The following is a 43,203-nucleotide window of genomic DNA, read 5'->3' on the forward strand; positions in this document are numbered from 1 at the left end:
GGGCCGCACAGTCGACTGTGCGGCCCCGTCCGGCGTTCGGCGTTCAGGTCCTGGGTGTTCGGTTCCCGGCGGTTCAGCTCTCCGCGGCGACGCGCATGTCGCCCAGGTGGTGGACGCGGACCATGTTCGTCGTGCCCGGGACACCGGGCGGGGAGCCGGCCGTGATGATCATGATGTCCGACTCGCTGTAGCGCTGGAGCTTCAGCAGCTCCCCGTCCACGAGGTCGACCATCGCGTCCGTCGTCTCCACGTGCGGTACGACGAAGGACTCGACGCCCCAGCTCAGGGAGAGTTGGTTGCGCGTCGCCTCGTCCGACGTGAAGGCCAGGATCGGCTGACAGGTGCGGTAGCGCGAGAGCCGGCGGGCCGTGTCGCCGGACTGGGTGAAGGCGATGAGCGCCTTGCCGCCCAGGAAGTCCGCGATCTCGCAGGCCGCGCGCGCGACCGAACCACCCTGCGTACGGGGCTTCTTGCCCGGTACGAGCGGCTGGAGGCCCTTGGACAGCAGCTCGGTCTCGGCCGCGACGACGATCTTCGACATCGTCTTGACGGTCTCGATCGGATACGCGCCGACGGACGACTCCGCCGACAGCATGACCGCGTCGGCCCCGTCCAGGATCGCGTTCGCCACGTCGGACGCCTCGGCGCGCGTCGGGCGGGAGTTGGTGATCATCGACTCCATCATCTGGGTCGCCACGATCACCGGCTTGGCGTTGCGGCGGCACAGCTCGATGAGGCGCTTCTGCACCATCGGGACCTTTTCGAGCGGGTACTCGACGGCCAGGTCGCCACGGGCCACCATGATGCTGTCGAACGCCGCGACGACGGCCTCCATGTTGGCGACGGCCTGCGGCTTCTCGACCTTCGCGATGACGGGGACCCGGCGGCCCTCCTCATCCATGATCTTGTGGACGTCGTTGATGTCGTCGGCGTCGCGCACGAAGGACAGCGCGATCATGTCGCAGCCCATCCGCAGGGCGAAGCGCAGGTCCTCGACGTCCTTCTCGGAGAGCGCCGGGACATTGACCGCCGTACCCGGCAGGTTGATGCCCTTGTGGTCGGAGATGACCCCGCCCTCGATGACCAGCGTCTTGACCCGCGGGCCCTCGACCTCGGTCACGCGGAGTTCGACGTTGCCGTCGTTGATCAGGACCTGGTCGCCCTTGGCGACGTCCCCGGGCAGGCCCTTGTAGGTGGTGCCGCAGATGCCCTTGTCCCCGGCGACATCCTCGGTGGTGATGATGAACTCGTCACCCCGCACCAGCTCGACGGGCCCCTCGGCGAAGGTCTCCAGCCGGATCTTCGGGCCCTGGAGGTCGACGAGCACGCCCACGGCCCGGCCGGTGGCCTCGGCCGCCTTCCGGACGCGGTGGTACCGCTCCTCGTGCTCGGGGTGGGATCCGTGGCTCATATTCAGTCGGGCCACGTTCATACCGGCCTCGATGAGCGATTTCAACTGCTCGTACGAGTCGACGGCGGGGCCAAGTGTGCAGACAATTTTGGAACGGCGCATAAGGCGGATCCTATCGGTTTGTTTCGGCTCGGAATATTCCGTCTGGCGGAAAGTACAAATGGGCGGGGTGGCGCTCAGGCGTCGACCGGGCCGACCAAGGCGAAAGTCTGGCGGGCGATCTCCATTTCCTCATCGGTCGGCACCACGGCGACGGCGACGCGCGCGTGTTCCGGCGATACGAGGCGGGGCTCGCCGGACCGTACGGCGTTGAGTTCCGCGTCCACGACCAGCCCCAACTCCCCGAGCCCGGCGATCGCGGCAGCCCGTACCGGTGCGGCGTTCTCGCCGACGCCCGCGGTGAACACCACCGCGTCCACCCGGCCGAGCACCGCGTAATAGGCGCCGATGTACTTCTTCAGACGGTGGATGTAAATGTCGAAGGCCAGCGTCGCCGCGGCGTCACCCGCGTCGACCCGGCGGCGGATCTCCCGCATGTCGTTGTCCCCGCAGAGCCCGGTCAGCCCACTCTTCTTGTTCAGAAGTTCATCGATCTCGTCGGTGCCCATTCCGGCGACCCGCTCCAGGTGGAAGACCACCGCCGGATCGATGTCTCCCGAACGCGTACCCATGACCAGCCCCTCCAAGGGGGTCAGCCCCATCGAGGTGTCCACGCAGCGCCCGCCCGCGACGGCCGACGCGGACGCCCCGTTGCCCAGGTGCAGCACGATCAGATTCAGCTCCTCCGGCGCGCGGCCCAGCAGCTCGGCGGCGCGCCGGGAGACATACGCGTGCGACGTGCCGTGGAAGCCGTAGCGGCGGATCCGGTGCGCGTCGGCCGTCCCGACGTCGATCGCGTACCGGGCGGCGGACTCCGGCATCGTCGTGTGGAACGCGGTGTCGAAGACGGCGACCTGCGGCAGATCGGGACGGAGCGCCCGCGCGGTCCTGATGCCGGTGATGTTCGCCGGGTTGTGCAGCGGCGCCAGCGGCACCAGCCGCTCGATCTCCGCGAGCACGGCGTCGTCGATCACCGTCGGGGCGCTGAACTCCGGCCCGCCGTGCACCACCCGGTGACCGATCGCCGCCAGCTCGGGGGAGTCCAGACCGACCCCGTCCCGCGCCAGTTCCCCGGCGACGGCCTGCAGCGCCTCGCCGTGGTCGGTGACGCGCTCCGTACGCTCGCGCGCCTCCCCGCCCGAGGGCGTGTGCACCAGGCGGGACGCGCTCTCGCCGATGCGCTCGACGAGGCCGGCGGCGAGACGGCTGCCGTCGCGCATGTCCAGCAGCTGGTACTTCACCGACGAGGAGCCGGAGTTGAGTACGAGGACTCGGGTGGCCTGCGAGGTCACGGGCGGGATGCCTTTCGTGGAGGGAGCGGTGTGCGGGAGCGGTGCGGAGTCACGCGTCGTCGCCCTGCGCCTGGACGGCGGTGATCGCGACGGTGTTCACGATGTCCTGGACGAGGGCGCCGCGCGACAGGTCGTTCACCGGCTTGCGCAGCCCCTGCATCACCGGACCCACCGCCACCGCGCCCGCCGAACGCTGCACGGCCTTGTACGTGTTGTTGCCGGTGTTCAGGTCGGGGAAGATCAGCACCGTCGCGCGCCCCGCCACCTCCGACTCCGGCAGCTTCGTCGCGGCGACGCTCGGCTCCACCGCCGCGTCGTACTGGATCGGCCCCTCGATCCTCAGCTCGGGCCGCGCCGCGCGCACCAGCTTCGTCGCCTCGCGCACCTTGTCGACGTCCGCGCCGGAACCCGAGGTCCCCGTCGAGTACGACAGCATCGCGATCCGCGGCTCCACCCCGAACCGGGCGGCGGTCGCGGCGGCCTGCACCGCGATGTCAGCGAGCTGCCCGGCGTCCGGGTCCGGGATCACCGCGCAGTCGCCGTACACCAGCACCTTGTCGGCCAGGCACATGAAGAAGACCGAGGAGACGCTGGACGACGTCGACTTGGTTTTGATGATCTCGAAGGCCGGGCGGATCGTGGCCGCCGTGGAGTGGACCGAGCCCGACACCATGCCGTCGGCCAGGCCCGCGTCGACCATGAGCGTGCCGAAGTAGTTCACGTCGGCCACCACGTCGTACGCCAGCTCCACCGTCACGCCCCGGTGCGCGCGCAACTCCGCGTACCGCTCGGCGAACCGCTGCCGCAGCTCGTCCTTCGCCGGGTCGATGAGCTGGGTGCCCGCCAGGTCGATACCGAGATCGGCGGCCTTCTTGACGATGGTGTCGACGTCCCCGAGGAGCGTCAGGTCGCACACGTCGCGGCGCAGCAGCACGTCGGCCGCGCGCAGCACCCGCTCCTCCGCGCCCTCCGGCAGGACGACCCGGCGGCGTACGGCACGGGCCTGCTCCAGCAGGTCGTGCTCGAACATCATCGGTGTCACCCGGCCGCTGCGTGCCACCGACATCCGCGCCAGCAGATCGCCGGTGTCGACGTACCGCTCGAAGAGGCCCAGCGCCGTCTCCGCCTTGCGCGGCGTATCGGCGTTCAACTTCCCCTCCAGGGCGAAGAGTTCGCCCGCCGTCGGGAAGGAGCCCGCGACCACCGAGATGACCGGGGTGCCGGGCGCGAGCTTGGAGGCGAGGGTGAGGACCGAGTCGGCCGGCCGCTCGTCCAGCGTCAGCAGGATGCCCGCGATGGGGGGCGTGCCCGCCGAGTGCGCGGCGAGCGCGCCCACCACCAGATCCGCCCGGTCGCCCGGCGTCACCAGCAGACAGCCCGGAGTCAGCGCGTTCAGCAGATTCGGCAGCATCGCGCCGCCGAAGACGAAGTCGAGCGCGTCGCGCGCCAGACCCGCCTCGTCCCCGAGCAGCACCGTGCCGCCCAGGGCGCGGGTGATCTGCGCGACGGTCGGGGCGGCCAGCGCCGCCTCGTCGGGGAGGGTGTAGCAGGGGACCGGCAGCTGCGCCGCGAGCTGCGCGTCGATCGCGTCGCGGTCGTCTGGGGCGACCCGGTTCACGACCATCGCGAGGACGTCGCAGCCGAGCCCGGCGTACGCCCGGTGGGCGTTGCGCGTCTCGGCCTGCACGGAATCGGCGGGCTGGCCCTTGCCGCCGACCACGGGTATGACCGAGGCGCCGAACTCGTTGGCCAGGCGCGCGTTGAGCGACAGCTCGTCGGGCAGCTGGGTGTCGGCGAAGTCGGTGCCGAGGACGAGCACGACCTCGTAGTCCCGGGCCACCTCGTGGAACCGCCGGACGAGCTGCTGGACCAGCTCGTCCGTACCGCCGTCCGCCTGGATCCCGGCGGCCTCCGCGTAGCCGAGGCCGTAGCCGGACGCCGGGTCCTGCGTGAGCCGGTAGCGGGCACGCAGCAGGTCGAAGAGGCGGTCGGGGCCGTTCGCGTGGACCAGGGGGCGGAAGACGCCCACCCGGTCCACCTGACGGGTCAGGAGCTCCATGACCCCCAGCTCGACGACCTGCCGGCCGTCGCCGCGTTCGATCCCGGTCACGTACACGCTGCGTGTCACGCGTGCTCTCCTGTTCGACGAAGATGGGGTCAGGCTGGGGCGGTGGTGCGGCTCGGCAGTGGTGGGGCGGGAAGGGGAATTCCTGTTTCTGCCGTTAGGCCCGTTAGGGTGGCAAAGCCCTCTTGACAATACCTGTGGGGGTGGGTACGGCGCCTCCGAGACGGGTAGGCGGTACGGCCCGTGGCAGGCCCGCACCAGACCACACCCCGAGCGAGCAGGAGACACAGCGCGATGCGTATCGGAGTTCTCACCGCAGGCGGAGACTGTCCCGGCCTGAACGCCGTGATCCGTTCGGTCGTGCACCGCGCGATGACCGGACACGGCGACGAGGTCATCGGCTTCGAGGACGGCTTCAAGGGGCTGCTCGACGGCCACTACCGCCCGCTCGACCTGGACTCCGTCAGCGGCATCCTGGCGCGCGGCGGCACGATCCTCGGCTCGGCGCGGCTGGAGCGCGGCCGGCTGCGGGAAGCGGCCGAGAGCGCGGACGAGTTGGGCCGTAAGTACGGCATCGACGCGCTCATCCCGATCGGCGGCGAGGGCACCCTCACGGCGGCCCGGATGCTCGCCGACGCGGGCATGCCCGTGGTGGGCGTTCCGAAGACCATCGACAACGACATCTCGTCCACGGACCGCACCTTCGGCTTCGACACGGCCGTCATGGTCGCCACCGAGGCCATCGACCGGCTCAAGACCACGGCCGAGTCGCACCAGCGCGTCATGGTCGTCGAGGTCATGGGCCGGCACGCCGGCTGGATCGCGCTGGAGTCGGGCATGGCGGGCGGCGCGCACGGCATCTGTCTGCCGGAGCGGCCCTTCGAGGTGGACAGCATCGTGAAGATGGTCGAGGAGCGCTTCGCGCGCGGCAAGAAGTTCGCGGTCATCTGCGTCGCCGAGGGCGCGCACCCGGCCGAGGGCTCGATGCACTACGTGAAGGGCGAGATCGACCAGTTCGGCCACGAACGCTTCGAGGGCATCGGCAACCGCCTCGCGGGTGAGCTGGAGCGGCGCATGGGCAAGGAGGCCAGGCCGGTCATCCTCGGCCATGTGCAGCGCGGCGGGACGCCGACGGCGTACGACCGGGTGCTGGCGACGCGCTTCGGCTGGCACGCGGTGGAGGCGGTGCACAACGGCGACTTCGGCAAGATGACGGCGCTGCACGGCACGAAGGTGGCGATGGTGCCGCTGGCGGAGGCGGTCACCCGCCTCAAGACGGTGCCGGAGAACCGGATGTTCGAGGCGGAGTCGGTCTTCTAGGTCCTGTGCGGCGGACAGGGCCTAGGGCCTGGGGGCCGGGCGCCGGGCGGGCCCCTTGTCGCGGTCCGCCCGGCGGTTCGGGGGCCGGCTCCCGGCCCGTCAGGCGGCCGGGGCCGGGGTTGCGAGCGTCGCTTCGAGGCTGGTGCGGAGCGCCGTCAGGTCCGCGCCCGTCTCGCGGAGCAGGTGGGATGCCGGGCCCTCGGGGTCGTCCAGCAGGACGGCCAGCACGTGCACCGTGCCGACCGTCTCGGCCTTCCGCTCGGCCGCCAGCAGCCGGGTCGCCGCCACCAGTTTGTCCGTGGCCGGGGTCCGCTTCAGGTCGCCCGGGACGGCGGAGTCCGCCGCCGGACCGGCCGCCGCCGCTGCCGCGCGGACCAGATCCACCTGTCGTACGCCCGCCGAACGCAGCTCGTCCGCCGCGGAGTTCACCGCGAGCAGCTCGTCGGGCAGTGCCAGCGCGGCGACGGTGAGCGCCCGGTCCAGGGCCTGCACGGCGAGCAGCAGATCGACCGGCTCCGTCGCCGGGCGGCCGTACCGTACGGCCTGACGCCGGGCCTCGTTGGACAGCACCAGCAGGACCGGTGAGCGGTCGCCGCTCCCGCGCGCCATCCACGACAGCATGCGCCGCGACCACCACACGCCACGCTCGCCCAGCAGCCCGGCCGTCCGCAGCACCTTGACGGAGCCGGTCACCGCGGCGGCCTCGGTGGGCCACGGCTCGGCGCCCCCGCGTACCGCCTCCGCCTGCGCGTCCAGCGCGGTGGCCGCCGCCGTCACGTCCACCCGGTGTATCGCCAGCGCCTCCAGTGCCCGGCTGTCGGGGGTCTCCAGCAGCAGCGCCCGCGCCAGATGCCGCGCGTGCGCGTCGGGTGAACCCTCCTCGCGGGCCAGCCGCAGGGCGCCGAGCAGCGTCGCGCGCAGCGCGCCGGTCGGCCGGGGCGGCTCCGTCCCCTCCTCGCGCAGCGCCTTCGAGGCCCTGCCCGCCACCCACAGCGCCTCGCGCCACGCGGCATCCGCCTCGATGACGTCGTCGGGATGGTGCGCGTCGTCCGGGGCTTCGCCGCCGTCGGCCGCCGCGGTGGGGCCGCTGTCGTCGCGCGCCCAGTGCTCCTGCCCCCGGGCCCGGATCTCCCCACCGAGCGAGCCGGTCTCCCGGATGCCGCCGGGAACCAGCGTCTCGCCGGGCTGCTCCCCGTCGTCGAGAAGGGTGGAGAGGAGGTGCTCGGTGCCGATGGCGGGGCCTGTACGGCGGAACGCCTGACGCACCGTCCGGGCCAGCAACTCGACCGCGTCCGGGCCGAATTCGGTCGTCGTGACGGTGGTCAGGTCGGCGGCCTGGCGCTGCTCCATGGTGCGTCTCCCCTATTCGACTACAGCGGACTACGTAGGGGAGGACGCCATTCCACCACCCGCCGGTTCACTCCTGTCCGGAATCGGCGCAGGTGGGGGATGTGCGCGGGCCCGGGCGGGACGCGTCGGCCTGTCCCGCCCGGCCTGTCCCGCCCGGTCTACCCCTTGACCGCCCCGCCCAGCGCGAAGCCCCCGCCCAGCCGGCGCGAGATCAGGATGTAGAGCAGCAGCACCGGCGTGGAGTAGAGGATCGAGAACGCCGCGAGCTGGCCGTAGACCACCGAGCCGTAGTTGCCGAAGAACGTGAAGATCGATACGGACGCGGGCAGTTGGTCGGGGGTGAGCAGCAGCATGAAGGGGACGAAGAAGTTCCCCCAGAGCTGGATGAACGTGTAGATCATCACGACCGTCATGCCGGGCCCCATCAGCGGCAGCACGATCCTGGTCAGTGTCTGGATCATCGAGGCCCCGTCCGTCCACGCCGCCTCCTCCAGGACGGTCGGCACCCCGTCCATGAAGTTCTTCATCAGCCAGATGGAGAAGGGCAGTTGGGACGTCGCGAGGAAGAGCGCCGTGCCGTACATCGTGTCGACCAGGTTGACCTGGACGAACAGTCCGTACACCGGGACCATGATCGCGGTGATCGGCAGACACGTCGTGAACAGGATGGTCAGCAGATACGGGCGGCTGAACCGCGAGCGGTAGCGGGACAGCGGGTACGCAGCCAGCGCCGCGCACGCCACCGTCAGGATCGTCGCGCTGCCGCACAGCAGCAGGCTGTTGAGCATCGGCGTGAACGTGATCTCGTCCGTCAGGACCGCGCTGAAGTTCTCCGTGGTCGGCGACGACGGCAGCCGTACCCGCAGATCCGCCTCGGCGTCGATCGAGGACAGCACCAGCCACAGCAGCGGGAGCAGGAAGGCCGCGGCCACCACGGCCAGCGCGGCGTCCGAGGCGAGCCGGACGCGAGTGGCGCGCTTCATCACACCTCCACCTTGAGCAGACGCACATAGACGATCGAGAACAGCGCGCCCACGAGAAGCAGCAGCAGCGCGACCGCCGTGCCGTAGCCGATCAGGCTCTTGAGGAACGCCTGGTCGTACATGAACACCGGCAGCGTCTGGCTGCGGTTGCCCGGACCGCCGCGCGTCATCGCCCAGATCAGTCCGAAGACGGAGAGGGTGGAGAGAGTGTTGAGCATCAGATTGGTGCCGATGGACCGCCGGATCATCGGCAGCGTGATGTACCACAGCCGCCGTACCCCGTTCGCGCCGTCGACCTCCGCCGCCTCCGTGATCTCCTTCGGGATCTCGGACAGCGCGGCGGAGTAGATCAGCATCGAGAACGCCGTCCCCCGCCACACGTTGGCGAACGACACCGCCAGGATCGGCAGGGTGAACAGCCAGTTCTGGGACGGCAGATGGAGCCAGTCCAGGATGGCGTTCAGCGTCCCCTCGCGGCGGAAGAACGCGTACAGCAGGAACGCCGCGACGATCTCCGGCAGCACCCACGCCGCGATCACGACGGCGCCCGTGACGGTGCGCACCGGCCGGGACGCGGCCCGCATCAGGCCGGCCAGCGCCAGCCCGATGGTGTTCTGGCCGACGATCGACGACACGAAGGTGAAGACGAGCGTCAGCCAGACCGCGTTACGGAAGTTGTCGTCCGAGAAGGCCCGCCGGAAGTTGTCCAGACCGACGAAGTCCGACGTGGACGAGCCCGTCAACTGCGTGTTGGTGAAGGCGATCCAGACGCAGTAGCCGATCGGCCCGGCGAGGAACAGGAGCAGGAGCACGGTCGCCGGGGCGAGGGGCAGCCAGCGCAACGGGCGCGCCTTGCGGCCGTTACGGCCGTCGTCGCCCCTGCCCTTGCCCCTGCCCTTACGGCCCCCGGCCGGCACCGCGCTCACGGCGCCCCCGCCGCCGCGACTGTCGTGCTCACTTCTCGACCACCGCGCCCTCGGCGATGGTCTTCAACTCTTCGTCGTACGCCTTCGCCGCGTCCGCCGCGGACGAGTCACCCGTCGTCACCGACTCCATCGCCTCGCCGACGGCGGACGAGACCTGTGGGTAAACGGGCAGCGCGGGACGGTAGTTGGTCACCTCGACGAGCTTGGTGAAGAAGTCGATACCGGGCATCGACTTCAGATACCTCGGATCGGCCGCGACATCCTTACGGACGGCGATCTGCGCGCCGACGACATCCCACTCGACGGCGTTCTCCTTCGTCTGCTGCGTCTTGATGAACTCGAAGGCCAGGTCCGGGTTCTGGGACTTCTGCGGGATCGACCACGCCCACCCGCCGGACATCGACACACTGCCGGGCGCCTGCCCGTTCTGCGTCGGCATCGGCGTCTGGGCCAGCTCGGTGGACCACTCGGGCCACTCCTTGGGGCCTTTGTTGATCCAGTTCTGCCCCATCCAGGACCCGTCGAGGGAGATCGCCAGCTTGCCCTCGGGGAAGAACTCGGTCGCGACGCGCGTACCGATGTTGGGGTCGAGCGCGTCGGAGACGTCGGGCCCCAACTTCTCGGAGTACACGGTCCGTACGAAGTCGAGCGCGTCCGTGAAGCCCTTGTTGCCCGCCACCCATTTCTTCGACGCCGGGTCGTAGAGCGGGTCCGCGCCCGTGCCGTACAGCAGCATCTCGAAGCCCTGCATCACCGCGGCCTCGCCGGGGCCCTTGCCGGTGTAGACGTTGAGCGGGATCACGTCCGGGACCTCGCGCTTGATCGTGCGCGCCGCGTCCAGGACCTCCGCCCAGTTCTTGGGCTGCCAGTCGGCCGGCAGCCCCGCCTCGGCGAAGATCTTCTTGTTGAACCAGAGACCGCGGGTGTCGGTGCCGTCCGGGACGCCGTACGTCTTGCCGTCCTCCGCCTTCGCGGCCGACTTCGCCGTGTCGACGAACTGGTCCCAGGTGTCCCACTTGTTCAGATACTCGTCCAGCGGGCGCAGATAGCCGGCCTTGATGTCCGAGTTGATACGGAAGGTGTCCTCGTAGACCACGTCGGGCGCGGTCTTCGGGGAGCGCATCATCTGCTGCGCCTTGGTGGCGTAGTCGTTGTCCGGGGCCTGGATCGGAATCAGTTCGACCTTCTTGCCCGGATTGTCCTTCTCGAACTGCTTCTTCACGGACTCCAGATAGTTGTCCTTGAAGCGGATCTTGTTGTCCGTCGATCTGTTGTAGGCCACCTTGATGGTGTCCGGATCACTGCCCGACCCGCCGCCGCACGCGGTGAGCGCACCGGCGGTCAGGACCGTGACGAGGATGAGTGGGGCGGTGGGGCGCACGGGCACGACCTCCTCTTTCAGCCGCGAAGGGCTGCCCGGCGACCGTAGGACCGTGTCAATCTCAAGGTCAATCCCTGTGCACAGCTCAGTGCACGGCTCGCCTCAGTGCACGGCTCGCCGCACCGCTTGCCGCACCGCCCCGTGCGCCGAGCGGTGCAAGGCTCACTCGCTCCGGGGCACCAGCGGGCAGACCTCGGCGGCCGTGAAACGTACGAAGCCCTCCGGGTCCGGCTCGTCGGGCGTCGGCTGGAGGACCACGGTGTCCGCCCCGGCCTCCACGAGCGCTTGCACGGCCTCGGCGACGGCGGCGGCCGGGCCCGCGACGCCGTGCGGCAGGCCGGTGGCGTCCAGCTCGGCCCGCAGCCGCTCGGCGCCGCCCGGACCGGTCGCCGTGTGCAGGTAGACGACCACCGGGTGATGGCCGCTGCGGCCCGCCGACTCCCGCCCCTCCGCGATGAGTCGGCGCGAGCGGCGCACCTCGTCGGGCGACGTGCCGCCGGTCAGGATCGTGCCGTCGGCGGCCTCGCCCGTCAGCCGCATCGTGCGCGGTCCGGTGGCCCCGGCGTACACGGCGGGTGGCGCCGGGGTGGTGGCCGGCGGCCAGTCGAGAGCGACGGCGTCCAGCTTCACGTAACGCCCGTCCGTGGTCACCCGCTCGCCCGCCAGCAGCGCGCGCAGCGCCACCAGGTGCTCGCGCAGCAGCGTCACGGGCGACTCGACGCGCGTACCGGTCTGCGCCATCCAGTCCTGGACACCGTGCCCGATCCCGAGGACCGGCCGCCCCGGGAACAGCCGGTGCAGGGTGGCGGCCTCCATCGCCGTCAGCGCGACATTGCGCAGGGGTACGGGGAGCAGACCCACGCCGACGCGCAGCCGCTCCGTCCAGGCCAGGGCGGCGGAGGCGCTGGCGATACCGCTCTCCAGGAAGCAGTCCTCCCAGAGCCACAGCTCGTCCAGGCCCGCGTCGTCCGCGGCGCGGGCGATGTCGCGGAGTCGTTCGGGGGGCAGTTGGGGGCGGAACACGGCGCCGAGAACAGTCATGCGGGCATTCTTCACGGCGGGGCACGGCCGTGACCACCGGGTTGACCGGCCGCGCCAAGTGACGTCGCGCCGCCGGGACGGCGTGCTACGGGGCGGTGACGATCATGCCGGGGCGCCGCGCTACCGCGTGGAGACGATCCACCGGTACTGCAGTTCCGGGCGTCCGACCTGGCCGTACTGGGGGCTGCGGCCCGCCTGCCCGGCGCCGACCAGATGCTCCAGATAGCGGCGCGCGGTGATCCGGGAGATGCCCAGCCTGGCCGCCGCCTCGGTGGCGGTCAGCCCCTCCCGCGCGTCGCGCAGCGCACGCGTCACCGACTCCAGCGTCGGCCCGCTCAGCCCCTTCGGCAACGACGCGGGCTGCGGCGCCCGCAGCGCGCCGAGCGCCCGGTCCACCTCGTCCTGCCCGCTGGCCTCACCGGCGGCGGCGCGGAACTCGGCGTAACGGCTCAGCCTGTCGCGGAGCGTGGCGAACGCGAAGGGCTTCAGTACGTACTGCACCACTCCCAGCGACACCCCTTCGCGTACGACGGTGAGATCGCGCGCCGACGTGACGGCGATGACGTCCGCGTGGTGGCCGGCGGCCCGCAGACTGCGCAGCAACTGGAGCCCGTGCCCGTCCGGCAGATACAGGTCGAGGAGGATCAGGTCGATGTCCGTACGCTCCAGGACCCGGCCGGCCTCGACCCGGGAGTGGGCCACCCCGGCCACCTCGAAGCCCGGCACACGGCCCACGTACAGCTGATGGGCATCGGCGGCGACGGGGTCGTCCTCGACGACGAGCACGCGAATGGGGCGGGAGTCGCCGTCCCTGGTCCCGGTCATGATCCGCCGTGCTCCCCACTGTCGGTCGTGGCACCGGCCATCGGCTCCGCCGCCCGGTCCGTAGCTGCCACCGTGTCGCTGTCCCTGTCCTTACCCGCGAGGTCCTTACCCGCGAGGTCCTTACCCGCGGCACCCGTGGGCGCCCCGTCGCGCGCGCCCAGCGGCAGCCGTACGGTGAACTCCGCCCCGCCGGCCCGCCCCGGTGTCAGCTCCACCGTGCCGTGCGCCCGGTGCACCGCCTGGCGTACGAGAGCCAGACCGAGCCCCCGTTCCGCGCCCCGGGTCGACCAGCCGCGCCGGAACACCTCCTCGATGTCACCGGGCGCGACGCCCGGCCCCGTGTCCCGTACGCGCAGCAACAGCTCGCCGTCCTCGACCAGCGCGGTGACCGTGACCCGCGCGCCGTCCGTGCCCTGGGCGGCGTCCATCGCGTTGTCGATCAGATTGCCCAGCATGGTCACCAGATCGCGCGCGGCGAGCGACGGCGGCAGCACCCCGTCGTCTATACGGCTGTCCTCCGCCAGCACCAGCTCCACGCCCCGCTCGTTCGCCTGCGCCGCCTTCCCCAGCAGCAGCGCCGCCAGTACCGGCTCGGCCACCGCGCCGACGACCCGGTCCGTGAGCACCTGCGCCAGCTCCAGCTCCGCCGTGGCGAACTCCACCGCCTCGTCGACCCGCCCCATCTCGATCAGCGAGACGACCGTGTGCAGCCGGTTCGCCGCCTCGTGCGCCTGTGAGCGCAGGGCCTGGGTGAAGCCGCGCTCCGAGTCCAACTCGCCCGACAGTGCTTGGAGTTCGGTGTGGTCCCGGAGCGTCGCGACCGTACCGCGCCGCTCACCGCCGATCACCGGGCGGGTGCTGACGACCACGATCCGGTCGGCCGTCATATGGACCTCGTCCACGCGCGGCTCCGACGCGAGAAGCGCGCCGACGAGCGGGGCGGGCAGCCCGAGCTCGTCGATGTTCCGGCCCACGGCGCTGTCGTCCAGACCGAGGAGTTCCTGCCCGCCGTCGTTGATCAGCGCGATCCTGCGCCGCCCGTCCAGCATCAGCAGTCCCTCGCGTACCGCGTGCAGCGCGGCCTCGTGGTAGTCGTGCATGCGGCTCAGCTCGCCCGCGTTCATTCCGTGGGTGTGCCGGCGCAGTCGTGCGTTGATGACGTACGTCCCCACACCGCCCAGCGCGAGCGCGCCCCCGGCCGCCAGCGCCAGGACCCGCACCTGCTTCTCCAACTGGCTGGAGATCCGGTCGACGGTGATGCCGACGCTGATCAGCCCGATGATCCGCCCGTCGTCCTTCACCGGGGTCACCACCCGCGTGGACGGGCCGAGCGTGCCCGTGTAGGTCTCCGTGAACGTCTTGCCGAGCAGCGCGGGCCGCGTCGTGCCGATGAAGGGCAGCCCGATCAGCTGGGGGTCCGGGTGCGTCCAGCGCGTCCCGTCCGGCTTCATGATCGTCACGAAGTCCACGCCGGTGTCGACGCGTACGTGCTCCGCGTAGGGCTGGAGCGTCGCGGACGGGTCGTCGGACCTGATGGCCTCCCGTACGGAGGGGGAGTCGGCCATCGCCCGCGCCGTGGCCGTCACCTGGCGCTCCGCGGTCTCCTCGGCCTGCGCCCGGTCGGTGAAGTACGCGAACAGCGCACATCCGGCCACGACAGCCGCGACCAGCACGACCTGCATCGCGAAGAGCTGGCCGGCGAGGCTGCGGGGACGGGGTAGCTGCATGGCACAAGTCTGCCTGGCCGAAATCGTATGAACGAAATGCACGTAAGGGTGACCGGCGTCACAGGCTGAGCCATAGTCGCCGGGACCCCCTCGGGACGGGAGGGTCGCGTAGGGACAAACGAGTCAAGGAGGACCCGTGGCCGCTACTCGGGACCGTACCCATTATCTGTATCTGGCCGTGATCGCCGCAGTGATTCTCGGAATCACGGTCGGATTCGCTGCCCCGGGGGTGGCCGTCGAGCTGAAGCCCATCGGAACGGGCTTCGTCAATCTCATCAAGATGATGATCTCCCCCATCATCTTCTGCACCATCGTGCTGGGCGTCGGATCCGTCCGCAAGGCCGCCAAGGTCGGCGCGGTCGGCGGTCTGGCCCTGGGCTACTTCATGGTCATGTCGACCGTGGCGCTGGCCATCGGCCTCGTCGTCGGCAACATCCTGGAGCCCGGCGCGGGCCTGCACATCACCGAGGCCACGGCGGACGCCGGCGCGGCCCAGGTGGCGGGCGACGCCGAGACCACCGCCGAGTTCCTGGTCGGTATCATCCCGACCACGCTGGTCTCCGCCTTCACCGAGGGCGAGGTGCTCCAGACACTGCTCGTCGCGCTGCTGGCGGGCTTCGCGCTCCAGGCCATGGGCTCCACCGGCGAGCCGATCCTGCGCGGCATCGGGCACATCCAGCGCCTGGTCTTCCGCATCCTCGCGATGATCATGTGGGCGGCCCCGGTCGGTGCCTTCGGCGCGATCGCGGCGGTGGTCGGCGAGACCGGCATGGACGCGCTGAAGTCGCTGGCCGTCATCATGATCGGCTTCTACATCACCTGCGCGCTGTTCGTCTTCGTCATCCTCGGCGCGCTGCTCAAGGTGATCACCGGCATCAACATCTTCTCGCTGCTGAAGTACCTGGCGCGCGAGTTCCTGCTGATCCTGTCCACCTCGTCGTCGGAGTCGGCGCTGCCGCGGCTGATCGCGAAGATGGAGCACCTGGGTGTCAGCAAGCCCGTCGTCGGCATCACCGTGCCGACCGGCTACTCCTTCAACCTCGACGGCACCGCGATCTACCTCACGATGGCGTCGCTGTTCATCGCCGAGGCGATGGGCGACCCGCTTGCCATCGGTGAGCAGATCGGGCTTCTCGTCTTCATGATCATCGCGTCGAAGGGTGCGGCGGGCGTCACCGGCGCCGGCCTGGCGACCCTGGCGGGCGGCCTTCAGTCGCACCGGCCCGAACTGGTCGACGGCGTCGGCCTGATCGTCGGCATCGACCGCTTCATGAGCGAGGCGCGCGCCCTGACGAACTTCGCGGGCAACGCGGTCGCGACGGTCCTCGTCGGTACGTGGACGAAGGAGATCGACCGGGCCAGGGTGGACGAGGTGCTGGCGGGCCGGCTCCCGTTCGACGAGAAGATGCTGGTGGACGACCACCACGGGGCGGCCGAGGACCCGGCTGCCGAAGGCCCCAGCCTCACGAAGGGCTCGGACGGCTCGTCGGGCGGCTCGTCGGAGGTGCCGGAGGCGCGCGACGCGGACGGGACGCCGGCGAAGGTCTGACGCGAGTCGTCGGACGGCCTGCCCGTTCGACCGTCTGACCGCTTGAACTGCTGGAACCGCATGAACTGCTTGACCCTGGCCGGGGGTTGATCCCCCTCCTCCCCGGCCCTGCGAATGACCGGCCCGTACGGAGACGTCCGTACGGGCCGGTCAGTTTTCTGCCACGGGGCGCGGGCCGGGCTTCCGGCCGGCTCAGCCGTACGGGATCCGGACCACCGACTGGTTGCCGATGCCGAGCGTGCTGGCACCGTTGCCGATGGCGTTCCAGACCTCGATCCGCACCTTGCCGTTGACCAGGTCGCCGTGCGAACCGGTCGACGCCTTCAGGCCCTTGGCCTGTGTGTAGTGCTCGAAGCCGGGCGCCGGGTCCGTCGCGAAGTAGTTGTACGTCTCCGTACGGTCCCAGCTGCCGTCGCCCGTACGGTCGTAACTCACCCTCACCTGCTGGCCGTTGGCCACCGCCGTACCCGCGTCGACGAAGAGGTCGAACTGGGTCGCCCCGCCGTTGTAGGCGCGGGTGATCCCGCCGGAGGTGAAGACCTGCGGGTTGTACGGCGTCCCGTCGCGGTTGCCGCCGCCCGCCGACGTGAGCGTGGCGTTCGCGCCCGAGCCGGTGGCGTCACCGAGGCCGCCGCCGGTGCGGGCGTACAACTGCGAGGAGCCGGAGGGTGGATCGGTCGGTGGATCGGTGGGCGGGTCGGTCGGCGGGTCCGTCGGGCCGGAGCCGCCACGGGTCCAGACACCGACGTAGTCGACGAGCATCGGCCGCCCCGGCACGGTGGCCGGCGTCGGTGTCGGACCGCCGAGCGCGTCGGGGAACGCGCCGCCGATCGCGACGTTGAGCAGGATGAAGTACCCCGCGTGCTCGGTCATGTTGGCCCAGGTCGTCGCGTCCAACTGGGCCTGCGTGACGGTGTGGTAGAGCTGGTCGTCCACGTACCAGCGCAGCGCGTTGGGCGAGCTGGAGCGGTCCCACTCGAAGCGGTACGTGTGGAAGGCCGACTGGCAACTCGATCCGGGGCAGGCGCGGTTGGCGGCGATACCGGTGGTCTCGTTGCAGGGGCCGCCCGGGTTCACACCGCAGTGCAGCACCGCCCAGACGGAGTTGATCCCGTTGACGTTCTCCATGATGTCGAACTCGCCGATGGCGGGCCAGTTCCAGTAGTTGCCCCGGTAGGGCGCGCCGAGCGCCCAGAAGGCGGGCCAGTAGCCGGCCGCGGCGGCGCCGGTCACGTTCGGCATCTGAATCCGGCCCTCGATGCGCAGGGTGCCGCCGGCCGGTGCCTTGAAGTCGGCGCGCTTCGTCTCGACGCGCGCGGACGTCCAGTTGCCCGCGCCGTCCCTGAGCGGGGTGATCTTCAGATTCCCGCTGCCGTCGAGGCTCAGGTTCTCGGCGTTGGCGGTGTAGTTCTGGATCTCGCCGGTGCCCCAGTTGCCCGGCCCGCCGGGGTAGCCGTGCCCGGTGTCCACCTGCCAGTTGGCGGCGGACGGCGGCGCGCCGTTCCCACCGTTGAAGTCGTCGCTCCACTGGAGGTTCCAGCCGGGCGCGGGCGGTACGTCGCCCCGGGCGGTGCCGGCGCTCGTCAGCCCGACGAATCCGGCGACGGCGACGGACATCGCGAGGAAGGCGGCGATCAGGGGGGTGCGGGGGCTGCGCGGTCTGTTTCTGGTGCGGCTCGTTCTCAAGGAACACCTCCGGTGTGGATGGTGCCGAGATGTGTCTGCGAGAGGGTGAGAGCGCTCTCAGCCCTGTTGTTTAGATGAACCCGGAGACCCCGTCAATGACCTGAACGCGTTGAATTCCTGAAGCCTTCGCGGGTCGCCGCCCTACCGCTCGCCGGGGCCCCCGCGGGTATAGAGCGCGGCGACGGCGCGTGTGACGGCGGCGAGCGTCCGCATGTACTCGTACGCGTAGAGCGGCGGGGTCCCGGCGTCCGGCCGGCCGTGCCGGTCGAGCAGCCGGTACGCGGTCCGGTGCAGCTCCCGGACGGGCGCGCTGTCCGTGTCGCCGAGATCCTCCAACAGCAACAGGCTCAACTGGCCCAGGAGTTGACGCGTCGTCGCGTCCACCCAGGGCCGCTCGGGGAGGGCGAGCCTGCGGGCGAGGGCGTGCTCGACGGTGCGGGAGATCGTCACAAGGTCGACGGGCAGCGCCACGTCACCGGTCTCGTTCATCGGGCCTCCCGCCTGTGGGGAGTTGTACGGCTCCGAGGGCCGTCCCCACTCACTTTCCCCGCCGCGAGTGTGAACCGCGAGGAGCGCGGGAGTACAGGGGCGCACGGGTGCGCGGAACGAGAGGTCCGGTCAGCCGACGAGGTCCCGGGTCAGCTCTTCGAGCCGGGCCGCGTCCTTCGGATCGAAGAAGGCGTGGTCAAGGCTGATCGGCCGGTGCAGGGCGTACGCGCTGAGCGGTGCGCCGGGCGGGTTGTCGACGCGGGCGGCCAGCGGGCGGATGCCCTCCTCGACGGGCTTGCCGTACCTCTTCAGCGACTCGACGTGCGCCGCGGTCTCGGCGTCGAACTCGCCGCAGAAGCCGGTCGACACACCGCCGGGGTTGATCAGTACGTAGCGGGTGCGGACCCCGTCCGCCGCGTGCCGCGCGGCGTACGCGACACCGAGAAGATCGTTGGCGCGGCCGGCCTGGAACTGGGCCTCCATGCCGGTGTACGTGCGGCGGAGCATGAGGTCGTCCCAGTGGATGTGTCCGGCGGGGACACCGGGGCCGGACACGTTGACGATGACGCGGGGGCCGGCGCCGTCGCTGTCGGTCAGGCCGTGGCTGAGCAGATAGCGGCTCACGTACTCCAGCGCGAAGACCCCTTCGATGCCCTCGGCGGTCTCCCACCGGGTGGCCCGGAAGTAGCGCGCGCACAGGACGAGGGCGTCCACGTCGGGGAAGTCGTCGGTGATCCGCTCGATGACGCGTCTGTTCTCGCTGATCAGGCTGAGGTCGGCCGGGACGAAGGTGGCGCCGGGGACGGTCCGCGCCTTGCGCTCGTCGCGGCCGACGATGACGACGGTGTCGCCCCGCCGCAGGTAGTCCTGGGCGAGGGCCCTGCCCATGCCGTCGGTGCCACCGGTGATCACGAGGGTCTTCATCGGGTGTCCTCCAGTGCTGCGTGGGCTTGAAAGTGAACCGATGGGTTCAATCTACTGATCTGACACGTTCGCAGGCAACCGGCAGAACCACATCACTGAACCAGCGGGTAAAATCCGGCTCCATGGCAGCCACCTCACGCGGACGGATCGACAAGCGGCAGGCGATCCTGGAAGGCGCGTTCACCGTGTTCGCCCGCCGGGGCTACGCGCAGGCGTGCGTTCAGGACATCGCGGACGCGGCGGGCGTCGCCAAGCCCACGGTCTACAACCACCTCACCGACAAGGCGACGCTGTTCCGCCACGCGATGGAGGCGGCGGCGCGGACCGCGCTGGACCGGCGGCTCGCCGCGCTCGCCCCGCTGCTCGAACCGGGCGACGACCTGCGCACCACGCTGGAGGGCGTCGGGCTCGACCTGCTGCGGCTGCACTGCGACGAGCGCTCGTGCGCGCTGCGGCGGCTGCTCTACGCGGAGATCACGACGTTCCCGGACGCCCTCGACCTGGTCGCCGCCGCCGGCCCGCACCATCTCGTCGACGCCCTCGCCGACCGGCTGGCCCGGCTCATGCTCGCGGGCCGACTGCGCGGCACGGACGCGGCGCGGGCCGCGGAGCAGTTCATGGCGCTGCTCGTCGGCCCGCTGGAAGCGCGCTCCCACATGGGTACGCGCCCGATCCCGGACGCGGAACTGCGCGAGGTGGCCGACGCCGCCGTCGACACCTTCCTCCATGCCTTCGGCCAGGCGCCCGGGGTCCGGCCGACGCGCTGAATATCGCCGCGCGACGCCACCTCACCGCGAACTACGCTCCGGCCATGAGTGTGCTGACCCACGACCGTTACTGCGCCGAACTCGTCGTACAGACCGACCTGTTGAGGTCGGACGTCCGGGCCGCGGACCTGACCGCCCCCGTGCCCACCTGCCCCGGCTGGAGCCTCGGCCAACTGCTGCGGCACGTCGGCGGAACGCACCACTGGGCCGAGATCGTCGTCCGCACCCGGGCCACGAGCCCCGTACCGGAGGACCTGGTCAACGACGTCTCCGCGCACGCCGACGCCGATCCCCGCGAGATGGACGCGTGGGTCGCCGAGGGTGCGACCGGACTGGCGGACGCCCTGCGGGCCGCCGGGCCCGCGGAACGGGTGTGGACGCCGGGCCCGGGAGGGACCACGGCGTTCTGGGCGCGCCGCATGCTCCACGAGGCGGTGGTCCACCGGGCGGACGCGAACTGGGCCGTCGGGGCGGAGTTCGTCGTGGCGGAGGACCTCGCCGCCGACGGCATCGACGAGTGGATGGGCTTCGGCACCGTACCGGAGGTCATCGAGCCCCGGCCCGGAGTCCCACCACTGCTCGGCCCCGGCCGCACCCTGCACTTCCGCGGCCCCGGCGCGGCGCCGGGCTGGCTGGTCGACCTGACGGGCGACGCGGTCGCCTGCCGCCGCGCGGACGGCCCGGCTCCCGAGGCCGCCGCCGTCACCGTACGCGCGCCCCTGGCCGACCTCCTCCTGCTCCTCTACGGACGGCGCACCGCCGGGGACGAGGTCGTCGAGGTCGACGGCGACGTACGACTGCTGGACCTCTGGGTGGAGCGGTCGGGGTTCTGGCTCCGGGAGTGAGCCAGGTGTATCAGGCACTTGACACAGTTCGCTCGGTTCGGCAGATTGTGTCAGAGCGCCGATACACTTGACGACGCCTCGGGGAGGGGTGCCCGGATGTCCAATTCGCTTGTGCCGGTGAGGAGTTGGCGGGCCTGGGCCGACGCTCCCCTCCGCTGGGCCGGTCCTCTCGTCGGTATCGGGATCAATCAGGTCGTCACTTTCAGCTCCGACTCCGACGTCGATCTCCTCTACGCCATCCCCGTCTTCGGGCTCTGCTCCGTCGCCGGTGTGCTCCTCGCGGATCTTGTCGTCCATCCCCGGCGGCGCGGCGTGTGGGAGGCGGTCGTGGTGCGGCGGCGGGTGCGGGATCAGATACCCCGGGCGCTCGCCGGGTCCCTCGGCGTGCAGGCCGTGCTCCTGGTGGTCCTGCTGGGTGTCGCCGTCGGCACCGCGTCCACCGACGGGGCGGGGCGCGCGGGCAGGGCGCTGGTCGAGCGGTGTCAGGGGGACACCTACGTCGTCGGTCCCTGGCCGGGGCCGTACTACGCGTGGCCGGTTCTCGGGGGGCTCGTCGTCGGCAGCGTCGTCTGTGCGCTGACCCTGCGGCGCGTCACCGCGCGGGCCGGGGACGACGACCGGCGCAGGGTCCGGGCGCGGGTGACCGTCGGTGCGTGGGGCGTGTTGGTGGCCGCGCCGCTCTTCGCCGTATCTTCGACCATGGCCGTGGCCGTGTTCAGCCTCCCCTGCGGCGGGCGGGCCGGGGACCTGGGCGCGGTGGGCCTGGCGGGCGTCGCGTTCGTCTCGGCCATGACGGCCGGCTGGTGCCTGGTCGCCCTGCTCGTGCCGCGCGTCCATATCGAGGAGCGACCATGACCACCGGCGGGCTCACCATCCGGGTGGATTCCCACGTGCCCGTCCCGCCGTTCGAGCAGATCAGGGCACAGCTCGCGGATCTGATCTCGGTGGGGCGTCTGCGTGAGGGCGACCGGCTGCCCCCCGTACGGCAACTCGCCTCCGACCTCGGACTCGCCAACAACACCGTCGTCCGGGCCTACCGCGAGCTGGAGACGGCGGGCCTCGTGCACAGCAGACGGGGATCCGGTACGCGCGTGGCCGCGAGCGCGGCGGGCGCGGCGGACGACGACGCGAGGGCCACCCTCGCCGAGCACGCCCGTGACTTCGCGCGCGCCGCGCGGCTGCTCGACGCGACCGACGAGGACGCGCTGGCCGCGATCCGGCACGCGCTCGCGACGGCGGAGGCGCCCCGGCCGTTGCCTTGACGCCGACGTCAAGGATTACCGTCGTGGACATGCGCATCGGCGAGCTGGCGGAGCGGGCGGGAACGAGCACCCGAACTCTGCGTTACTACGAGTCCCGCGGGCTGCTGCCCGCCCGGCGTGCGGGGAACGGCTACCGCACCTACGACGACGACGATCTGCGGCTGATCCAGCAGATCCGGACCCTGCAGGACTTCGGGTTCGATCTGGAGGAGACGCGGCCGTTCGTCGAGTGTCTGCGGGCCGGGCATCCGGCCGGGGACTCATGCCCCGCCTCGCTCGACGTGTACCGGGGCAAGCTCGCCGAGCTGGACGAGCTGATCGGGCGGCTCGGTTCGATACGCGCCCAGGTCCGCGAGCAGCTCGCGCAGGCCGAGGCGGCTCAGGCCGTCGAGCGGCCCGAGCCGCCGTTGCGCGAGCCGTTGCCCGAGCCGTTGTGCGAGCTGACCATGCACCCGCTCCGAGAGGGAGAAGACAGATGATCCAGGCAGAGGGCGTCGCCGCCGTCACGGACGCGAGCTTCGACGAGGAAGTACTGAAGGCCGACCTTCCCGTGCTGGTGGAATTCACCGCCGACTGGTGCCCGCCCTGCCGCCAGCTCGCGCCGGTGCTCAGCGCCGTGGCCGCGGAGGAGGCGGCGCGGCTCAAGGTCGTACAGCTGGATGTGGACACGAACCCGGAGACGATGAACCGGTACGGCGTCCTCGCGATGCCGACCCTGCTGGTGTTCCGCGCCGGCGAGCCGGTCAAGTCGATGGTCGGGGCCCGGCCCAAGCGCCGACTGCTCCAGGAGCTCGAAGACGTCATCTGAGACCTCGTCCGACGCCCGCCACCACGGCCCCGCGCACAAAAATACCCCGGCACCGAATTGACGGCCGGGGTATTGCTCTGCGTATATTGGGTGTTTCGACTTTCCTGCTTTTCGAAAGCCGAAATCAACTCACAAGGCAAAGCGTATCGGACAGGGGCTGAATTGTCAACCGAGGAATTGCAGAGCGAACAGCAATTCGTCTCGCTCCTCCATGAGCGTCTCGACGCGCTCAGGGAGCAGGCCGAAGCCGCCGTGCGCACGTCGATCGGGCAGGTCAGCACCGGTCGGCAGGCCATGGTGGAGCGCGACATCCGGGTCGCCGAGCACTCCGGCACCGTGACCACGCTGAATGCCGTGGAGACCGGGCTCTGTTTCGGCCGTATCGATCTCACCGACGGCGTCACCCACCACATCGGCCGAATCGGAATGCGGCAGGACGACGTGGAACGCACCCCGCTGCTCATCGACTGGCGTGCTCCCGTGGCCCGTCCTTTCTATCTCGCCACCGGCTATTCCACGATGGGTCTGCGCCGCCGCCGGCACATCACCACCGAGGGCCGGCGCGTCACCGCGCTCCACGACGAGATCATGGATCTCACCGACACCACCCGCACCGGGTACGAGGACCCGGACGGCGACGCCGTGCTGCTCGCCGCGCTCGACTCCGCCCGCACCGGGCGGATGACCGACATCGTGCGGACCATCCAGGCCGAGCAGGACCGCATCATCCGCGCGCCGCACCGCGGGGTGCTCGTCGTGGAAGGCGGGCCGGGGACCGGCAAGACCGCCGTCGCGCTGCACCGCGCCGCGTATCTGCTGTACGCGCACCGCGAGCAGCTGGCCCGGCGGGCCGTGCTGATCGTCGGGCCCAACCCGGCCTTCCTCGGATACATCGGAGAGGTGCTGCCCTCACTCGGCGAGACCGGCGTGCTGCTGGCGACGGTCGGTGAACTCTTCCCCGGCGTACACGCGACCGCCACCGACACCCCCGCCGCTGCCGCCGTCAAGGGGCGCACCGAGATGGCGGGCGTGCTGGCCGCCGCGCTGCGCGACCGCCAGCAGGTCCCCGACCCGCACATCGAGATCGAGCACGACGACGGAACGCTCTACCTGGACCGGGCGATGGCGGAGGACGCGCGCGCCCGCGCCCGTAACGTCGACCTCCCGCACAATCTCGCCCGGCCGCACTTCGCGTTCTCCGTCATCGACTCCCTCACCGAGCAGCTCACCGAGCGGCTCGGCGCCGACCCGTACGGCGGCCCGAACCTCCTCGACGCCACCGACATCGCCCAGCTCGGCAAGGCGATCGCCACCAGCCCGGCGGTGCAGTCCGCGATCGACGAGCTGTGGCCCACCCTCACCCCCCAGGACCTCGTCGCCGACTATCTGGCGGAGCCCACCCATCTCCCCGACGGCGACGGTGAGTTGATCCGCCGTCAGGTCAGCGGCGCCGACGACTGGACCGCCGCCGACGTCCCCCTCCTCGACGAGGCCGCGGAGCTGCTGGGCGAGGACGACGCCGCCGCGCGCGCCGCCGCGGAGGCCGAGCGGCGCGAGCAGATCGAATACGCGCAGGGGGTACTGGAGCTGAGTTACGGCTCCCGCACCTACGAGTTCGAGGACAAGGACGAGGAGGCGTCGGAGGTCCTGCTCGCGCACGACCTCATCGACGCCGAACGCCTCGCCGAGCGGCAGGAGGAGGCCGACACCCGCAGCGCCGCCGAGCGCGCCGCCGCCGACCGCACCTGGGCGTTCGGCCACATCGTGGTGGACGAGGCGCAGGAATTGTCCGCGATGGCCTGGCGGTTGCTGATGCGCCGCTGCCCGGCCCGCTCCATGACACTGGTCGGTGACCCGGCGCAGACCGGGGACGTGGCCGGCTGCGACTCCTGGCAGCAGATCCTGCGGCCGTACGTCGGCAAGCGCTGGGAGCATGTACGGCTCGGCGTCAACTACCGTACGCCCGCCGAGATCATGGCCGTCGCCGCCGAGGTCAGGCGGCTGGAGGACCCCGCGTTCGAGCCGCCGAGTTCGGTCCGCTCGACGGGAGTCGGCCCGTGGGTACGGGAGGTGAAGCCGGCCGACCTCGTCGGGACGGCCGCCGCGAGCGCCGTCGAACACGCGGCCTCGCACGCGGCGGAACACGGCGGCGACGGACGCCTCGCGGTGATCGCGCCCGCCGCGCTGCTGCCCGCGCTCGCCGCCGAACTCCCCGACGCCTCCTGGGGAGTGGCCCCCGACCTCACCCGGCCGGTCGTCCTGCTCGACCCCCGGCAGGCGAAGGGCCTGGAGTTCGACACGGTGATCGTCGTCGATCCGGAGGCCGTCCTGGACGGTTCACCGCGTGGCACCAACGACCTGTACGTGGCGCTGACCCGCGCGACGCAGCGACTCGGCATCGTACGGAATGTCACCGTCCCGCCCCGGCTCGCGTACGAGAGCGCCACCGAGGGGCGCCCGGGGTCGTGAACCCCGCCCCCCGAGGGGCACGGTCGTCATGTCCACAACGGGGGAGACATGCGCCGTACGAGAAGCCGCGGGAAGCGCGGACGCGGGGTCCCCGCCACGGTGGCGGGGACGCTCGCCGTGGCGGCGACGGTCGTCGCGCTTCTGCTGTCCGCGCAGCACGGGACGGGGTGTGACACGTCGCAGGGCACCCGGCTGAGCGCACGTTGCTGAGGAGGGTGCCGGGGCTGCCGGGGCTTGACCTTCACACCGGTGTGAAGCTTTAGCGTTTCGCTTGTCCGGCAGTGGGAGCGAAACAGGGGAGCAGCGGTGTCCGGAGCGGTGATCATCGGAGTGGGGCCCGGGATAGGCCGGGCGGTGGCCCGGCGGTTCGCCCGCGAGGGGCTGCCCGTCGCGCTGATCGCGCGGCGCGAGGAGACGCTGCGCGCGGCGGCCGAGGCGGTCGCGGACACCGGCGTGCGCGTGGTCACACAGGCGGCCGACAGTACGGACGAGACCGCACTGCGCGCGGCGCTCGACAAGGCGGCCGGTGAACTCGGCCCGCCGGACGTCGTCGTCTACAACGCGGCGCTCGTCCGCGCGGACGCACCGGGGGAACTGTCCCTCCGCGAACAGTTCGACGCCTGGGCGGTCAACGTGGGCGGCGCGCTCACCGCCGCCGCCCACGTCGCGCCCGGGATGGCGCGGCGGGGCGGCGGCACGTTCCTGATCACCGGGGGCATGCCCGAGCCGAAGCCGCAGTACGTGAGCCTGTCGCTCGGCAAGGCGGGCGTACGGACCCTGGTCACCCTGCTCGACCAGACCTACGGCGCCGCAGGTGTCCACGTCGCGAGCGTCACCGTCCACGGCCCCGTCGCGCCCGGGACGGACTTCGACCCGGACGACATCGCCGCGCACTACTGGCGCCTGCACACCCAGCCACGGGCCGGCTGGGAACACGAGACCCACCACACGGGCGCGCCCGCCACGACGTAGCTCCGCTCACACCGGCTTCAGCCACAGCGTCGCCAGCGGCGGCAGCGTCAGTTGGATGCTTGCCGGGCGGCCGTGCGCCGGGGTCGCCTCCGGCTTGAGGGTGTCCAGGTTGAACACGTCCCCGCCGCCGTAGCGCCCCGCGTCGGTGTTGATGACCTCCGTCCAGCCCGAGATGCCCTCCGGCACCCCGATGCGGTACTGATGCCGCACCACCGGCGAGAAGTTGGAGACGGCCAGCAGCGGCGCGCCCTCCGCGTCGAAGCGCAGGAACGCGAACACGTTGTCCTCCCCGGCGTCCCCCTCCACCCAGGCGAAACCCCCGGGGTCGGTGTCGCGCTGCCAGAGCGCCGGGGTCCGGCCGTAGACCACGTTCAGGTCGCGCACCAGGTCCCGTACGCCGCGGTGGTCGGCCTCCGCCTCGTACGACGGGTCCAGCAGCCACCAGTCCGGGCCGTGACCCTCCGACCACTCGGCGCCCTGGGCGAACTCCTGCCCCATGAAGAGGAGTTGCTTGCCCGGGTGCGCCCACATGTAGCCGAGATACGCCCGGTGGTTGGCCCGCTGCTGCCACCAGTCGCCCGGCATCTTGGAGACCAACGACCGCTTGCCGTGGACGACTTCGTCGTGCGAGATCGGCAGGACGTAGTTCTCGCTGTACGCGTACACCATCGAGAACGTCATCTCGCCGTGGTGGTACTTACGGTGCACCGGCTCCTTGGAGACGTAGTCCAGGGAGTCGTGCATCCAGCCCATGTTCCACTTCAGACCGAAGCCGAGACCGCCGAAGCCGCCCGGCCCGATCTGGTGCGTGGCACGGGTGACGCCGTCCCAGGCCGTGGACTCCTCGGCGATCGTGACGACACCGGGGCAGCGGCGGTAGACGGTCGCGTTCATCTCCTGGAGGAAGGCGACGGCGTCCAGATTCTCCCGGCCGCCGTGCTCGTTCGGCGTCCACTCACCGGCCTCGCGCGAGTAGTCCAGGTAGAGCATCGACGCGACGGCGTCGACCCGCAGACCGTCGATATGGAACTCCTCGCACCAGTAAGTGGCGTTGGCGACAAGGAAGTTGCGCACCTCGGTGCGGCCGAAGTCGAACTCCAGCGTGCCCCAGTCGGGATGCTCGGCGCGCTGCGGGTCGGCGTGCTCGTACAGCGGCCTGCCGTCGAACTGGGCCAGCGCCCACTCGTCCTTCGGGAAGTGCGCCGGCACCCAGTCCACGATCACGCCGATGCCCGCGCGGTGCAGCGTGTCCACCAGGAAGCGGAAGTCGTCGGGCGTGCCCATACGGGAGGTCGGGGCGTAGAAGCCGGTGACCTGATAGCCCCAGGAACCGCCGAAGGGATGCTCGGCGACCGGCATCAGCTCGACATGCGTGAAGCCGAGATCCTTGACGTACGCCGGGAGCTGCAAGGCGAGTTGACGGTACGTCAGGCCCGGCCGCCAGGAGGCGAGATGCACCTCGTAGATGGAGAGCGGCGCCTCGTGCACCGGCAGATCGCCGCGGTGCGCCATCCACTCCTCGTCGTGCCACACGTGGTGCGCCTCGGTGACGATCGACGCCGTCGACGGCGGCACCTCGGTGCGGCGGGCCATCGGGTCGGCGCGCAGCGTGTGCGACCCGTCGGGCCGGGTGATGTCGAACTTGTAGAGCGCGCCCTCGCCGACGCCGGGCACGAACAGCTCCCACACGCCGGTCGAGCCGAGCGAGCGCATCGGGTAGACGGTGCCGTCCCAGTAGTTGAAGTCGCCCGTCACCCGCACGCCCTGCGCGTTCGGCGCCCAGACGGTGAAGCGGGTGCCCGTGACGCCCTGGTGGACCATCGGGCGGGCGCCGAGCGCCTGCCACAGTTCCTCGTGCCTGCCCTCGCCGATGAGATGCAGATCGAGATCGCCGAGCGTGGGCAGGAAGCGGTACGGGTCCTGCACCTCCAGCTCGTCGACCTCGTCGGCGGTGCCCCCGCTCTCCTCGGCCGTGGCCCCGTAACGCACCAGCAGGGAGTAGTCGGGGACCTTGCGCCACGGCAGTACGCCCGAGAAGAAACCGTCCCCGTCGTCGTGCAGTTGGGCCCGCAGCCCCTTGGCGACGACCGTCACGGCCTTCGCGTACGGCCGCAGCGCGCGGTAGACGACGCCGCCCTTGCCGGGGTGGGCACCGAGCACGCCGTGCGGGTCGTGGTGCGAGCCGTGGAGCAGCCGGTGCCGGTCCGAGTCGGCGAGCGGCGGCGCGGGCCGCAGGACATGGCCGCCGGTCGCGCGGGGCGTCGGGGCGGTGGGCTCCGGCGCGACCGGCTCCGCCTCGGGCGTACGCGGCGCGGGTGCCTGCGGCGCGGCGGCGGCCGACTCCAGCGGCTTCGGAGACTTCGCGGACTTCTCCGCCTTGCAGGCCTTGCCCGCCTTCCCGGTCTTGACGGCCTTCTCGCTCCTCGCGGCCTTCTCGGACTTCCCCGACTCCTTTCCCTCCTCCTTCCCCTCCTTCGCGACGGGCGCCGCGCCCTTCGCCGGGGGCTCGTCCCGCTTGCGGCGTGCGTCGGCGGGGAGCTGGGGCTGCGGCTCTGACGGATTCTCGGACGGCGGGCGGGCGGTCACGGGGGCTGCCTCCTCGGCGGGATGACGGGGGTTTCGGGGGCCGGTGGGCCGGCGGGCCCGGTGGGTCGGTCCACCGGGCTTCGTTAGCGGGCGGTCGGTGTCAGGGAAGGCCGCCGGCCAGGCGCTGGATCGCCGCCATCGGGACGGGCAGCCAGTCGGGGCGGTTCCTGGCCTCGTACAGCACCTCGTACACCGCCTTGTCCGTCTCGTATGCCCGCAGCAGCGCCGGGTCCTCGCGCGGGTCGGTGCCCGTTCCCTCGGCGTAACCGTCGCAGTACGCCGACCGGCAGCGCTCCGCCCAGTCGGGGCTCCAGGGCTCGTGGGAGCGGGCGGCGTAGTCGAACGAGCGGAGCATGCCCGCCACGTCACGCACCGCGGGCTGCGGGCGGCGGCGTTCGGTGAGGGGTCTGGCCGGTTCGCCCTCGAAGTCGATCAGGGACCACTCGCCGTCCGGTGTCCGCAGCGTCTGGCCGAGATGCAGATCGCCGTGCACGCGCTGCGCCCGCGTGACGAGGCCGACGGGGCCGGCGGAGCCGTCCCCGGACCCCGCACCGCCGCTCCCGGACCCGGCGAGCGCGTCGAAGGCCGTGCGCAGACCGGCGACGTACGGCAGGAGCGCGGGCACCGCCTGCGCGGTGGCGTCCAGCCGGCCCGACATGGCCTCGGCCAGCTGAGCCGTCTGCCGCGGCCCCAGGGACACGGTCGGCAGCGCGGCGGCCAGCGCGAGGTGCACCTCGGCGGTGGCCAGCCCCAGCGCACGCGCCTCGTCGGTGAAGGCGCCGCCGTCGGCCAGGGTGCGCAGGGCGAGCTGCCAGCCGTCCTCGGAGTCCTGGAGGTACGGCTGGAGCACCCCGAGCGTCAGCGGCTCCCGCGCGGCGCCGTCGCCCACGGCCTCGAACCAGGCGACGGGTGACGGCACCCGCCGGCAGCCCTGGCCGGCGAGGGCGAGCGGCAGTTCCAGATCGGGGTTGGCGCCGGGGAAGACCCGGCGAAGGATCTTGAGGATGTACTCCTCGCCGTACACGACGGAGGAGTTCGACTGCTCGGCGCCGAGCAGGCGCGGTGTGAGCCCCGCCGGGATCTCGACGGCCCGGTCGAAGCGCAGCGGCCCCAGCGCGCCGGGGGAGCGCAGGTGCTCCAGCAGCAGGTCGGCGAGGCGCGGGTCGTGCAGCGCCTCGTAGACGACCCGGCCGGCCAGCGGCCCCTCGCCGACGATGCCGATGCGCGCGGCGGTGAGCTGGGGCGGCAGGGTGGACCGTACGCCGAGCAGCAGCTGGTAGCAGTCGTCGGTGGGCGGGACGGGGACGGGCGGCGCGTCCAGGTCGGGGGTGGCGCGCTGTTCGACGCGCACCAGCAGATGGAGCAGGCCGGGCCCGGGGCCCGGGGCGGCGGGCGGCATCAGCTCGGTCGCGGCGACCGCGGCGAAGCCCGTGATGGGGCGGCCCTTGCCGGCGAACCAGCGCTGTCGCGGCAGCCACTCGTGGAGCAGTGGTGCGAGTGAGCCGACCAGCTTCTCGGCTCCGGCGGGCGAGAGTGCCGCACCGGGGCGTGGTGAGCTCCGGGTGGATGCAGCCTTCGACATGGCATCGCGTCCTTTCCCCGGGCACACCACAGGATGCGCAGAGTGTCCCGGATTGCGGCAACGGAGTCCGGCTGTGCGGGACGTGTCGGGTGAGGATGGCCCGTACGGACCGTAAGTCCGCCCGGCGTGGGAAGCCCGTTCGTACGGACCACTCGATGTCGTGGATGGTGCCCCGTGCGGGGCGGCGGTAACCGACCGCCCCGCAGTTGTTCGTCGTCAGGCCAGTTGTTCGGCGTCTCAGGCGGGCGTGGGGTCCTGCCGGAGCCGGAACCAGTAGAAGCCGTGGCCCGCCAGTGTCAGCAGGTAGGGCCAGTCGCCGATCGCCGGGAAGCGCACCCCGCCGATCAGCTCCACCGGGTGGCGCCCGCTGAAGGCGCGCAGATCCAGCTCCGTGGGCTGTGCGAAGCGTGAGAAGTTGTGCACGCAGAGCACCAGGTCGTCGCCGTTGCCGTCCTGCGACGGCGCCTCGCGCAGGAACGCGAGCACGGCCGGGTTCGTCGACGGCAGTTCCGTGTACGAGCCGAGCCCGAAGGCCGGGTTCTGCTTACGGATCTCGATCATGCGCCGTGTCCAGTGCAGCAGCGACGACGGCGACGCCATCGCGGCCTCGACGTTGGTGACCTGGTAGCCGTAGACCGGGTCCATGATCGTCGGGAGGTAGAGCCGGCCGGGGTCGCAGGACGAGAAGCCCGCGTTCCGGTCCGGGGTCCACTGCATCGGGGTCCGTACGGCGTCGCGGTCGCCGAGCCAGATGTTGTCGCCCATCCCGATCTCGTCCCCGTAGTAGAGGATCGGGGAGCCGGGCAGCGACAGCAGCAGAGCGGTGAACAGCTCGATCTGGTTGCGGTCGTTGTCCAGCAGCGAGGCAAGGCGGCGCCGGATGCCGATGTTGGCGCGCATCCGCGGATCCTTGGCGTACTCCGCGTACATGTAGTCGCGCTCTTCGTCCGTGACCATTTCGAGCGTCAGCTCGTCGTGGTTGCGCAGGAAGATGCCCCACTGGCAGCCGGTCGGGATCGCCGGGGTCTTGGACAGGATCTCCGAGACCGGATACCGGGACTCGCGCCGTACGGCCATGAAGATCCGCGGCATCACCGGGAAGTGGAACGCCATGTGGCACTCGTCGCCGCCCTTGGCGTAGTCGCCGAAGTAGTCGACGACGTCCTCCGGCCACTGGTTGGCCTCGGCGAGCAGCACGGTGTCCGGGTAGTGCGTGTCGACGATCTCGCGGACCTCGCGCAGGAGGGCGTGGGTGGCCGGCAGGTTCTCGCAGTCGGTGCCCTCCTCCTGGTAGAGGTACGGCACCGCGTCGAGGCGGAAGCCGTCGATGCCCAGGTCCAGCCAGAAGCGCAGCGCCGAGATGATCTCGTCGCGGACGGCCGGGTTCTCGTAGTTGAGGTCCGGCTGGTGTGAGAAGAAACGGTGCCAGTAGTACTGCTTGCGGACCGGGTCGAAGGTCCAGTTGGACGACTCGGTGTCGACGAAGATGATCCGCGCTTCCGGGAACTGCTTGTCGTCGTCGGCCCAGACGTAGTAGTCGCCGTACGGCCCGTCGGGGTCCTTGCGCGACTCCTGGAACCAGTTGTGCTGGTCGCTGGTGTGATTCATGACGAAGTCGATGATCACGCGCATGCCGCGTTGGTGGGCGGCGTCGACGAACTCCACGAAGTCGGCGAGGTCGCCGAACTCGGGCAGTACCGCTGTGTAGTCGGAGACGTCGTAACCGCCGTCTCTCAGTGGGGACTTGAAGAACGGTGGCAGCCAGAGACAGTCGACACCGAGCCACTGGAGATAGTCCAGTTTGGCGGTGATGCCTTTGAGGTCTCCGATGCCGTCGCCGTTGCTGTCCTGGAACGAGCGCACCAGGACTTCGTAGAAGACGGCTCGTTTGAACCAGTCGGGGTCACGGTCCTTCGCGGGAGTGTCCTCGAACATGTCGTGGACGGGCTCATTGATGATCATGATGTGGGTGACCCTCCGATCGGCGGGGACGGTCGCAGAACGACGATGTGCGCGGGTGTCACACCCGGCTCCAGGCGCACGTAGTTGGCCCTGCCCCAGTGGTAGATCTCGCCGGTGAGCTCGTCGCGCACCGGGGCGGACTCGTGCCAGTCGAGGCCGAGCCGCGGCATGTCCAACGAGACCGTTGCCTCCTGGGTGTGGTGCGGATCGAGGTTCACGACGACCAGCACGACGTCCGAGCCCGAGCCCGACCGCTTGCTGTAGGCGATGACGGCGTCGTTGTCGACGTGGTGGAAGTGGATGTCGCGCAGCTGCTGCAGCGCCGGGTGCCGGCGCCTGATCCGGTTGAGCGCGGTGATGAGCGGGGCGATGGTGCGTCCCTCTCGCTCCGCCGATTCCCAGTTCCGGGGGCGCAGCTCGTACTTCTCCGAATGCAGATACTCCTCGCTCCCGGGCTTGACCGGGGCGTTCTCCATGAGTTCATACCCTGCGTAGACGCCCCAGGACGGCACCATCGTCGCGGCGAGCACCGCGCGTACCTCGAATGCCGGACGGCCGCCGTCCTGAAGATATGCGTGCAGGATGTCGGGCGTGTTGACGAAGAAGTTCGGGCGCATGTACGACGCGGAGTCGCCCGACAGCTCGGTGAGGTAGTCGGTCAGCTCCTGCTTGGTCGTACGCCAGGTGAAGTACGTGTACGACTGCTGGAATCCGATCGCGCCCAGGGTGTGCATCATGGCCGGCCGGGTGAACGCCTCGGCCAGGAAGATCACATCAGGGTCGGTGGTGTTGATGTCCGCGATCACCCGTTCCCAGAAGACCACCGGCTTGGTGTGCGGATTGTCGACGCGGAAGATCCGGACGCCGTGGTCCATCCAGTACCGCAGCACCCGCAGGGTCTCGGTGACCAGGCCGTCCATGTCACGGTCGAAGGCGATGGGGTAGATGTCCTGGTACTTCTTGGGCGGGTTCTCGGCGTACGCGATCGTGCCGTCCGCGCGATGGTGGAACCACTCGGGGTGCTCCTTCACCCAGGGGTGGTCGGGCGAGCACTGGAGGGCGAAGTCCAGCGCGATCTCCATGCGCAGCGACGCGGCCTTCGCCACGAAGGCGTCGAAGTCCTCGATCGTGCCGAGGTCGGGGTGGATCGCGTCGTGGCCGCCGTCCGCCGAGCCGATCGCCCAGGGGACGCCGACGTCGTCCGGGCCGGGGGAGAGCGTGTTGTTCGGGCCCTTGCGGTGCGCGGTGCCGATGGGGTGGATCGGCGGCAGATAGACGACGTCGAAGCCCATCGCGGCGACGGCCGGCAGCCGCTCGGCGGCTGTCTTGAACGTGCCGCTGACCGGTGGCTTCCCTGGAGTGACGACCGCGCCCTCGGAGCGCGGGAACAGCTCGTACCAGGAGCCGTACAGCGCCCTCTCGCGCTCCACCAGCAGCTTGACGGGTTTCGACGCCGAGACCAGCTCGCGCAGCGGGTGCCGGGACAGGGCCTCGTCGGCCTCCGGGGTGAAGGCGGCGGCGAGGCGGGCGGCGGCCGGGCGGCGCTCGTCGCGGAGGGCATCCACGGCGGCCAGGACCGCCTCGCGGCCCTCGCGCTTGGGGACGCCGGCCGCGGCCCGCTCGTAGAGCGCGGCGCCCTCGGCCAGGACCAGCTCCGTGTCGATGCCGGCCGGGATCTTGATCTGGGCGGCGTGGCGCCAGGTGGCGAGCGGATCGCTCCACGCCTCCACCTTGTAGGTCCATCGGCCTTCGGACGTCGGAGTGACGTCGGCGCCCCAGCGGTCGGTGCCGGGGGCCAGCTCACGCATGGGGGTCCAGGGGCCGGGGCGGCCGTCCGGGCCCCGCAGGACGACATTGGCGCCGACCGCGTCGTGGCCCTCACGGAAGACGGTCGCGGTGACCTGGAACGTCTCTCCGCTCACCGCCTTGGCGGGGCGTTTGCCGCAGTTGACGAGAGGGCGTACGTCCAGGACGGGAATGCGACCGATCATGAAATCACCTGAGGGCTGAGCGGGCGTGGCAGGCAGGGCAGGTCGAACGGATCGGAGGATTTTGCCTGACTTTGATCCTATTTGTAGCTGCTCTTGCGGTGACTGGCGGGCTGCGGGCATGGCCGCTCCTGTCCGCGTTCACTCTAATAGCGGTGGAATCGGGCGAAACGAGCGTGCTTGCCGTACGTACCGGATGAGCCTTCCCACGATTTTCGGGTGCACAATCCGCAGCTTCGTTAAGACCTGGGCAACTCTGCGGGCGTGGCCGGAATCGGCCGTATCGCGCGGCATGGCGGAGCGGGAGTGCGGGGCGGGACGACGGGGCGGGAAGACGGACGCCCCGTCCCCGCGGGCCGCACGGGCGGCTTCCGCGGGAACGGGGCGGGAACGGGGGGCTTGCCCGCCGTGGAGCGGAAGGTGTCAGCTCGCGTCGGTCGACCAGACCTGCCACGGCTGGCGCGTCACCCACTCGTCCACCGGCGCCGGCTTCACCGCGAGCGCGTCCGCCGCCCGGCCGCCGTCGCCCGCCATCAGCAGCGGGTCGTCGCCCGTCGCCATGTAGTGGTAGATGCCGGCGACCCCGGCCGCCGCCTCCGGGCCCGCGACCTGGGACAGCGCCTGCTCGAACACCGTCGGAGGCAGCGACAGGTAGCGCACCTCACGGCCGAGGCCCGTGCCGAACGCCGAGGCGAGCTCGTCGCCGGTCAGCGACTCGCTGCCGCCGATGTCGAAGGTCTCGCCCTCCACGCCGTCCACGGTGAGCGCGGCGAAGACCGCCTCCGCGAGGTCCCGGTGCGAGATCCACGCGGCGGAGCTGTCGCCGGGCAGCGGATAGGCCAGGACGCCCTCGCTGACCAGCGCGGGGCCGTTCCACGGGCTGAACAGGTTGTCCAGGTAGACCGGCGGCCTCAGCACCACCAACGGCACACCGCTCGCCCGCAGTTCCTCCTCGGCGATCCTGCGCGTCTCGAAGGCGGCGACGTTCGTGGACTGTTCGGGGATCCGGGTGTTGGCGTTGTAGACGAGACGCCGGATGCCGGCGTCGCGTGCCGCTTCGGCGACATTACGGGCGTACCGCCGGACCTGCTCCGTCCCGTACACCAGCGGCATCACCACCGCCGCGTGCGTCGCGCCCTCCATCAGCCGCCGTACGGCGGGAGGATCGGCCAGGTCACCGCCCACGAACGAGGCGCCGGGGAGCGGCGGGCGGTCCGCCTCGGCGGCGCGGGTGAGCGTACGGACCCGCTGTCCGCGCTCGGCCAGCAGACGGGCCACGGCACCGCCCTGGAACCCGGTCGCCCCCACGACGGCGACGCGCATCGGAATCTGATCGGACATGTGTCTGAAGGCCCTTCGATAAGGTGTGTCTGCTGTCTATGACGGCTCTTTCACAAGGCTGGCGGCGGCGGCTTCGGCCGATCAATTAACAAACCGGGGCGGGGGTTGAAGGATCGTCCATGGAACCGATGGAGCCCATCAAGACCGAAGGTGACGATCTCCTGAGCGAGCTGCTGAAGCCGCTCCGGCTCACGGGGGTCTTCGACAGTCGTTGGCACGTCAGCGCGCCGTGGGCCATCGAGGGCGACGCCGAGCAGAGCTGTGCGATCCTCCACTACATCGTCGAGGGTTCCTGCTGGATCACCGGCGAGGGCCAGACACCGGTGGAACTTCGCGAAGGCGATCTCGCCGTCTTCCCCACCGGCACCGCGCACCGCATCTCCGACCGGCCCGACCGCAGCGGCGGACTGCGGCTGGCGGCCGTCCTGCCCGAGCGACTGCCCGGCACCTCCGGGGAGTTGAAGATCGAGGGCGGCGGACCGGAGAGCCGGCTGCTCTGCGCCGGACTGCACTACGACGCGAGCGCGGCCACCGGCCTGTACACGGCGCTGCCGTGGGCGCTGGTCCTCGACCGCACCCAGGTGGACAACGAACCGCTGCTCCGCGACACGCTGCGGCTGCTCGCCTCGACGCAGCGCCCCGTCGGCCCCGGCGACCGCCTCATCACGCTGCGCGCGTTCGAGATGGCGCTGGTTCTGGCGCTGCGGCCGCTGCTGCGTGAGATCGCGGACAACCCGGCGTCGCTGCCGGTGCTCAGCCATCCGGGGATCAGCAGGGCGATGGTGATCATCGCGACGCGGTTCGCCGAGCCGTGGACGATCGAGTCACTGGCGCGCGAGGTCGGCATGTCCAGGTCGGCCTTCACGGCGGCCTTCCGCGAACTGGTGGGGGAGGCCCCGGCACGGCATCTGACGGGCCGTCGGATGCAGGAGGCGGCGCGGCTGTTGGGGGAGACGTCGCTGCCGCAGTCGGCGGTGCCGGAGCGGGTGGGTTACCGCAGCGCGGTCGGTTTCCATCTTGCGTTTCGCAAGTGGTTCGAGCAGACGCCGGGGGAGTACCGCAGCGGTGCGGTGCCCGCCGCGTAGGGCCGTCCGATGTCGCGGTCTGGCCGGTTATTAAGGACCGCTGGACGGTCGTTCATTGCTCACGGCGCTTGCGCCAGGAAAGGCTCTCAGGGAGTGGGAGCAGCGTTCCGCGCGTGCTCGGTGTGCCGGGTGTGGTGGGCGCACCGGATGTGCCGGACGTGCCGTGCGTGCCGCATGAATCGTTTTGATCTGTTTGATCCGTATGAGGAGAAGTGTTGACCAGATCGGGCCAGGAATACCTGGAGTCGTTGCGCGACGGCCGTTCGGTCTGGCTGGACGGCGAGCGGGTCGAGGACATCACGCGGCACCCGGCGTTCCGCAACACCGCGGGATCCATCGCCCGGCTCTACGACCTGGCACACGACTCCGCGCACACCCCGGTGCTCACCCAGGACGGCGCCCACCGCGCGTTCGCGGTGCCGCGCGGTTACGAGGACCTGGTCGCGCGCCGGCGGGCGTACAAGGTGTGGGCCGAGGCGAGCTTCGGCTTCCTGGGGCGTACGCCGGACTACATGGCGGGCGGCGCGGCCGGATTCGCGGCGGCGCCGGGTGTGTTCACCACCGACGGCTTCGACGGCGCGGCGAACGCGGTCGCGTACCACCGGCGGCTCGCCGACGGCGACCTGTACCCGACCTTCACGATCACCAACCCGCAGGGCGCGCGGACCCCGTTCGACGCGGCCGGGGGGACGGCGGACGACGACCCCGTGGTGCGGGTCGCCGCCGAGAAGGACGGCGGGATCGTCGTACGCGGCGCGAAGATGATCGGCACGGCGGCGGTCTTCGGCAACGAGGTCATCGTCGGCACGATCGAGCCGCTCGCGCCGCGGGACGTCGACCGCGCGGTCTGCTTCTCGATCCCCGTCGACACCCCCGGCCTCAGCTTCATCTCCCGTGTCTCGTACGAGGGCCGGGCGCGGAGCGTCTTCGACAACCCGCTGTCGTCGCGGTTCGACGAGAACGACGCGCTGCTCGTCTGCGACGACGTCTTCGTCCCGTGGGAGTCCGTGCTCACCTACCGGAACGTCGACGCGAGCTTCGGGATGTGGTGGCGCACACCGGCGTACGTGAACTTCGTCCACCAGGCCGCGACGCGCTTCTGGACCAAGCTCGAATTCCTCGCCGGGATAGCCGTCCTGCTGACGAAGTCCAACGGGACGTACGAACTGCCGCCCGTCACGCAGGCGATCGGCCGGCTGCTCGGCAAGGTCGCCCAGGCGAAGGCGTTCGTGCTGGCCGCCGAGGCGAGTTACGAGGAGGTCGACGGCGGGCGCGGCGGAGTGATGCCCGGCAAGGACATCTCGTTCGCGCAGCGCATCATGGCCGGCGAGCTGTATCCGCAGGCCGTACAGGAGATCAAACTCCTCGCGGGCGGCGGGGTGATCCAACTGCCCGCGTCGGGCGAGGACTTGCTCCACCCGGAGCTGGGCCCGCTGGTACGGCGCTACATGGGCGCGCCGGGCCACTCGGCCGAGGAGCGGATCAAACTGCTGAAACTGGCCTGGGACGCGCTGGGTTCGGAGTTCGCCTCCCGCCACGAACAGTACGAACGCTTCTACCACGGCGCGCCGCACGTCTATCTGATGCAGCAGGCATGGGAGGGCGACACGGCGTCCTGCGAGCGACTGGCCCAGGCCTGTCTCGACGGCTACGCGCTCGGCGGTGAACCCGAGGGAACGGGTCCCCGGTGAGCGGCGAACGCGGGAACGAGCGAGACGAGCGGGATGAGCGGAACGGGGCGGCGGCCGGCCGTGGCCGGGTCCCCGGCCGCGCCGGGCCCCTCGGCCCGGCGGGACCCAACGGCTCGTCGTCGACCGGCGGCGCGGCGCCGCCACCCGGCTCCGCCGACCGGGCGATGTCGCCCGGCCCCGTCGAGGCCGACGGCGGTGGCACACCCGGTCCTGTCGGCTCCGCCGGTCGTGCCGGTCGTGCCGGTCCCGTTGGCCCTGTCGGGGCGGATGGCCCCGGCGTACGCGGTCCTGTCGGGGCGGACGGCCCCGGCGTATCCGGTCCTGCCGGTCCTGCCGGTCCCGTCGGGGCGGACGGCCCCGGCACACCCGGCCCCGTCGAGGCCACCGGCCCCGGCCCGGCCGGCCCACCATCTCCCGGCGCCCCGGGGTTTCGCGCCCCCTGCCCCGAGGCGCCGGGATCGTACGAGCGGCGGGGACCGAGTCCCAAGGCCGCGCTCGCGCTGCTCGCTTCCACGCAGTTGCTGCTCATTATGGACACCGCGATCATCAACGTCGCACTGCCGTCCGTCGGGCAGGACCTCGGGTCCGGGTCCGCCGGACTGTCCTGGGTCGCCAACGCCTTTCTGATCACCTTCGGTGGGCTGCTGCTCCTCGGCGGGCGCGCCGCCGATCTCCTCGGGCACCGGCGGGTGTTCCTCGGCGGGCTCGGGGTGCTCGGTGTCGCCTCCGCGGCCGGCGGGGCCGCCGGGTCCGTGGGGGTGCTCGTCGGGGCCCGCGCCGTCCAGGGGGTCGGCGCCGCGCTCGCCGCCGCCGCCGCGTTCGCCCTGCTCCTGAACCTCTTCCCGGACGGCCCCGACCGCCACAAGGCCCTCGGCGCCTTCGCCGCGATGGGCGGTCTCGGCGGCGTTCTGGGCACCGTACTCGGAGGCGTACTCACCGATCTCCTCGGCTGGCGCTCCACCTTCTGGCTGAACGTCCTCGGCGCGCTCGTCCTCGCCGTCCTCGCTCCGCGGCTCCTCGACGGCAACACCCGCAGCGCCGAGCGCGGCTTCGACATCGGCGGCGCGCTCACCGCGACCGCGGGCCTCGGGCTCGTCGCGTACGGCCTCGTCGGCGCCGGTGAGGCGGGCTGGACCAGCGCGCGGACACTGGGCGCGTTCGCCGGCGGACTCGTACTCCTCGCGGCGTTCGCCGTTCTGGAGAAACGAATCGCCCACCCGCTCGTGCCGCCCGCCGTCCTGCGCCGGCCCACCCTGCGGCTCGCCAACTGCCTCAGCGCGCTGGCCCAGATGGCGCTCTTCCCGATGTTCTTCCTCGTCAGCCTCTACCTCCAGCGCGTCCTCGACCAGACCCCCCTCTACGGCGGGCTCGGCCTGCTGCCCCTCTCCCTCGCCGTCGTCGTCACCGCCCCGCAGACCGGCCGCCTCATCCGCCGCCTCGGACTGCGCGCCACGATGACGCTCGGCTTCACGCTGCTCTTCGTCGGCATGCTCTGGCTGGCACTCGCGCTCGCCGCCGAGGGCACCTTCTTCTCCACCGTCCTCGCGCCGAGCCTCGTGCTGGGCGTCGCCCTGCCGCTCGTCATGGTCACCACCAACGTCGCCGCGACGGCCGACGCGGCGCCGGGCGAGACCGGGCTGGCCTCCGGACTCATCAACACCAGCCAGCAGTTCGGCTCCGTACTCGGCCTCGCCGTACTCGTCGCGGTCGCCACCGCCCGCACCGACGCGCTCGGCGCGACCGGCGCCGCCGCCGAGACCGCGGGCTTCAAGGCCGCCCTCCTCGTCGGCGCCGTCCTCGCCGCCTGCGCCGCGCTGCTCACCTTCCGGCTGCGCCTCCCCGCGCCAGCGTCCGCGCCCCCGCACCAGGACCGGGTCGGCGGCGCCCTGGAGTAGACCCAGGAGGAGGAGCGAGTGCGCAGGCGGGGCAGGGCCCGGTCGACGGTTCCTAGGGGGGATCACCCGACGGCGGGAAGCCCGTCCCGTGTTCCCACCACCCACCCGACCCACGCCCGAGGGGGGCACTTCCATGACGTTGTACGACCTTGTCGCGCCCGCGATCGAGGCGCGCAGCGAACCGCGCTACCGCATAGCCGGCATACGCGCGGCCGATCCGCTGGGCGCCGACGCGATACTCGCGGCCGTACCCGCGATGAACAGGGACGCCGACGTCCCCGCGCTCACCGTCGCCCTGCGCACGCTCGTCCCCGATCCCGACCGCACCGCCTCGCTGAGCGTGGTCGACGCGCTCGCCGCCGTACGCGACCTCGGTCTGCTCCTCGGCTCGCTGAAGCGGCACGGTGTCGAACCGCTCGCCGCCGTCCCCGAGGCCCTGCCCGTACTGGAGGAACTGGGCCACCGCACCGACATGGTGCCGCGCGACACCGTGCACCACTACACGACGTGGAATCCGCTCGGCGACCGCCAGCGCATGTACACCGGCGACAAGATGGAGGGGCACCTCCAGAACGCGGTACGGATGGTCTTCCCCGCGCTCGTCGCCGCGCTCGACTCCTGCACGGAGCTGGCGGGACTCGAACCGTACGACCCCCGCTTCGCCGCCACGCTCGACCGCACGGGGCAGCACGTCCAGGCCATGGTCGACTCCATCGACTTCACCGTCGCGCAGGTCACCCCCGAGTTCTTCGCGCGCGGGCTCCGCCCGTACTTCGAGGAGGTCGACGTCGCCGGCCGCGACTATCTGGGCCCGGCGGCGGCGCAGGTGCCGCTCTGGCTGGTCGATCTGACGCTGTGGCAGTGCGACCGGAGCAGTCCGGAGTACGACGCGTTCCTCGACGAGTCGGTGCTCTACAGCCTGCCGTCGTGGCGGGCCTTCCACGCGGCGCACCGGGGCACGACGTCCGCCGTGAGCAAGCTGTCCGCCGCGATCAGCTGGGAGTCGACGCCGCGGCTGCCGCCGGTGCTGGCCGCTTCGGCGATGGCGCTGGAGCGGGTGCTTCGGATACTCAAGACGTTCCGGGCCCGGCATATCGGCATCGCGCGCAAGGCGTACAGCGACGAACTGCGGCTGTACGACGCGGGAAGCGGGGGCGCGCCGATCGCGCTGCTGCGGTCGGTGCTGGATCTGACGCGGGACAACGAGACGCTGGTGCGGCACGCGAATGTGCGCATGCACGCGCCTGCGTCCGCGCCGGCGCCCATGTCCGCGCCCGTGTCCGCCACGTCACCGCTTCGCGAGAAGAGACTCACCCCATGACTCACATCATGATCGCGGGCGGCGGTATCGCCGGCCTCACCGCGGCCCTCTCCCTGCACGCAGCCGGCTTCGACCGGATCACCGTCGTGGAGGCCGCCCGGGAGATCCAGCCTCTCGGCGCCGGGCTGAACATCATGCCCAACGCCGTACGTGAACTCGACTCGCTCGGACTGCTCAGCCGTCTCGACGAGTGCGCCGTACGCACCGGTGAACTGCGCTACTACCACCGCGGCGGCGGGCTGATCTCCCGAGAGCCGCGCGGCCTGGCGGCCGGCTATCTGTGGCCGCAACTGTCCATCCACCGAGGTGACCTGCAACGGGTGCTCGCCGACGCGGTACGCGACCGGCTCGGCAGCGACGCGGTGGTCGCCGGGGTCCGGGTCGGCGGGCTGGAGACCTCCGCCGACGGCCGCGCGCGCGTGCTGCTCGCGCACCGCGACGGGCGGGGCCGGGGCGGTGGTGCCTCCATGGAGCCCGACGTACTGATCGGCGCGGACGGTATCCGCTCGGCGGTCCGGGCCGCGCTGAACCCGGACGAGGGCGAGCCGCCGTGGAACGGCATGCTCGTCTTCCGCGGTGTCTCGCGCGTTCCCGCGCACCGTGCGGGCACGTTCATGTTCATCGCGGGCGACGACCGGCAGAAGGCGGTGGTCTACCCGATGACGCACCCGATCGGAATCGGCGGGAGCGCCGGGCGGGACCGGCACGTCCTCGTCAACTGGGCGCTCGCGATGCCCGCGACGGACATCGTCGGGGCGGGGCGCGGCGACTGGAACCGCCCGGTGCCGGTCGCGAAGTTCGCGCACCACTACGAAGGCTGGGAGTTCGACGGCGTCAGCGTCCCCGAGGTCCTGGCGGCCGCGGACCGCGCCTTCGAGTACCCGATGGTGGACCGCGAACCGCTGGCGCGCTGGACCCACGGCCGTACGACCCTGATCGGCGACGCGGCCCACGCGATGTACCCGATCGGTTCGAACGGCGCGACGCAGTCGATCGTCGACGCGCGTGCGCTGGCGCACGCGCTGGCCACGCACCCCGACCGCGCGGAGGCGCTGACGGCATACGAGACGGAACGCCGCCCGGCCATGACGGAGCTGCAACTCGCCAACCGGCAACAGGGCCCCGAGGCCGTCATCACCCTGGCCCACGCCCGCGCCCCCGGAGGCTTCACCGACATCGCGGACGTGATCCCGCCGTCCGAACTGGCGGAGATAGCGTCGCGCTACGCGGCGACGGGCGCGTTCGACCCGAAAACGGTGAACGCGGGCTCCCCGTACGAGGTACCCGAGCCGGCTCGCGGCTGACGGGTCTGCCGGGGGAGGGGGCCGGGGGCATCGGCCCCTGGCCCCTGGCCTCGGCCGTCGGTCCCCTGACCCGACGCCGCAGGGCCGCTTCGGCCCCCGCCCTGGTCTCGCGGCCCCGGCCCCGGCCCCGGCCTTCGGCCGTCTTTGCCGCAGGCCGCCGCGGTCACGCCGCCAGTGCTGTGACCGGGAGCGTTGGCCGGGTTGCGCGGCTCGTGGGCCGCGCTCGTCCTCAATCGCCGGACGGGCTCATTTGAGCC

34 protein-coding genes are annotated in these 43,203 nt (G+C 71.3%); 16 read left to right on the plus strand and 18 right to left on the minus strand.

The window, feature by feature from the left end:
- Window positions 1-73 precede the first annotated feature (73 nt).
- The 3 genes from pyk to pta all read right to left on the minus strand — a co-directional run bounded on the left by pyk (window position 74) and on the right by pta (window position 4,930).
- Entirely contained in the window at window positions 74-1,513 is a 1,440-nt protein-coding gene (pyk, locus tag ACFT9I_RS33230; RefSeq protein ID WP_382570564.1) for a pyruvate kinase, read from the minus strand.
- A gap of 74 nt (window positions 1,514-1,587) precedes the next feature.
- Window positions 1,588-2,802, minus strand: coding sequence for an acetate kinase (locus ACFT9I_RS33235; protein ID WP_382570566.1), 1,215 nt, complete (start codon window positions 2,800-2,802; stop codon window positions 1,588-1,590).
- A gap of 49 nt (window positions 2,803-2,851) precedes the next feature.
- On the minus strand, window positions 2,852-4,930 hold the full coding sequence (pta, locus tag ACFT9I_RS33240; RefSeq protein WP_382570569.1) for a phosphate acetyltransferase: 2,079 nt from the start codon (window positions 4,928-4,930) through the stop codon (window positions 2,852-2,854).
- Window positions 4,931-5,161: 231 nt separating this feature from the next.
- On the opposite strand from pta, the gene ACFT9I_RS33245 reads away from it, so the two are divergent.
- Window positions 5,162-6,187: an ATP-dependent 6-phosphofructokinase gene (locus ACFT9I_RS33245; RefSeq protein ID WP_382570572.1), complete on the plus strand. Its 1,026-nt coding sequence runs from the start codon at window positions 5,162-5,164 to the stop codon at window positions 6,185-6,187.
- Between the two features lie 99 nt (window positions 6,188-6,286).
- Here the strand turns inward: ACFT9I_RS33245 and ACFT9I_RS33250 are convergent, their stop codons facing one another.
- The 7 genes from ACFT9I_RS33250 to ACFT9I_RS33280 form a co-directional block, all read right to left on the minus strand.
- Entirely contained in the window at window positions 6,287-7,537 is a 1,251-nt protein-coding gene (locus ACFT9I_RS33250; RefSeq protein WP_382570575.1) for a Clp protease N-terminal domain-containing protein, read from the minus strand.
- Window positions 7,538-7,695: 158 nt separating this feature from the next.
- Complete coding sequence (locus ACFT9I_RS33255) at window positions 7,696-8,520, minus strand: carbohydrate ABC transporter permease (RefSeq protein ID WP_382570577.1); 825 nt, start codon at window positions 8,518-8,520, stop codon at window positions 7,696-7,698.
- Entirely contained in the window at window positions 8,520-9,437 is a 918-nt protein-coding gene (locus ACFT9I_RS33260) for a carbohydrate ABC transporter permease (protein WP_382570644.1), read from the minus strand. Before ACFT9I_RS33260 ends, ACFT9I_RS33255 begins: the two co-directional genes overlap by 1 nt.
- A 37-nt stretch (window positions 9,438-9,474) precedes the next feature.
- Complete coding sequence (locus ACFT9I_RS33265) at window positions 9,475-10,827, minus strand: extracellular solute-binding protein (protein ID WP_382570580.1); 1,353 nt, start codon at window positions 10,825-10,827, stop codon at window positions 9,475-9,477.
- 162 nt (window positions 10,828-10,989) lie between these two features.
- Window positions 10,990-11,868 carry an LLM class flavin-dependent oxidoreductase gene (locus tag ACFT9I_RS33270; RefSeq protein ID WP_382570583.1) on the minus strand — a complete coding sequence of 293 codons (879 nt, stop codon included), beginning with the start codon at window positions 11,866-11,868 and terminating at the stop codon, window positions 10,990-10,992.
- 120 nt (window positions 11,869-11,988) lie between these two features.
- Window positions 11,989-12,693, minus strand: a complete 705-nt coding sequence (locus tag ACFT9I_RS33275) for a response regulator (RefSeq protein WP_382570586.1) — start codon at window positions 12,691-12,693, stop codon at window positions 11,989-11,991.
- Window positions 12,690-14,420, minus strand: a complete 1,731-nt coding sequence (locus tag ACFT9I_RS33280) for an ATP-binding protein (protein WP_382570588.1) — start codon at window positions 14,418-14,420, stop codon at window positions 12,690-12,692. Before ACFT9I_RS33280 ends, ACFT9I_RS33275 begins: the two co-directional genes overlap by 4 nt.
- Before the next feature lie 136 nt (window positions 14,421-14,556).
- Between ACFT9I_RS33280 and ACFT9I_RS33285 the strand changes: the two genes are divergently transcribed.
- On the plus strand, window positions 14,557-15,969 hold the full coding sequence (locus ACFT9I_RS33285) for a cation:dicarboxylate symporter family transporter (RefSeq protein ID WP_382570591.1): 1,413 nt from the start codon (window positions 14,557-14,559) through the stop codon (window positions 15,967-15,969).
- Window positions 15,970-16,161: 192 nt separating this feature from the next.
- Here the strand turns inward: ACFT9I_RS33285 and ACFT9I_RS33290 are convergent, their stop codons facing one another.
- The 3 genes from ACFT9I_RS33290 to ACFT9I_RS33300 form a co-directional block, all read right to left on the minus strand.
- Window positions 16,162-17,586 (minus strand): glycoside hydrolase family 16 protein, encoded by a 1,425-nt coding sequence (locus tag ACFT9I_RS33290; protein ID WP_382570646.1) that lies wholly within the window; start codon window positions 17,584-17,586, stop codon window positions 16,162-16,164.
- Window positions 17,587-17,796: 210 nt separating this feature from the next.
- Complete coding sequence (locus ACFT9I_RS33295; protein WP_382570594.1) at window positions 17,797-18,144, minus strand: hypothetical protein; 348 nt, start codon at window positions 18,142-18,144, stop codon at window positions 17,797-17,799.
- Between the two features lie 129 nt (window positions 18,145-18,273).
- The gene (locus ACFT9I_RS33300; RefSeq protein WP_382570596.1) at window positions 18,274-19,068 is read right to left on the minus strand and encodes an SDR family NAD(P)-dependent oxidoreductase; all 795 of its coding nucleotides are present in this window, start codon (window positions 19,066-19,068) and stop codon (window positions 18,274-18,276) included.
- 122 nt (window positions 19,069-19,190) lie between these two features.
- Between ACFT9I_RS33300 and ACFT9I_RS33305 the strand changes: the two genes are divergently transcribed.
- The 9 genes from ACFT9I_RS33305 to ACFT9I_RS33345 all read left to right on the plus strand — a co-directional run bounded on the left by ACFT9I_RS33305 (window position 19,191) and on the right by ACFT9I_RS33345 (window position 26,191).
- Window positions 19,191-19,835 (plus strand): TetR/AcrR family transcriptional regulator, encoded by a 645-nt coding sequence (locus ACFT9I_RS33305; protein WP_382570598.1) that lies wholly within the window; start codon window positions 19,191-19,193, stop codon window positions 19,833-19,835.
- 44 nt (window positions 19,836-19,879) lie between these two features.
- Window positions 19,880-20,680, plus strand: a complete 801-nt coding sequence (locus ACFT9I_RS33310; RefSeq protein ID WP_382570600.1) for a maleylpyruvate isomerase family mycothiol-dependent enzyme — start codon at window positions 19,880-19,882, stop codon at window positions 20,678-20,680.
- 96 nt (window positions 20,681-20,776) lie between these two features.
- Complete coding sequence (locus tag ACFT9I_RS33315) at window positions 20,777-21,535, plus strand: hypothetical protein (RefSeq protein WP_382570603.1); 759 nt, start codon at window positions 20,777-20,779, stop codon at window positions 21,533-21,535.
- Window positions 21,532-21,942: a GntR family transcriptional regulator gene (locus tag ACFT9I_RS33320; protein ID WP_382570606.1), complete on the plus strand. Its 411-nt coding sequence runs from the start codon at window positions 21,532-21,534 to the stop codon at window positions 21,940-21,942. Before ACFT9I_RS33315 ends, ACFT9I_RS33320 begins: the two co-directional genes overlap by 4 nt.
- 29 nt (window positions 21,943-21,971) lie before the next feature.
- On the plus strand, window positions 21,972-22,421 hold the full coding sequence (locus tag ACFT9I_RS33325) for a MerR family transcriptional regulator (protein ID WP_382570608.1): 450 nt from the start codon (window positions 21,972-21,974) through the stop codon (window positions 22,419-22,421).
- A complete protein-coding gene (gene trxA / locus ACFT9I_RS33330; RefSeq protein WP_382570611.1) occupies window positions 22,418-22,750 on the plus strand; it encodes a thioredoxin in 333 nt (110 codons plus the stop codon). Before ACFT9I_RS33325 ends, trxA begins: the two co-directional genes overlap by 4 nt.
- 162 nt (window positions 22,751-22,912) lie before the next feature.
- Entirely contained in the window at window positions 22,913-25,219 is a 2,307-nt protein-coding gene (locus ACFT9I_RS33335; protein ID WP_382570613.1) for a HelD family protein, read from the plus strand.
- A 48-nt stretch (window positions 25,220-25,267) separates the two neighbouring features.
- Window positions 25,268-25,429 (plus strand): hypothetical protein, encoded by a 162-nt coding sequence (locus ACFT9I_RS33340; RefSeq protein WP_382570615.1) that lies wholly within the window; start codon window positions 25,268-25,270, stop codon window positions 25,427-25,429.
- A 96-nt stretch (window positions 25,430-25,525) separates the two neighbouring features.
- Complete coding sequence (locus ACFT9I_RS33345) at window positions 25,526-26,191, plus strand: SDR family NAD(P)-dependent oxidoreductase (protein ID WP_382570618.1); 666 nt, start codon at window positions 25,526-25,528, stop codon at window positions 26,189-26,191.
- A 6-nt stretch (window positions 26,192-26,197) separates the two neighbouring features.
- Here ACFT9I_RS33345 and glgB read toward each other — a convergent pair whose 3' ends face one another.
- The 5 genes from glgB to ACFT9I_RS33370 all read right to left on the minus strand — a co-directional run bounded on the left by glgB (window position 26,198) and on the right by ACFT9I_RS33370 (window position 35,650).
- Window positions 26,198-28,777, minus strand: coding sequence for a 1,4-alpha-glucan branching enzyme (gene glgB / locus ACFT9I_RS33350; protein WP_382570621.1), 2,580 nt, complete (start codon window positions 28,775-28,777; stop codon window positions 26,198-26,200).
- 100 nt (window positions 28,778-28,877) lie between these two features.
- Window positions 28,878-30,359, minus strand: a complete 1,482-nt coding sequence (locus ACFT9I_RS33355; RefSeq protein ID WP_382570622.1) for a maltokinase — start codon at window positions 30,357-30,359, stop codon at window positions 28,878-28,880.
- Window positions 30,360-30,596: 237 nt separating this feature from the next.
- Window positions 30,597-32,321 carry a maltose alpha-D-glucosyltransferase gene (gene treS / locus ACFT9I_RS33360; RefSeq protein WP_382570625.1) on the minus strand — a complete coding sequence of 575 codons (1,725 nt, stop codon included), beginning with the start codon at window positions 32,319-32,321 and terminating at the stop codon, window positions 30,597-30,599.
- A complete protein-coding gene (locus ACFT9I_RS33365) occupies window positions 32,318-34,312 on the minus strand; it encodes an alpha-1,4-glucan--maltose-1-phosphate maltosyltransferase (protein ID WP_382570628.1) in 1,995 nt (664 codons plus the stop codon). The genes treS and ACFT9I_RS33365 overlap by 4 nt, the downstream gene beginning before the upstream one ends.
- A 420-nt stretch (window positions 34,313-34,732) precedes the next feature.
- Window positions 34,733-35,650 carry an SDR family oxidoreductase gene (locus tag ACFT9I_RS33370; RefSeq protein WP_382570630.1) on the minus strand — a complete coding sequence of 306 codons (918 nt, stop codon included), beginning with the start codon at window positions 35,648-35,650 and terminating at the stop codon, window positions 34,733-34,735.
- Between the two features lie 119 nt (window positions 35,651-35,769).
- On the opposite strand from ACFT9I_RS33370, the gene ACFT9I_RS33375 reads away from it, so the two are divergent.
- From ACFT9I_RS33375 to ACFT9I_RS33395, 5 genes are all read left to right on the plus strand, one after another.
- The gene (locus ACFT9I_RS33375) at window positions 35,770-36,735 is read left to right on the plus strand and encodes an AraC family transcriptional regulator (protein WP_382570633.1); all 966 of its coding nucleotides are present in this window, start codon (window positions 35,770-35,772) and stop codon (window positions 36,733-36,735) included.
- A 215-nt stretch (window positions 36,736-36,950) separates the two neighbouring features.
- The gene (locus ACFT9I_RS33380; protein WP_382570636.1) at window positions 36,951-38,426 is read left to right on the plus strand and encodes a 4-hydroxyphenylacetate 3-hydroxylase family protein; all 1,476 of its coding nucleotides are present in this window, start codon (window positions 36,951-36,953) and stop codon (window positions 38,424-38,426) included.
- 518 nt (window positions 38,427-38,944) lie between these two features.
- Window positions 38,945-40,321 (plus strand): MFS transporter, encoded by a 1,377-nt coding sequence (locus tag ACFT9I_RS33385; RefSeq protein ID WP_382570649.1) that lies wholly within the window; start codon window positions 38,945-38,947, stop codon window positions 40,319-40,321.
- Window positions 40,322-40,454: 133 nt separating this feature from the next.
- On the plus strand, window positions 40,455-41,642 hold the full coding sequence (locus tag ACFT9I_RS33390; RefSeq protein WP_382570639.1) for a monodechloroaminopyrrolnitrin synthase PrnB family protein: 1,188 nt from the start codon (window positions 40,455-40,457) through the stop codon (window positions 41,640-41,642).
- Window positions 41,639-42,946 (plus strand): flavin-dependent oxidoreductase, encoded by a 1,308-nt coding sequence (locus ACFT9I_RS33395; protein ID WP_382570642.1) that lies wholly within the window; start codon window positions 41,639-41,641, stop codon window positions 42,944-42,946. The genes ACFT9I_RS33390 and ACFT9I_RS33395 overlap by 4 nt, the downstream gene beginning before the upstream one ends.
- Window positions 42,947-43,203: the final 257 nt, after the last annotated feature.

Source organism: Streptomyces sp. NPDC057137 (assembly GCF_042670825.1).
Taxonomy (GTDB): domain Bacteria; phylum Actinomycetota; class Actinomycetes; order Streptomycetales; family Streptomycetaceae; genus Streptomyces.

Coding starts and splice junctions, on each gene's coding strand:
- pyk (WP_382570564.1), bottom strand. CDS start 1,513: ATGCGCCGTTCCAAAATTGTCTGCACACTTGGCCCCGCCGTCGACTCG.
- ACFT9I_RS33245 (WP_382570572.1), top strand. CDS start 5,162: ATGCGTATCGGAGTTCTCACCGCAGGCGGAGACTGTCCCGGCCTGAAC.
- ACFT9I_RS33250 (WP_382570575.1), bottom strand. CDS start 7,537: ATGGAGCAGCGCCAGGCCGCCGACCTGACCACCGTCACGACGACCGAA.
- ACFT9I_RS33255 (WP_382570577.1), bottom strand. CDS start 8,520: ATGAAGCGCGCCACTCGCGTCCGGCTCGCCTCGGACGCCGCGCTGGCC.
- ACFT9I_RS33270 (WP_382570583.1), bottom strand. CDS start 11,868: ATGACTGTTCTCGGCGCCGTGTTCCGCCCCCAACTGCCCCCCGAACGA.
- ACFT9I_RS33275 (WP_382570586.1), bottom strand. CDS start 12,693: ATGACCGGGACCAGGGACGGCGACTCCCGCCCCATTCGCGTGCTCGTC.
- ACFT9I_RS33280 (WP_382570588.1), bottom strand. CDS start 14,420: ATGCAGCTACCCCGTCCCCGCAGCCTCGCCGGCCAGCTCTTCGCGATG.
- ACFT9I_RS33290 (WP_382570646.1), bottom strand. CDS start 17,586: ATGTCCGTCGCCGTCGCCGGATTCGTCGGGCTGACGAGCGCCGGCACC.
- ACFT9I_RS33295 (WP_382570594.1), bottom strand. CDS start 18,144: ATGAACGAGACCGGTGACGTGGCGCTGCCCGTCGACCTTGTGACGATC.
- ACFT9I_RS33300 (WP_382570596.1), bottom strand. CDS start 19,068: ATGAAGACCCTCGTGATCACCGGTGGCACCGACGGCATGGGCAGGGCC.
- ACFT9I_RS33305 (WP_382570598.1), top strand. CDS start 19,191: ATGGCAGCCACCTCACGCGGACGGATCGACAAGCGGCAGGCGATCCTG.
- ACFT9I_RS33310 (WP_382570600.1), top strand. CDS start 19,880: ATGAGTGTGCTGACCCACGACCGTTACTGCGCCGAACTCGTCGTACAG.
- ACFT9I_RS33315 (WP_382570603.1), top strand. CDS start 20,777: ATGTCCAATTCGCTTGTGCCGGTGAGGAGTTGGCGGGCCTGGGCCGAC.
- ACFT9I_RS33320 (WP_382570606.1), top strand. CDS start 21,532: ATGACCACCGGCGGGCTCACCATCCGGGTGGATTCCCACGTGCCCGTC.
- ACFT9I_RS33325 (WP_382570608.1), top strand. CDS start 21,972: ATGCGCATCGGCGAGCTGGCGGAGCGGGCGGGAACGAGCACCCGAACT.
- trxA (WP_382570611.1), top strand. CDS start 22,418: ATGATCCAGGCAGAGGGCGTCGCCGCCGTCACGGACGCGAGCTTCGAC.
- ACFT9I_RS33340 (WP_382570615.1), top strand. CDS start 25,268: ATGCGCCGTACGAGAAGCCGCGGGAAGCGCGGACGCGGGGTCCCCGCC.
- ACFT9I_RS33355 (WP_382570622.1), bottom strand. CDS start 30,359: ATGTCGAAGGCTGCATCCACCCGGAGCTCACCACGCCCCGGTGCGGCA.
- treS (WP_382570625.1), bottom strand. CDS start 32,321: ATGATCATCAATGAGCCCGTCCACGACATGTTCGAGGACACTCCCGCG.
- ACFT9I_RS33365 (WP_382570628.1), bottom strand. CDS start 34,312: ATGATCGGTCGCATTCCCGTCCTGGACGTACGCCCTCTCGTCAACTGC.
- ACFT9I_RS33370 (WP_382570630.1), bottom strand. CDS start 35,650: ATGTCCGATCAGATTCCGATGCGCGTCGCCGTCGTGGGGGCGACCGGG.
- ACFT9I_RS33375 (WP_382570633.1), top strand. CDS start 35,770: ATGGAACCGATGGAGCCCATCAAGACCGAAGGTGACGATCTCCTGAGC.
- ACFT9I_RS33390 (WP_382570639.1), top strand. CDS start 40,455: ATGACGTTGTACGACCTTGTCGCGCCCGCGATCGAGGCGCGCAGCGAA.
- ACFT9I_RS33395 (WP_382570642.1), top strand. CDS start 41,639: ATGACTCACATCATGATCGCGGGCGGCGGTATCGCCGGCCTCACCGCG.